Genomic DNA, 47,869 nt, shown 5'->3' on the forward strand with positions numbered 1-47,869 from the left:
AAGGAGGGGCTGACGGTCTTCCGCGACCAGCAGTTCTCCGCCGACATGCGCTCCGAGCCCGTCAAGCGCATCGACGACGTGAAGATGCTCCGCGCCCGCCAGTTCCGCGAGGATGCGGGGCCGCTGGCCCACCCCGTGCGGCCCGAACAGTTCATCGAGATCAACAACTTCTACACCGCGACCGTCTACGAGAAGGGCGCCGAGCTGATCCGGATGCTGCACCTGATGGTGGGCCCCAAGGCCTACCGCCAGGCGCTGGATCTCTATTTCGAGCGGCACGACGGCCAGGCCTGCACGATCGAACAGTGGCTCGACGTGTTCCAGACCGTGACCAACCGCGACCTGACCCAGTTCAAGCTGTGGTATTCGCAGGCCGGCACGCCCCGCGTCACGGTCTCCGAGGGCTGGAAGCCCGGCAAATACACGCTCACGCTGCGCCAGGACGTCCCCTCCACCCCCGGCGCGCCCTCCAAGAAGCCGATGGCGATCCCCGTCGCCTTCGGCCTGCTGGGGCAGGGCGGCCGCGAGCTGGTGGAGCCCGGCGTCCTCGAACTGACCGAGCCCGAGCAGACCTGGACCTTCGATCTCGACGAGCGTCCGGTCCCCTCGCTGCTGCGCGGCTTCTCCGCTCCGGTGATCCTCGACCGCCGCTCCACCGCGGCCGAGCGCGCCTTCCTGCTCGCCCACGACAGCGACCCGTTCAACCGCTGGGAGGCCGCCCGCGCCATGGCGCTGGAGGCGCTGATGGGGGCCGAGCCCGTGGCCCCCTTCGCCGAGGCGCTGCGGCTCGCCATCGCCGACGCCGATCTCGACCCCGCCTTCCGCGCCCTGCTGCTGACCCTGCCGGGCGACGACGAACTGGCGCGCGAGACCTGGGCCCGCGGCCGCCAGGCCGATCCCGACGCCATCCACGCCGCCTCCGAGACCGCCAAGGCTGCGCTCGCCGAGGCGCTGGAGCCGGAGCTGCGCGCCCTCTACACCGCGATGGAATCGCCCGGGCCCTACTCCCCCGACGCCGCCGCCGCCGGCCGCCGGGCGCTGCGCAACGCCTGCCTGGGCCTGCTCTCGCGCCGCCCCGTGGGACCGTCGCTCGCCGAGGCGCAGGCCAAGGCGCCCAGCATGTCCGAGCGTCTGCCGGCCCTCGCCGCCCTCCTCCACGCCGGCGCCCCCGCGGCCGAGCCGGCGCTGGCGGCCTTCGCGGAGGAGTGGAAGGCGGACCCGCTGGTGATGGACAAGTGGTACCTCCTGCAGGCCACCACCCCGCGCGAGGGCACGCTGGCCCGGGTGAAGACGCTTTCCGAGGATCCGTCCTTCGCCTGGAAGACCCCCAACCGCTTCCGCTCGCTGGTGGCGGCCTTCTCGACGAACCACTTCTGCTTCCACGCCGCCGACGGCTCCGGCTACCGGTTCCTGGCCGACTGGCTCCTGAAGCTCGATCCCCTCAACCCCCAGACCGCCGCCCGCGTCGCCGGCGCCTTCGAGACCTGGCGGCGCTACGACGACGCCCGCCAGTCCCTGATCCGCGCCGAGCTGGAGCGCATCGCCCGCGCCCCCGCCCTCAGCCGCGACCTGACCGAGATCGTCACCCGCATGCTCGGCGCCTGACCCCGCCCGCCGCGAGCGCTCCGCAGGGCCCCCCTCGCGGAGCGCCTGTTTCCCGGAGCCGTCCGTCGCTGATGCCGATCAGAGCGACTCGGCCCGGGCGGTCAAGGATCGCGAAGCGACCGCGCTTGCGCGGCTCGTCCTTGACCGCCCGGGCCGAGTCGCTCAGGCATCTTCGGCGACGGGCGGATCCGGGGAACAGGCGCGGCCCTGTTTCCGGGTGAGTTCAGAAGCGCCCTCTTGCCCCCCTGACCGCCCCCGGCCATCCTCCCGCCCAACCAACAGGGAGGAGGCCCAAGTGCTCCAGATCGACCCCACGCTGTTCACCGACGAAGCGATTTCCGCCGAGACCCGCGCGTTCCTCACGAAGATCGAGGCGACGCTGGCCGAGTTCCCGGCCACCAACGAGGTCCCCGTCGAGCTCACCCGCAAGGCGCGCGAGGAGGGCCGCGGCCTGTTCCCCATCGACGGGCCGCTGGAGGGCTCGGAGTGGATGGACTATCCCGGCGGCCAGCGCCGGGTGCGCGTCTCGCTGCCCGAGGGCGAGCCGCGGGGCGTCTACCTGCACATCCACGGCGGCGGCTGGGCGCTGGGCTCGTCGAAATACAACGACGGCGAGAACCAGCGGCTGGCGAAGGCCTGCGGGATCGCGGTCTGCTCCATCGAGTATCGCCTCGCGCCCGAGCATCCCTTCCCCGCCGGCCCCGACGACTGCTTCGCCGCCGCGAAATGGGCGATCGAGACGGCGCCCTGGGGCGACGTCCCCTATTTCATCGGCGGCGAGAGCGCGGGCGGGCATCTCTCGGCCGTCACCCTGCTGCGGCTGCGCGAGGCCGGGCTGCTGGAGCGCATCAAGGGCGCGGTGCTGACCTACGGCTGCTACGACATGCGCATGGCGGCCTCGGCGCGGAACTGGGGCGGGCGCAAGCTGATCCTCAACACGCCGGTGATCACCTGGTTCGCCGAGATGTCGATCCCGGATCCGGCGGACCGCGAGAACCCGATGTTCTCGCCGATCCTCGCCGATCTGACGGGGATGCCGCCGGCGCTGTTCTCGGTGGGCACGGCGGACCCGCTGCTCGACGACACGATGACCATGGCCGGGCGCTGGGTCGGGGCGGGCAACCGGGCCGAGATGGCGGTCTACCCCGGCGGCATCCACGCCTTCGACGCCTTCTCCGACCTCGGCATCGCGCGCGGCTACGCCCAGCGCAAGACCGCTTTCCTCAACGGCCTGCTGACCCCCTGAGCCCGGGGGCCGGATCCGGAACGCCGAACGCGCGCCCCGGGGCCTCCGAGGCGCGCGTCCTGTCCTGGGCTCCGGCGCCGCGGCGGCCTTCGCCCCTCGCGCGCCGCAGCCAGGCCCGCCCGCAGGGCGCCTGTAGACCGCTTGCGGCAGGGGGCGGCTGCGGCGAGGGCCGGCTTCTCCGGCCCGCAGGCGCCCTGCGGGCGGGCCTGGGTCGGGGGCGGGCGTTGTCGCCTCGCCCCCGGACGGCTCAGACGTCCATCGCCTCCAGCTCGCCGATCATCCGGTCGATCAGGCCGAGGCCCTTCTGCCAGAACTCCGGGTCGGTGGCGTCGAGCCCGAAGGGCGCCAGCAGCTCCTTGTGGCCCTTGGAGCCGCCGGCGGCGAGCAGGTCGAAATACTTCTTCTGGAAGCCCGGCTCGCCCTCCTCGAACACCGCATAGAGCGCGTTCACCAGCCCGTCGCCGAAGGCGTAGGCGTAGACGTAGAAGGGCGAGTGGATGAAGTGCGGGATGTAGGTCCAGTAGTTCTCGTAGCCCTCGGCGAACTCGAACGCCGGCCCCAGGCTCTCGGTCTGCACCGCCATCCAGATGCGCCCGAGGTCCTCGGCCGTCAGCTCGCCCTCGGCGCGGGCGGCATGCACCCGGCACTCGAAGTCGTAGAAGGCGATCTGGCGCACGACCGTGTTGAGCATGTCCTCGACCTTGCCCGCCAGCAGCGTGCGCCGCTTCTTCGGGTCGGTCTCGGCGTCCAGCAGTTTTCTGAACGTCAGCATCTCGCCGAAGACCGAGGCCGTCTCGGCCAGCGTCAGGGGGGTGTTCGACAGCAGCTCCCCCTGCTCGGCGGCGAGGATCTGGTGGACCCCGTGGCCGAGCTCATGGGCGAGCGTCATCACGTCCCGCGTCTTGCCGAGGTAATTGAGCATCACATACGGATGCACGTCGGTGACGGTCGGATGCGCGAAGGCGCCCGGCGCCTTGCCCGGCTTCACCGGCGCGTCGATCCAGCCCTTCTCGAAGAACGGCTGCGCGAGCGCCGCCATCTTCGGATCGAAGCCCGCATAGGCGTCGAGCACCATGGCCTTCGCCTCCTCCCAGCCGACCTTGCGGTCGGGCTCGTCGGGGAGCGGCGCGTTGCGGTCCCAGTGCTGCAGCTTCTCGAGGCCCAGCCACTTCGCCTTCAGCGCATAGTAGCGGTGCGAGAGCCGCGGATAGGCCGCGACCACCGCGTCGCGCAGGGCCTGCACCACCTCAGGCTCGACGTGGTTCGCCAGGTGCCGCGCGGTCTGGGGCGTGGGCATCTTGCGCCAGCGGCACTCGATCTCGTGCTCCTTGGCCAGCGTGTTGGTGATGCGGGTGAAGAGGGGCAGGTTCTGCGCGAACACATCCGAGAGCGCGGCGGCCGCCGCGGCCCGGCGCGAGCGGTCGGCGTCCGACAGCAGCGTGAGGGTGGATTCCAGCGGCAGCGGCTCGTCCTCGCCCTCCACATGGAAGGTCAGGCGGGCCATGGTCTCGTCGAAGAGGCGGTTCCAGGCGGTGGCGCCGACGACCGACTGGTCGTGCAGGAATTTCTCCAGCTCGTCCGACAGCTGGTAGGGGCGGTAGGCGCGCACCCGCTCCAGCCAGGGGCGGTAGCGGGCGAGCGTGGGGCTCTCGCCCGCCATCTCGTCCAGCTTTTCGTCCGACAGCCGGTTGATCTCCAGCGTCAGGAACACGATCGGCGCGGTGATCTCGGTCACCTCGTTCTGGCGGTCGCCCATGAACTTGGCGCGCGCCGGGTCGGAGGTGTTCTGGTAGAGGCGCAGGCCCGCGTAGCTCATCACCCGGCCCAGCTTCTGCTGCAGCGCCTCGTAGCGGGCGACGGCCCAGCCCAGCTCGTCGCCGGTGAGGCTCTCGAGCTTGCCCTCGTAGTCCTCGGCGAGCTTGGCGGCCTCCTCGCGCGCGGCGTCGAGATCGGCACGCAGGGCCTTGTCGTCGGGGCCGACGTAGAGGTCGTCGAGGTTCCACTCCGGCAGGTCGCCCAGCGGGGTCGCGCCGGACGTCGCCTCGGCTGCGTCGCGGAGCGGGAGCGGGCGGGGCGCGTGGATCATCGGGCAGGTCCTTTCGGATGGGTCGGCCGGGGCGCGGCGGCGAAGCGGCGGCCGCCGGCCGGAAATATGCGTCGCGTCCAGACATAGACGCGCGGGATGCGGGACGGAAGGGCGGGGCGCGCAGGGGCCGCGGGGGCCGGGCGCGCTAGAGGTCGATGGAGGCGGGCGGCTCGCCGCCTTCCCCGTCCGCCTCCGGGCGCGCGCCGGGGGCCGCGTCGGGGGCAGCCTCGGGGGCGGCCTCGGGGTCGAGCTCGGCCGAAGGCTCCTTGCGCGGGATCAGGATGTCGCCGTTGGGCAGCATCTCGGGCGCGCCGTAGTCGTCGAGCATGGCGACGGCGTCGCGCATCCGGCGCAGGGCGGGGCCGAGCTCCTCGCGCAGGCGCTCGATGGCCTCGCGCGCGGCGCCGGTCATCTCGTCGAGGCCGGGGATCTCCGGCAGCCAGCCGTCGTCCTCGGCCAGGGGCGCGGCCGCGGGCGGCTCGGCGGGGGCCTGCGCCGGCTGGGCGGGGGCGAGCGCCGGGACGAGGAGCGCCGGCGCGGCGGCGACGAGGGCTGCGAGGGCCAGGGCGGGCCGGACGCGGCGGGGAACGGGGCGATGCAAGGTCATGACGAGGATGTGGGGCGCGAGGCCCGTTCCGCCAAGGCGCTCCCCGCGCGCGGCGCCGCGGGACGGCGCGCCGCGCCCGATCCGCGACGGCGGCGAGTCCCGCCGGCCGCGCGCCGCGGCGCGACGGCTGCGCCCGTGGGCCGGTTCCGCCCGCCGCGGCGGGGCGGGCGTCGCGCCCGTGGCGGGCGGCGCGGGCGGCGCGGGCGGCGGGGGCTGCGAGGGTTGGCGCCTGACGGCGCCGCCGCGGCGCGACGCGCGCGCCCTTGGGGAACGGCGGCGCTCGCCGCGGCCTGCGTCCGGAGCGGGCGCGCGGCGGGGGCGGCCGGGCAGAGGGCGGGCGGGCAGGGGGGGCGCAAAGCGAAACGCCCCGCGGCGAGCCGCGGGGCGTTCCTGTTCTGTCAGACCGTCCGGCGGGCCGTCAGGCCCGGCCGGTCAGCGCGATCACTCGGAGATCGCGATGGTGGCGCGACGGTTGCGCGGCTCGCGCACGTTGTCGCCGGTCGGAACCGCCAGCTCCAGCTCGGAGCGGCCGGCCTTGGTGATGGTGCCGGCGTTGACGCCCTCGGACGAGGCGCGGGCCAGGATGGCGCGCTCCACGGCGGTGGCGCGACGCTCGGACAGGCGCTGGTTGTAGGCGACCGAACCGACGGTGTCGGTGTGGCCGACGATCGAGACCAGCGGCGAGCCGTAGCCGGACAGCAGGGCGACGACCTCGTTGATCACCTCCTGAGCGGCGGCGGTGATGTCGGCGCGGTCGAAGCCGAAGTAGACCGTCAGGTCGCCGGCGGCGCCGATGCAGGCGGCGAGCGCCTCATCGTACATGGCCTTGGCGTCCTCGGCCGAGACGCACGCGTAGGCGCCCTCGACCAGCGACTCCAGGTACTGGTCCCAGTAGGCCTGGGCCTTGGCGCACGCCTCGGGGCGGGCGGCCTTGTTGGCGTTCACCGCCGCGACCATCTCGGAGTAGCCCGACGCGTCGACGCCGATCTCCTCGGGGGTCCAGGGGGCGACGCCGCCGGCGGCGGCGGCCTGGGACTTGGCCACGTAGGCGGTCGAGTCCATCCAGTTCACGTCGGTGCGCGCCGAGCGAACCGCCAGGGCCTGATACTCACGGGCCAGCGCGGCGTCGAAGGACGAGCCCTCGATGCTGGTCCCGAGGTAGTCCTCGGCCGTGAAGGTCCCGGCCAGGTTCGCGCCCGGCAGGTACGAGCAGCCGGCCAGAGCCAGCGCAGAGCCCGCCATGACAATCCGGGAAATGTAGTTCATCCCTCTCTCCGTCTCGGTTCGCCCGGCTGCGGCCGCCGGGACACTGTGGGGTTCGGGCGACGGCCTGACGGTTGGCACCCTCAGGGACCGGATCGCACGTTCGCGCTTGACGATCAACCTTTCAAAGCCGCCGCAAGCCACGCCCGTGCCGCAGATTTCACATCACGTCGCGTTTTAACAACACATTCGGGACTGAGGGATAGGTTCGCGGCGATTCTGTGGAAGACCGGGGCCGCGAAGGCGGCGGAATCCGCGTTTTCCGGACCGGGTGATACGGGAATGCCACATGAGGACACGCTTCGGAACTGGGGAATCGGACGCGTCGGCCGCGGACGTCCGCCTGCGGCTGGTCGGAACCGACGGCCATGTCAGACCCCTCGAGGAAATCGAATCGGAAACGATCCGCTTCGCCATAAACCGCTATGGCGGAAACCTTTCCGAGGCGGCGAGGCGCCTGGGCATCGGCCGCTCGACCCTCTACCGCCGGTTGGGCGGGGACGGCTGAGCCGTCGCGCGCCGCGACTCGCTCGGGACGCCGCGCCGCCTCCGCCGGCGTTGCCGCGGGGCGACGGGGGCGTCTAGGCTCGTCCCGGTCCACCGGCCCGTCGGAGCAGCGCCATGCCGCCATCCCCTGACCCGGGCGCCGCGCCCCGGCGCGCGCCGCTCATCCGCGCCCGCACGTCCGGATCCTCCGCCGGCGCCGAGGCCGAGGCCGCGCCCCCGGGCGCGCCCATGGCCGCGGCCGATCCCGGGAGCGCGCAGGCTTTCGGGCGAGGCGATGGTCCCGGGACCGCGCAGGAGGCGGTGCAGGAGCAACGTCCCGTGACTGCGGAGGCTTCAGGGCAGGAGAGCGGGCCTGCGACCGTACAGGCCGCCGGGCAGGGGGACGCGTCCGAGACTGGACGGGCGGCGGAGCATCGTGACGGGCCCGCAACCGCGCAGGGGACGGGGCAGGGGGACGCGCCCCCGGCCGCGCCGCCGGCGGAGCCCGGGGCCGGGCGCATCCGGCGCTTCGCCTGGTTCTCCTGGCTGGTGGCGGCGGCGGGGCTGTCGGTCTGCGCGCTGGCCTTCTCGCCCTCGCTGATCCCGCGGCCCTGGCCGTTCCAGGCGCTGCTGGCGGGGCTGTCCTTCGCGCTGGGCGCCTGGCTCGCGGTGGCCGTGCGCTGGGCCTGGCGCTGGCTGGAACTGCCCGAGCCCGCCCGCCTCGGCGCCCGGCGCGCCGGCCAGGCGCTGACCCTCGCCGCCGCCGCCGGCCTCGCCGCCGCGCTCTGGCGCTCGGCCGACTGGCAGAACGCCACGCGCGAGCTGATGGGCATGCCCCCGGTCGAGAGCATGTTCCACGTCCGCACCCTGCTGGCCGCCGCGGCGCTGGCGCTCGTGCTGCTGGGGCTGGGGGCGCTGCTCGCCTGGGGGCTGAAGACCGCGGCCCGGGCGCCGCTGCGGGTCTCGCAGCGGCGGGCGGCCTCGGCGGCGGGGGTGGCGGCCTTCGTGGCGCTGCTGGTCACCGCCGTCGACGGCACGCTGGTGCGCGGCGCCGTCGCCCTGATCGACCAGGTTCAGGCCGCCGTCGACGTCGCCGACCCGCCCGGCGCCCAGCCCCCGGCCGAGCCCGAACGCTCCAGCGGCCCCGGCTCGCTGATCGCCTGGGACGACCTCGGCCGCGCCGGCAAGCGCTTCGTCCACGAAGGCCCCCGCGCCGCCGACATCGAGGCCGCCAGCGGCCGCCCCGCCCGGCAGCCGATCCGCGCCTACGTCGGCCTGCGCGCCGCCGACGACGTCGAGGCGCAGGCCCGCCTCGCGCTCGACGAGCTGGAGCGGGCCGGCGGCTTCGAGCGCAATATCCTGGTCGTCGCCACCCCCACCGGCACCGGCTGGCTGCAGAACGAGGCGATCGCCCCGCTGGAATACATGCACGACGGCGACACCGCGGTGGTGGGGGTGCAGTACTCCTACCTGCAGAGCCCGCTGTCGCTGATCCTCGAGCCGGGCCTCGCCCAGGCCTCGGCCCGCGAGGTCTTCGCCGCGATCCACGCCCGCTGGCGGGAGCTGCCGGAGGCCACGCGCCCGCGCCTCTACGTCTTCGGCCTCAGCCTGGGCTCGCTGGGCTCGGAGGCGTCGCTGCCGCTCAACGCCTGGGTGCGCGACCCGATCGACGGGGCGTTGTGGGCGGGACCCACCTTCCGCAACCCGTTCTGGCGCCAGATCCGCCGCGACCGGGAGCCGGGCTCGCCCGACTGGCGGCCGGTGTTCGAGGACGGCGCGCTGGTGCGCGTGCTGGGCCCCTCGCGCCCCGAGGCGGCCTACGGGGGGCCGTGGGGGCCGCTGCGCATCGTGTTCATGGCCAACCCCTCGGACCCCATCGCCTTCTTCGAGGAGGCGATGTGGTGGCGCGAGCCCGACTGGATGAAGCCGCCCCGCGGCGCGGACGTGACGCCGCTGTTCGCCTGGCGGCCGCTGACCAGCTTCCTGCTGACGGCCGCCGACATGCTGTCCGCCGCCGACGCGCCCGCGGGCCACGGCCACGACTACGCCGCGCGCGACTACGCCGACGCCTGGGCCGCGGTGACGGCGCGCGAGGGCTGGGGCCCCCTCGACAGCGCCCGCATCGCCGCCCGGATCAAGGCGACCGACCCCGACGTCGAACCCTGAAGCGCGCCCCGAGGGACGCCCCGGGGGACGCCCTGAGGCGCGCCCGGCCCTCCCGCGCCCGTCCGGCCGGCGCGCCTCGCCGCTCCGGCGGGTCCCGGCGGGCGGACGCCCCGGCGGCGGCGCGACGAAAAAGGGCGGGACCTCGCGGTCCCGCCCTGCGGTCGTGCGCGGCCGCCGGCGCGGCTCACATGTTGGGATAGTTCGGCCCGTCGCCGCCCTGGGGCGTGGTCCAGTTGATGTTCTGGGCCGGATCCTTGATGTCGCAGGTCTTGCAGTGCACGCAGTTCTGGAAGTTGATCACGAACCGCGGGTTCGATCCGTCGTCGTCCGCGACCACCTCGTAGACGCCGGCCGGGCAATAGCGCTGCGCGGGCTCGGCGTATTTGGGCAGGGTCCAGGCGATCGGGATCTCGGGATCCTTCAGCTTCAGGTGGCAGGGCTGGTTCTCCTCGTGATTGGTGTTCGCGAAGGAGACGTTGGTCAGCCGGTCGAAGCTCAGCTTGCCGTCGGGCTTGGGGTAGTCGATGGGCTTGTAGTGGCGGGCGCGGCGGGTGGCCTCGGCGTCGGACTTGCCGTGGCCCAGCGTGCCCATCAGCGTGCCGCCGAAGAGGGTCGAGAACCACATGTCCACGCCGCCCAGCGCGAGACCGCCCATCAGCCCGTACTTCGACCACAGCGGCTTCACGTTGCGCACGGGCTTCAGGTCGGCCGCGATCGGGCCGGTGCGCACGTCCTCCTCGTAGGCCGTGACCTCGTCGCCCTGCCGGCCCTCGCCGATGGCGGCGAAGACGGCCTCGGCCGCGGCCTTGCCCGAGAGCATGGCGTTGTGGTTGCCCTTGATCCGGGGCACGTTGACCATGCCCGCCGAGCAGCCCAGCAGCGCGCCGCCCGGGAAGGTCAGCTTGGGCATCGACTGCCAGCCGCCCTCGGTGATCGCGCGGGCGCCGTAGGCGACGCGCTTGCCGCCCTCGAGCAGCTCGGCCACCGCGGGGTGGTGCTTCAGGCGCTGGAACTCCTGGTAGGGGCGCAGGTAGGGGTTCTGGTAGTTCAGGTGAACCACGAAGCCGATGAAGATCTGGTTGTTCTCGGCGTGGTAGATGAACGACCCGCCGCCGGCGTTGTCGCCCAGCGGCCAGCCCATGGTGTGGGTGACTGTCCCCTCCTTGTGCTTGGCGGGGTCGATCTCCCAGATCTCCTTCATGCCGAGGCCGTATTTCTGCGGCTCGCGGCCCTCGGCGAGGCCGTATTTGTTGATCGCCACTTTCGAGAGGCTGCCGCGCACGCCCTCGGCCAGCAGCACGTACTTGCCGCGCAGCTCCATCCCCGGCTCGTAGCCGTCGCCCGGCGTGCCGTCGGGGTTCTTGCCGAACTCGCCGGCCACCACGCCGACCACTTCGTCGTTCTCGCCGTAGACGAGCTCCGAGCAGGACATGCCGGGGAAGATCTCGACGCCGAGCGCCTCGGCCTGCTCGGCCATCCAGCGGCAGACGTTGCCCATCGAGACGATGTAGTTGCCGTGGTTGTTCATCAGCGGCGGCATCGGGAAGTTGGGGATCTTCACGTCCCCGTTCTCGCCCAGCAGCAGGAAGCGGTCGTCGGTGACGGGCGTGTTCAGCGGCGCGCCCTTGGCCTTCCAGTCGGGGATCAGCGCGTCCAGCCCGCAGGGATCGAGCACCGCGCCCGAAAGGATGTGCGCGCCGACCTCGGAGCCTTTCTCGAGCACCACGACGTTCAGCTCGTCTCCGCCCAGCTGCTTGAGCCGGATCGCGGCGCTGAGGCCGGCCGGCCCCGCGCCGACGATGACGACGTCGACGTCCATGGTTTCGCGTTCGATCTGGCTCATGTCTGGCTACCTCGTCTCGTGGCTCGTGCGCGGAGGCCGGGCCGCCGAAAGGCGGGGGTCCGCCGCCCGGCCCCGCCGGCGGATCGGCGGGAGCGGACGCAATTCTCTCGGGCCCCGGCGCGGGCCGGGGCAGGGTCGTCTCCGGGGTTAATGACCGCTCGGCAAGTCGTCAACAGGCTGCCGAGGGGCCAGCGCGCCCGTGACGCAACGGTGGGGCGAAGGGGCGCGGAGTCCAGTCCTGCGCCCCCGTGACGACGCGGTGCAGGGCGGGACGCGGCGCGCGCAGGCCGCGACCGAGACCCCGCTTCCGCCGACCGGCGCGGCCGGGTTAGGAAGGGTCCATGGACAACGAGGCGAACACGGGCGCAAGCGTCGGCGCAGGCGGGGGCGCGGGCGGCCCCCTGTGGCAGGCCGCGGGGCGCGAGGCGCTGCTGGCGGCGCTTGCCTTCCAGCTCGAATGCGGGGCGGACGAGCCCCTGTCGGAGACCCCCTGCGACCGCTTCGCCGAGACCGCCGCCGACCTCGCCGCGCGGGCCGAGCGGGCGGCGCAGGACGGCGAGGGGCGCGAGGGGGCCGGCGCCGCGCCGGGCGGGGCGGCGCGCTCCCGCCCGCCCACCCCGCGCGCCGCCCCGCCCGGCGCGGCCCCGGCCCGCGTCGGTCCCGAACCCACGCCGGAACAGGCCGCGCGCGAGGCGGCGGCGGCGTGCCGGACGCTCGAGGCGCTGCACGAGGCGATCCGGAGCTTCGAGGGCTCGCCCCTCAAGAAGGGCGCGCGCAACACGGTGATCGCGGACGGCCATGCCGCGGCCCGCGTGATGATCGTGGGCGAGGCGCCGGGGCGCGACGAGGATCGGCTCGGGAAACCCTTCGTCGGCCGGTCCGGCCAGCTCCTGGACCTGATGCTGGGGGCGATCGGGCTCGACCGCGCCTCGGCCGAGCCCGAGACCGGCTGCTACATCACCAACGTCGTCTACTGGCGCCCGATCGAGAACCGCCGGCCCGCCGGCGACGAGGTCGCGATGCTGGCCCCGTTCCTGGAACGCCACGTGGCGCTGGCGAAGCCGGAGTTCCTGGTGCTGATGGGCGCCTCCCCCGCCCAGGCGCTGCTGGAGACGACCATGGGCATCACCCGCCTGCGGGGGCGCTGGCGGGTCTGGAACGGGGTGCCCTGCCTGCCCACCTTCCATCCCGCCTACCTGCTGCGCCAGCCCGACAAGAAGCGCGAGAGCTGGCGGGACCTGCTGTCGCTGCGCGCCGCGCTGGACGGCGCGAAACCCTGGGAGGACCAGACATGACCCCCCCCGACGCCGACGCCTCCGCTCACGGCGGCCCTGCCGAGCGCGCCTTCATCCCGCTGCGCATCGCGGTGCTGACCGTCTCGGACACCCGCACCGCCGCCGACGACCGCTCCGGCGACACGCTGGCCGCGCGGATCGAGGCGGCGGGGCATTCGGTGGCCGCCCGCGCGATCGTGCCCGACGACCGCGCCGGGATCGCCGAGGCCCTGCGCGGCTGGATCGCCGACCCCGCCGTGGACGTGGTCATCTCCACCGGCGGCACGGGCCTGACGGGGCGCGACGTGACGGTCGAGGCCCATCGCGACGTCTACGAGAAGGAGATCGACGCCTTCGGGACGGTGTTCGCTGTGGTCTCGATGGGCAAGATCGGGACCTCCGCCGTGCAGTCGCGCGCCTGCGGGGGCGTGGCGGGGGGCACCTATCTCTTCGCGCTCCCCGGCTCTCCGGGCGCCTGCCGGGACGCGTGGGACGAGATCCTGCAGGCCCAGCTCGACTACCGCCACAAGCCCTGCAACTTCGTCGAGATCATGCCCCGGCTCGACGAGCACATGAGGCGCAAGTGACCCGCCATCCCGGCCCCCTCGGCCCCGCGCAGGGCGACCCGGACGAGGCCTTCGCCCTCGCCGCCCCCTGGGAGCGTCCGGGCGAGGAGGCCGCCGCCGCGGTCTACGCCGTGGACGAGGCCGGCCGCATCCTGATGCAGCTTCGCGACGACCTGCCCGGCCTCGCCGGCGCCGGGCGCTGGTCGCCCTTCGGCGGCGGCGTCGAGCCGGGCGAGACCCTGCGCGAGGCCGCCGTGCGGGAGTTCCTGGAGGAGACCGGCCTGCACCTCGCCCCCAGGGGGCTGGTCCCCTGGGCGCGCGCGATCTCGGGCCGGGCGAGCCGGATGCGCCTCTACACCTACCTCGCCCGCCTGCCGGCGCCGGCGGAGGCGATCCGGCTGGGCGAGGGCGCGGGCTTCGCCCTGTGGACCCCCCGCCAGATGCGCGCGATCCCCCTGACCCAGGCCCTGGCCGAGGCGAGCCTCGCGCTGGCCGGGCGCATCGAGGCCGGCACGCTTCCCCCGCTGGACTGAACCGCCTTCCGCCGCAGGGCCTCCCGACGCCGGTCGGAGCCGCGCCGCCCTGGGTCTCTCAAGGAAGATCGCCCCCGGGCTCGCCCGGCGGGACGCCGCCGCGCATTCGCCGCAGCAGGGGCCGGCGCTGGACGCGGCCGGGCGGGGGAGGGCGTGCGGATCGGGCAGGCCGCGCCCGCAACGCGCCGGGCGGAGGGCCCGACGCACGAGCCGCCCCGGACGAGGGCGCGGCCGCCCTTCTGGCCCCTCGCCGGGCGTCAAGCGCCAGGCGTCAGGCGACGCGCCCCACGTCCGGGGGCGGCGACGCGGAGCGGGGGCGGGCGGCGCCGAGGCGATCCGCCCCACCCCGAAACGCGAACCGCCCGCGCCGGGAAGGCGCGGGCGGGGATCAGGGTCGCGGCGGCGTCGAGCTTCAGCCGGAGACCGCGGCGGCGTCGGCGTCGCCCTTGGGCTCGTCGCTCGCCTGGGCCTCGCCGTCGGCGGGCTTGTCACGGCGGGTGCGGCGACGGCGGGCGCGGGGACGGGGCGCCTCCTCGGGCGCCTCGGGCGTCGCCACGAGGGAGGAGCCGTCGTCCGGGCCGTCGGACTCGATGGTCTCCATCCCGGCGGAGGCCTCTGCCTCCTTGGCGGCGTCGGACTTGCGGCTGCGCTTGCCGGCGCCCTCGGGCTTGCCGCCCTCGGCGCGCGGGGCGTCGTCCCGACGGCTTTCGGACCGGCTCTCGGCACGGCTTTCCGCGGGCGCGGCCTCGGGCTGCTCGCCGGACGGCTGGGGCTGGCGGCCCTCGTCGTCGTCGCGGCGGGCGTGGCCGTTCATGTGCGGCTGCTGGCCCGACGGCTGGTTCTGCTGCTGGTGCGCCTGCTGCTCCGCCTGGGCGGCCGACAGCAGCCGCAGGTAGTGCTCGGCGTGCTGCAGGAAGTTCTCCGCCGTCACGCGGTCGCCCGCGGTCTGGGCGTCGCGAGCGAGCTGCTCGTACTTGTCGATGATCTGCTGGGGGGTGCCGCGCACCTTCCCTTCGGGCCCCGCGCTCTCGAAGACGCGGTTGACCACGTTGCCGAGGCCCTTGGGCCGGTTGTTCTTGCCGCGGTTGCGGTTCGACTTCTGCGATGGTCTCATGTGCGTCCGGTTCTCTGCCCGATCCATGCCCAGCCGATCCCCCGTCCGGGGGCGTCGGCCGGTCACCGTGGCGGTTCGGGGCCAGAGACCCGCCTTCCGCGACTACGATGCGATTGGCTGTTCGTCACGCCCGCAGCCTGCAAACCCCTCGCGCAGGGGGCGTCTCCGACGAACACGACTGAACTTATATGCGCTTGGGGCCCCGGCGCAAGGGCGCGGCGCCCGGATTTCATTCAAAATCGCCCCGGATGCTCCGATGCGCGGCGGAATTCCAACGCGCGGGGCCGCTCGTCGAGGTCGCGATGCGCCGCCGCCAGCGCGAAGCCGCGCTCGGCGAAGATCGCGGCGACGTCGTCTTCCTGCCCGGCGCCGATCTCCAGGATAGCCCGCCCCCCCGGCGCCAGCGCGCCCTCCAGCCCCGCGGCGATGGCCCGGTAGGCGGCCAGCCCGTCGGCCCCGCCGGAGAGCGCGGCGAAGGGCTCCCAGCCGCGCACCTCGGGCTCCAGCGCCTCCACCTCCTGCTCGGGGATGTAGGGGGGGTTGGAGACCACCAGCTCGAAGCGCCCGCGCACCGCGTCGAACCAGTCGCCCGGCTGCAGGTCGGCGCGCCCCGCGACGCCCAGCGCCTCGGCGTTGCGCCGCGCGACCGCCAGCGCCCCGGCCGAGCGCTCGACGCCCAGCCCCGAGGCGCAGGGCCATTCCGCCAGCAGCGTCAGCAGGATGCAGCCGGAGCCGAGCCCCAGGTCGAGCACCCGCCGCGGAGCCGGCCCCGCCAGCGCGGCGGCGATCAGGGTCTCGGTCTCGGGGCGGGGGTCGAGCACGTCGGGGCCGACCTCGAAGCGGCGGCCCCAGAACTCGCGGCTGCCCATGATCTGGGACATCGGCTGGCGGGCGATGCGCTTGCCGAGGCCCGTGGCGAAGCGGGCGGCCTCGTCCACGCCCGGCGGCTCGTCGAGGCGGGCGGCGAAGGCCGCCGCCTCCAGCCCCGAGGCCCAGCGCGCCAGCAGCCGCGCGTCGCGGGCGGGATCGCCCACGCCGGCCTCGGCCAGCAGGCGGATGGCGTCCGACAGCAGGCCCGCGCGGGTGGCGCTCATGCCTCCATCTCCGCGAGCCGCGCGGCCTCGTCGGCCTCGGTCAGGGCCGCGACGATCTCGTCGAGGTCGCCCGCCATCACCTCCCCCAGCCGGTAGAGCGTCAGGTTGATGCGGTGGTCCGTCACCCGGCCCTGCGGGAAATTGTAGGTCCGGATCCGCTCCGAGCGGTCGCCCGAGCCGACCTGGCCCTTGCGCGCCGCCGCCCGCGCCGCGTCCGCCTCGCGCCGCTGCAGGTCGAACAGGCGCGCGCGCAGCACCTCCATCGCCCGGGCCCGGTTCTGGTGCTGGGACTTCTCGGAGCTGGTCACGACGATCCCCGTGGGCAGGTGGGTCAGCCGCACGGCCGAGTCGGTGGTGTTCACGTGCTGCCCCCCCGCGCCCGAGGCGCGCATGGTGTCGATGCGGATGTCCGAGGCGGGGATCTCGACGTCCGTCTCCTCCGCCTCCGGCAGCACCGCGACGGTGGCGGCCGAGGTGTGGATGCGCCCGCCGCTCTCGGTCGCGGGCACGCGCTGGACGCGGTGCACCCCGCTCTCGTGCTTCAGCGCGGCGAAGACGCCTTCGCCGCGCACCGCCGCCACCGCCTCCCGGATCCCGCCCAGCTCTGTCGCGCTCTCCTCCAGTAGCTCGAAGCGCCAGCCGCGGGCCTCGGCGAAGCGGGCGTACATGCGCAGGAGGTCGGAGGCGAAAAGCGCGGCCTCCTCCCCGCCCGTGCCCGCCCGGATCTCGAGGATCGCCGGCCGCGGGTCGGCGGCGTCGCGGGGCAGGAGGGCGCGGCGCATGGCGGCCTCGGCCTCGGGCAGGCGGCGGCGCAGCTCGGCCAGCTCCTCCTCCGCCAGGGCGCGCATCTCGGGATCGGCGAGCATCGCCTCGGCCTCGGCCTTCGCGGCCTCCAGCGCCAGGAAGGCGCGGGCCTGCTCGGCGACGGGGCGCAGCTCGGCGTAGTCGCGCGACAGGGCGGCCACGTCGCCCCTGCCCTCGGCGAGGGCGGCTTCGAGGTAGTCGAACCGGTTCAGGATCTGGTCGAGGGCGTCGCGCGCGATCATGGCGACGTCATCGCTCCCGGCGCCTTGGGCGTCAAGCCGGGGGCGCGCGGCGCAGGGTCCGCGAAAAGCGCTTTGGATCGGCCCCGCGCGCGCCTATCGTAGAGGCATGCGGAGGTTCCGACCGATCCTGGCCGCGCTCGCGGCCCTTGCGCTGCCCCCGACCGCCTTCGCGCAGTCGGGCTGGACGCCGCCGCCCGCCAAGGACGGCTTCGCCTATCCCGACTGCTACTGCACCAATCGCGGCGAGCGGGTGGAGATGGGCGGCCGGGCCTGCATCCGCATCGGCTCGGTCGAATACACCGCCGTGTGCGGGATGTCGCTCAACAACCCCGCCTGGCGGAAGGTCGAGGACGGCTGCGCGCCCCAGCCCGGCGCCTCACTGCTCGAGCGGCTTGAGCAGGCCGAGCCAGGTTGAGACCCGCTCCGCGTTGACCCCGAAGTCCGACTTGCCGTAGCGCGAGCGCGACCAGATCGCCAGCGTCGAGCCCCCCGCCGCCGGCAGCGCGCGCACCGAGACGTAGTCCGGGAAGCCGAACACCAGGCTGCGCTGGCGATAGGTCATGAAGCCCTCCGCCGGGTCGCCCGCGATCCGCTCGACCCGCGGCTGGGCCAGCACGGCGGCGTCGAAGGCGACCGCCAGCTCGTCGGGCGGCACGGAATAGCTGGGCGCCTGGCCGTCGGGCGTCCCCGCCGCCCCCTCCGGCGCCGCGCGCCAGGAGTTGTCGGAGGGGCCGACGTCGGCCGCCATCGGGTCCACGTGCCAGGCCGCGGGCGTGTCCGGCGCGAGCCGGATCGCCGCCGCGGCGCCGGCGGCCAGCACCAGCACCGCCAGCACGCCGCCCGTCAGGATGCGCGAGGGCATGCTACTGCGCCGCCTGGCCGGCGGAGGCCGCCTCGGCCCCCGCGTCCGCCTCCTGCGCGGCGCGCTCGGCCTCCAGCGCCTCGGCCTTCTGTTCCACCAGGTCCACGATGTGGTCGATCATCTCGCCGTTGCCGATCTTGTGATCCGCGACGCCGGAGAGATAGACCATGCCCGAGCCCGCGCCGCCGCCGGTGAAGCCGATGTCGGTCTCGCGCGCCTCGCCCGGCCCGTTCACCACGCAGCCGATGATCGAGAGGGTCATGGGCGTGGCCACATGCTCCAGCCGCTCCTCCAGCATCGCGACCGTCCTGATCACGTCGAAGCCCTGCCGCGCGCAGGAGGGGCAGGAGATGATGGTCACGCCCTTGTGGCGCAGGTTGAGGGACTTGAGGATCTCGTAGCCGACCTTCACCTCCTCGACCGGATCGGCCGAGAGGCTCACGCGCAGCGTGTCCCCGATCCCCATCCACAGCAGGTTGCCGAGCCCGATCGCCGACTTGATCGAGCCCGACACGCGCCCCCCCGCCTCGGTCACGCCCAGATGCAGCGGCGCGTCGGTCGCGTCCGCCATCGCCATGTAGGCCGCGGACGTCAGGAACACGTCGGACGCCTTCAGCGAGATCTTGTATTCGCGGAAATCGTTGTCCTCGAGCAGCCGGATATGGCGCAGCCCGCTCTCGACCATCGCCTCGGGGCAGGGCTCGGCGTAGCGCTCCAGCAGGTCGCGCTCCAGCGAGCCGGCGTTCACGCCGATGCGGATCGAGCAGCCGTGGTCCTTGGCGGCCTTCACCACCTCGCGCACCTTGGCGTCGGAGCCGATGTTGCCCGGGTTGATGCGCAGGCAGGCGGCGCCGGCCTCGGCGGCCTCGATGGCGCGTTTGTAGTGGAAGTGGATGTCCGCGACGATCGGCACGGGGCTGGCCGCGACGATGGTCTTCAGCGCCTTCGTCGAGTCCTGATCGGGGCAGGAGACGCGCACGATGTCGGCGCCCGCCTCGGCGCAGGCGCGCACCTGGGCGATGGTGCCCCGGATGTCGGTGGTCAGCGTGTTGGTCATGGTCTGGACCGAGATCGGGGCGTCGCCCCCCACCTCGACCTTGCCCACGCGGATCTTGCGGCTGGGGCGTCGGGCGATGTCGCGCCAGGGTCGGATGCTCATGCAGGTCGTCCTCGTCCGGTCGCGGGTCCTGGCCGCGCGACTCCATGGCCGGTCGCGCCGCAACATAGGCGCTCGCCCCGCTCCTGACGACCCCCATGCGCGCCGCAGCGGCGGCTTCACCGCTGCGTTCGTGCCCCCGCCCGTCGCGAAAGTTCGCGCCCGTCCGCGGCCCGGGCCTCCGGCTCGTTCGCCGCCGGACCCCGGCCCGCGGAGGGCGTCCCTCCGCCGCGCCCCGGCGCTTGCCTGCGGAATTGAAGCGCTCTTCCCTCCGGGGCAGGGTGAAGTCCGCTCCAACCGAAGGACCCCCCGATGTCAGACGACGGCGAGACGCTGGATTTCTCCGACCCGATGCAGCGCCCGCGCTTCGCCGGGATCGCGACCTTCTTCCGCCTCCCCTGGCAGGAGGATTTCGAGGTCTCGCCCCCCGACATCGGCGTCATCGGCGTGCCCTACGACGGCGGCGTCACCAACCGCCCCGGCGCCCGCCACGGCCCGCGCGAGGTCCGCTCCCAGTCCACGCTGATCCGGCGCATCAACCAGGCCACCGGCGCCAGCCCCTTCGAGGCCAAGCGCATCGCCGACCTGGGCGACGTGATCATCGCCAAACCCTACGAGCTGACCGGCGCCCATTCCGAGATCCAGCGCTTCTACGAGCGCGTCGTCGCCGCCGGCATCCGGCCCCTGTCCTGCGGGGGCGACCACTCCGTCGCCCTGCCGATCCTGCGCGCGGTGGCCAGGGAGCGTCCCGTCGCCCTGATCCAGATCGACGCCCATGCCGACACCGGCGACAACTACATGGGCTCGCGCTTTCACCACGGCGCGCCGTTCAAGGTGGCGACGGACGAGGGGCTGCTGGACCCGAAACGCTCGGTCCAGATCGGCATCCGCGGCTCCCTCTACGACCGCGACATGTGGAAGTTCTCCCACGACGCCGGGATGAAGGTCGCCTACATCGAGGAGGTCGAGGAGAAGGGCTGGCGCAAGGTCATGGCCGAGGCGCTGGCGTTCGCCGGCCCCGGCCCGGTCTACGTCTCGGTCGACATCGACAGCCTCGACCCCGCCTTCGCGCCCGGCACCGGCACGCCCGAGGCGGGCGGGCTGACCATGCGCGAGCTGATGGGCATGATCCGGATGCTGAAAGGGCAGGAGATCGTGGGCGCCGACCTGGTCGAGGTCTCGCCCCCCTTCGACGTCGGCGGGCTGACCGCGATGAACGGCGCCAACGCGATGTTCGAGCTGCTCTGCGTGATGGCCGAGTGAGCGTCCGGCGGCGCGGGGCGGAGGCGCCGCCGCTCCCTGCGGGGCGATCCTCCGCGTCGCGCCGCCCTCGATCCCCGTCGCGCGCGGCCTGCCGGGGCGGCGGAGCCGGGCTGCGGGAGGCGGGGCGATTCTCCCGCGGGGCCGTATCGCTCCGGGACAGGCCGCGCGACGCTGCGGCGCCCGTCCCGGGCGACGCCGGGGCGCCCGTCCCGGGCGACGGCGCGAGGGGCCGCGGCGCGAAAAACCCCGCGGCGTGTCGCCAGGGTCACGGGCCGCGCGGGCGGATTTCTTAACCCTGTTTTCACCAAAATCGGTTTGATTCCATGACTGGGCCCGGGTTTTAGCGCGCGAATCGTAAAATTCAGGGTAAGGTCCGCAGTGCGCGCGAACGGTTGCGGCTCTCGTGCGCGGCGACTAGAGAAGCGCGCGAACGCGTCACCATCTGCGGCAGGGCAGAGCAGGCGATGGACACCGACCACCCCACCGCGCTGCGCGGGTTCGATTCCTACGAGGTCCGGCTCGGCGACGAGCTTCGGGGCCACCGTGCGACGCTGGGCAAATCCTTGCTCGACGTGCAGCGCGAGCTCCGGATCAAGGCCTCGTATATCGATGCGATCGAGAACTGCGACGCGTCCGTGATCCCCAACAAGGGGTTCGTGCCCGGCTACGTGCGCGCCTACGCGCGCTATCTGGGGCTCGAGGCCGACCTGATCTACGCGCGCTTCTGCGCCGAGAGCGGATTCGTCGGCCAGACCACCCGCGCCAACACCCCCGGCGCCGCCCCCGCGGGCGGCTTCCGGCTGGGCGGCGGGCTTGGCGCCTCCGGCGCCGCCCCGCGGCGTCCGGCCGCCGACCCGGCGCTGTCGCGCTCCCATTTCGCCGCCCCCGTGGGCCGCGCCCGGCCGGTGGGTCTGGGCGTGTCGCTCTCGGACCTCGCCTCGGTGCTGGTGCTCGCCGGCCTGATCGGGGGCCTCGGCTACGGCGGCTGGGCGCTGGTCAAGGACATCCAGCGCGTCGACTTCGCCCCCTCGAACGAGACCCCGGTCACCGCCGAGGCGCCGCCCAACGTGGCGCTGCCCGGCTTCGACGCCCAGGCCGCCCCCGGCGGCTGGCCGGGCCTCGACGTCGCGCCGCGCCGCGACTGGGACCCCCGCAAGGAGGCCGCGCTGGCCGAGCTCTACGCCCCGCGCGAGATCGCGCCGCCGGTGGTGGAACTGCGCGACGGCCCGATCGCGGCGATCGACCCGTCCTCCTCGGGCCTCTACGCCGGCCCGCGCGTCGGCCCGCATGCGGGCGCCGCCCCGCTCGCCGTGGCCTCGGCCGAGACCGGTCCCCTCCAGGGCCCCGCGGCCCCCGCGACGGGGGAGGCGGCGAACCTCTCCGTGTCGCTGCCCGTCGCCTCCGCCCTCGCCGGCCTGCCGGCGCAGCCTCCGGCCGAGGCGGGCGCGCTGGTCGCCTCGGCGGGCGATCCGACCCTGCCGCGCCCCGCGCCCGGCGCCCCCGCCGCCGCGCTCGACGCGGCCGAGGGGGTGTGGCTGGTGGTCACCGATCCCGCCTGGGTGCAGGTGAAGGCCCGCGACGGCTCGATCCTGGTGCAGCGGATCATGGAATCCGGCGAATCCTGGCAGGTCCCGCTCGACGAGCCGGGGGCCGAACTGCGCGCCGGCAACGCCGGCGGCGTCTGGGTGCAGGTCGACGGCGCCCTGCACGGGCCCCTCGGGCGGCCCGGCGAGGTGGTCAAGCGCATCTCCCTCGCCCCCGCCCGCGTCGCCCAGGACTGGCCGACCGCCGGCGCGCCGCAGGCGATCTCTCAGAACTGACCCGGCGCCCGCGCCAGCCCGCATCCAGGATGAACGCGGCATGACCGAGGACGTCGTGGCTCCCGCGGCCGGACGTCGGGCGAAAACCGCAATCCGTTCAGGCGGATGACCGGGATTCGGGCCGCCCCGCGCCGCGCCCGGCGCCGGATTTCCGCCCCGAAGCCGCCCCGCGCCGAGCCCGAAATCGTCCCGGCTCGTCCGATTTCCCGCCCGAAAGCCGCCCTCTCGCCGCGTCATCGTCCTTGGCAGACGCCGCCCCGCACGGGCGGCGACGTCGGAGGGAAGCCGGAGCCCCGGCCGCCCGTGCGAACAGAGAGGACACCGAGATGACCCGTCATGCTCCCATCCTGCGCCGCGCCGCCCTGCCGCTGCTGGTCCTGGCCGGCCTCGCCGCCGCCGCCTGCGCGCCTGTTGCGCCCGCGGTGCCCGAGTCCACCGCCGAGCAGGGCATCTTCCTGACCCCGGCCTACCCGGACTACCAGAAGACCTACTGAGCGCGTCCCGGCCCCGCCGGAGCCGGTCCGACGCCCCGGCCGCGCCCCCGCGCGGCCGGGGCGTCCGCCTGTCCGGCCGGCGCGCGGCGCCGACGTAGAGTCATCCGCCGTTCAGCCTTGCGGCGAGGACCCCGTTGCCGCCAAGTGGCGACGGACCCGCCCGCGGATCCCGACCCGACGCTGATCAACGGACTGTTTTCATGACTCGATTTCCGGGCCTCGCCCACGCCCGCTCCCGTCGCCTCGCCGCGCTGGCGGCCCTCGCCCTGCTCGTCCCCGCCCTCTCCGCCTGCGCCGGGCGCGGCGCCGAGCCGGTGGCCGGCGAGAGCGTGACCAACGCCTACCGCATGGGCGGCATCCGCTTCGACAACGAGCGCGGCGACGAGAGCATCTTCTTCGCCGTCGCCCGGCTGCGCGAGGAGAACGGCATGACCGCGGTCTGCGGCGCCTACGGCATCAGCGGCGCGCGCGACTTCGCGATCTTCGGCATCGACCGCCTGCCGGCGGTGCTCGACCGCGTGCGGGTGCAGTTCGACGGCGAGACCTTCATGTGGGACGCCGCGCGCTTCAACGGTCCCCACCCGGTGGGCGAGATCAAGGAGATCATCGGCGTCTCCGCCAACTGCCTGCGGCTCGACCGGCCGTGGCAGGCGGAGTACGCCGACCGCGACAAGCTGGTGGTCGACATGCCCAACCGCATGTATTTCCTGGACTGAGCGCCCCTCAGACCACCGGCTCCGGCAGCTCGCGCCCCGCGAAGAAGGCGTCGAGGTTGGCCACGCACTTCATCCCCATCGCCTCCCGCGTCGCGCGGGTGGCGGAGCCGAGATGCGGCAGCAGCACCACGTTCTCGAGCGCGCGCAGCGCCTGCGGCACCTTCGGCTCCTCGACGAAGACGTCGAGGCCGGCGCCGGCGATGCGGCCAGCCTGCAGGGCGGCGATCAGCGCCGGCTCGTCGACCACGTCGCCGCGGGCGGTGTTGACCAGGTAGGCCTCGGGCTTCATCCGCGCGATCAGCTCGGCCGAGATCAGGTTGCGGTTCTCGGCCGAGGCGGGGGCGTGGACCGAGATCACGTCCGCCTCCGCCATCAGCTCATGCAGCTCGCGCCGCTCCGCCGGCATCCCGGGATCGACCTCGGAGCGGTTGGCGTAGAGGATCTTCATCCCGAAGCCGTGGTGCGCGCGCGCCGCCGTCGCCCGCCCGATGCGGCCCATGCCCACGATGCCCAGCGTGGCGCCGGTGGGGTCGCGGCCCAGAAGCTGGGTCGGCGTCCAGCCGTGCCACTCGCCCGCACGCACCATCCGCTCGCCCTCGCCGCAGCGGCGCATGGCCATCAGGATCAGCGACATCGCGATGTCGGCGGTGGCGTCGGTCAGCACGCCCGGCGTCGAGCTGACCCGCAGCCCCGCGGCGCGGGCCGCGTCGAGGTCGATGTGGTTGGTCCCCACCGAGAAGGTCGCCACCATCTTCGCCCGCGGCGCGGACCCGATCGCGGCCGCGTCGATGCGGTCGCCCACGGTGCACAGCACCGCGTCGGCCTCGGCGAAGGCCCGGGCCAGCGCGGCGCGGTCCATCTGCGCGTCGTCGGCGTTCAGCGCCGCGTCGAAGCGCGACGACAGCTCCGCCTCCACCGCCTCTGGCAGGCGGCGGGTGACGACGACGCGGGGTTTCTCAGGGGACATGCGGCGCTCCGGGTCCGGGAAGGGTCGGGGAGCCGCAGGCTAGGCGGGCAGGGGCCGCAGGGAAAGGGGCGCGCGAACGCGAAGGCCCGGCCGAGGGGCCGGGCCTTGGGGATTTCGGCGGGACGCGAGGGGCGTCAGGCGAGCGCGCTGCGCACCTCGGCCCCGCATTTGCACACGTCCATGCGGCCCGAGTAGCGGCGCTTGAGCTTGGTCATCACCGCGCCCATGTCGCGCAGCGAGCTGGCGCGGGTCTCGGCGATTGCGGCGGCGATGGCCGCGCGCATCTCGTCGTCCGACAGCGGGCGGGGCAGGAACTCGCGGATCACCTCCGCCTCCCGGCACTCTTCCTCGGCGAGGTCGAGCCGGCCGGATTCCTCGTAGCGCCGCACGCTGTCCTCGCGCTGGCGGAGCATCTTGACCAGAATCTCCTGGACCTCCGCGTCGTCCAGCGCGCCGCCCGCCTCCTCGTCGGCGGCGCGGGCCGCCTCGCGGTCCTGGATGGCCGCGCAGATCAGGCGAAGCGTGCTGAGGCGCGTCGCGTCCTCGGCTTCGGTCGCGTCGCGAAGGGCCGCGATGATGCGGTCACGCATGTAGGGCTCCCGTAGCGGGGATGAACTGGGCGCTCAACTTACCCCAAGCCGGCCGAGTCGCCAATGCGGCGAAAATTTGGCAAGCCTTTGATTTCATTCCGATCCTGCAATGCAGCATCCGAGTCGCACTCCGCACACGCCCGTGGACCGATTCCACGGGCCGTCGTCGTCGCCTGCTGCGCCCTCGGCCGCGTCTTCGGCCGGTCCCGGGGGCGGGTCGTCTTCTGCCGCCCGGGGCTGCTCGTCCGGGCTTTCGGCGGCGGGAACGCGCCGCCGCAGGGAGGGAGTGTAGCGCACCCGCGCGGCTTCGCCAGCGTCGGCGCGCGTCTCCCGGGCTCGCGGGGGCGCAGGCGCCCCCCGCATCGCCTGCCGCGGGGTCGTCTCTCGTCCGCGCCGGGGGCGGAGGAGGGCGCTTCGCCCTCGCCGCGCCTTGACGCGCCGCAGCGCCGGACATAGCTTCCGCGCGCTTCGGAATCCCCCGCAACCCGATCCCGCGGTCCGCCTCACCGGGCGGGCCCTGCAAGGAGGCCGCCATGTCGCCCGCGACCCCGACCGCCGCACGCCGCGACGCCGCCGATCTGCCCGTTCCGCCGGGCGCCACGGCCTGCATCGCGCTCTCGGACGGAACGGTCCTGTTCGGGCGAGGCTTCGGCGCGCAGGGCGAATCGGTCGGCGAGCTGTGCTTCAACACGGCGATGACCGGGTATCAGGAAATCATGACCGATCCCTCCTACGCGGGGCAGGTCGTGACCTTCACCTTCCCCCATATAGGAAACGTCGGCGCGAATTCCGAGGACGACGAGACCGACCAGCCGGTGGCGCTGGGCATGATCGCCCGCTGGGACCCGACCGCCCCCTCGTCCTGGCGCTCGGCCGAGCCGCTGTCGACCTGGCTCGCCAAGCGCGGCCGGATCGGGGTGGGCGGCGTCGACACCCGCCGCCTGACCCGCGCGATCCGCCTCAACGGCGCGCCGCATGTGGCCATCGCCCACAGCGCCACGGGCGACTTCGACCCCGCCGCCCTGGTCGAGAAGGCCCGCGCCTTCGCCGGGCTCGAGGGCGCCGACCTCGCCAAGGACGTCTCCTGCGCCCAGTCCTACCGCTGGGACGAGACCCGCTGGGCCTGGCCGGGCGGGTTCCCGAAACGCGAGGGCGTGGGCCGTCGCGTGGTCGCCGTCGACTACGGCGCCAAGCGCAACATCCTGCGCTGCCTCGCCTCCGCCGGCTGCGACGTGACCGTGCTGCCCGCCACCGCCACCGCCGAGGAGGTGCTCGCCCACGATCCCGAGGGCGTGTTCCTCTCCAACGGCCCGGGCGATCCGGCGGCGACCGCGGTCTACGCCGCGCCGATGATCCAGGGCGTGCTCGACAAGGGGCTGCCGCTGTTCGGCATCTGCCTCGGCCACCAGATGCTGGCGCTGGCGCTGGGCGGCAAGACCGTGAAGATGTCCCACGGCCACCACGGCGCGAACCACCCGGTGAAGGATCTCGAGACCGGCAAGGTCGAGATCACCTCGATGAACCACGGCTTCGCCGTCGACGCCCAGAGCCTGCCCGCCGGCGTGGTCGAGACGCACGTCTCGCTCTTCGACGGCTCCAACTGCGGGATCAAGGTCGCGGGCAAGCCGGTGTTCTCGGTCCAGTATCACCCCGAGGCGAGCCCGGGGCCGATGGACAGCCACTACCTCTTCGACCGCTTCGTCGCCTCGATGGGCTGAGGCCCCCCGGGGATCGAGATCTGCGGACCGCAGACGCAGGGCCGCCCCCCGACGGGGGCGGCCTTCGCGTTTTCGGTTGCAGGCGAGCCCGAGTTGACAGCTGTCAACTCCGGGGCGAGCTCACAGCGCCGGCAGGTCCAGCGGGTCGAGGATCGAGCGGCCGCCGTCCACGTCCACGATCTGCCCGGTGACGAATCCCGCGGCGGGGGAGGCGAGGAACAGCGCCGCCTCCGCCGCCTCGGCCGCGTCGCCGATCCGGCCGAGCGGCGTGGCGCGCACGATGGCGGCGCGGGATTCGGGTCTTTCGCGCAGCGACTCGCGCATCGCCGCCGTCATCAACGAGCCCATGGCGACCGCGTTCACCCGGATGCCCTCGGGCGCGAGCGCCACGGCCATGGAGCGGGTCATCTGCTCGATCGCCGCGCAGGCGACCGAGTAGGCGATGGTCTTGGGGGCCGCGCGCCGCGCCGCCACCGAGCTGAGGTTGACGATGGCCCCGGTCGAGGCGCCGGCCGCCGGCGCCTCGGTCGCCTCCTCGCGCTGGGCGATCATCCGCCGCGCCGCCGCCTGGCAGAGCTGGAACGAGACGCGCACGTTCAGATCGAAGCTCTTGCCGATCTCGGCGGCGTCCATCTCCAGCAGGTCGCCCGGCTCGATCACCCGCATGGCGTTGGCCAGCACGTCGACCCGGTCGTAGGCGTCGAGCGCCGAGGCCATCAGGTTCTGCACGCCCAGCGCGGCCGAGAGATCGGCGGCGAAGGCCTGCGCCTCGCCGCCCTCCTCCCGGATCCGCTCCACCGTCTGGGCCAGCGAGGCCTCGTCCCGGTCGCAGGCCATGACCCGCGCCCCGGCGGCGGCGAACTTCAGGGCGATGGCCCGGCCGACGCCGCGTCCCGCCCCGGTCACCACCGCGGTCTTCCCCTCCAGCGCCTGCGGCATGAAGCTCCCTCATCGCAGCCAGGTTCGGAGCGCACCCTAGCCGCGCGCGGGCCGGAACGGAACGCCCCAAACGGCGAGGCGCCGCCGCGACGCGCGAGGTCGCGGCGGCGCCCGGAGGGGGCGACGAAGGCGCCGCCCCGGGAGAGCCGGGGCGGCGGGGCGCCGCCTGGAGAATGCCGGGGGCGGCGGGGCGCCGCCTGGAGAATGCCGGGGGCGGCGGGGCGCCGCCTGGAGAATGCCGGGGGCGGCGGGGCGCCGCCCCCCGGGGAAGCCTCAGAGGACGAACCAGCTCTCGACGGCCGTGCCGCCGGTCGCGAGCTCGACGACGAGGTCGGCCGCGCCGTCGCCGTCCACGTCGCCCTCGATCCGCTGCACGCGGCCCAGGTCCACGGCCCGCAGCTCCCCCGCGTCGCCCGAGAAGGCGGCGTAGCCGATGAAGCCGAAGGCGTCGTCCTCGGCGCTGGAGGCGTCGGCGTCGATCCGGGCGAGGTGCACGAGGTCGCCCAGGCGCGCCCGGAAATCCTCGACCACGTCCACGACCTCGGCGTCCGGCGCCATGAAGACGAAGCGGTCCGCGCCCTCGCCGCCGATCATGCGGTCCGCGCCGCGGCCGCCGACCAGCCGGTCGTCGCCGTCGCCGCCGTCCATCGCGTCGGCGCCGAAGCCGCCGGCCATGCGGTCGTTCCCGTCGCCGCCGAACATCCGGTCGGCGCCGCCGCCGCGGTAGAGGACGTCGTCCCCCCGGCCGCCGCGCATCACGTCCTCGCCGCGCCCGCCGTCGAGCGTGTCGTCGCCGGCGTTGGCCTTGAGGATGTCGTCCCCGTCGCCGCCCTCGAGCGTGTCGTCGCCGCCGTAGCCGATGATCGTGTCGTCGCCGCCCCAGCCGGCCAGGAGGTCGGCCGTGGGGCCGCCGAGGATCAGCTCGTCCTCGTCGCCGGGGGCCTCGACCTGTTCGGCGCCCACGAACTCGTGCAGCACGTAGATCGCGGCGCGGTGGTCCTCGACGGACTGCGCCCAGTCGTTGACGCCGGCCGAGGTTGCGGGAACCCGCTCGTAGCCCAGCCCGTCGGGCGTCAGGGCCAGCGCCTCGTCCACCCAGTCGACGCCGCTGCCGACGTCGTTGATGCCGTCGCCGTTGCGGTCCCGGCCCCAGGCGAGGTCGTAGAGCGTGCGCGTCACCGCCTCGAGGTCCGAGGGGTCGCCGTCGATGTCCTGGTACCAGCGCACCCAGACGTCGCCGAAGGTCGCCTTGCGGTCGTAGTCGAAGGCCTCGCCGCCGTCCTGGAGGAAGCTGTAGTAGTCCACCGTCGTGGTCGGGCCGGAGCTGTCGACCTCGTTGACCTCCATCAGCGTGTGGGCGGTCAGCACCGCGTCGATGTCGACCGGCACGAACTTGTTGAACACGCCCGCCAGCAGGCCGGTGGGGTTCCAGCCCGTGGCCAGCAGGTCCTGCAGCTTCGCAGGCAGCTCGGAGGCGTTGGCCTGCGCCTCGGTCCACGAGGTCGCGCCGCCCGCCGTCATGATCAGCTTGTAGAGGGCCAGACACTCCCGCGGGCTGTCGATCAGCACGCCGTCGACCGCGATGCGCCCGCTCGGGTCGGCCGCGATCTCGGTCCCGGCCTCGATCTTGCCGAGCGCCTCGTCCAGCGCGTTCTCGACCACCGAGTCGGGGGAGCGGATGATGTTCGCCCGCTCCAGCTCGACCTCCTGCACGTAGGGCTCGAGCGCGGGGGGGACTTCCCAGTCGCCCTCGGTCCCCTCCACCAGGTGGATGGGGAACAGCTCGCCCGTCTCGGGGTTCCAGCCGATCGGAATCGGCTGGCCGTTCTCGTCCAGCACGGGCGCGCCGTCGCCGCCGCCGTCCGACGGGTCGAAGTCGCGCGTCAGCACCCAAAGGTCGCCGTAGAGGTCGCCCGTCCCGCCGGAGCCGCCCGAGCCGTGAGAGGCCGTATCAACCATGATCCTCACCATCATTTTTCGGGACGCCGTCGCGGGTCCCTTTGGCTGCATCCTGCCGACGGCGGCGAGTCGCGCCTTGATTCATGTCAAAACCGGAATGTGTTTCCCGGAAACCGTGCGGGCAGGGGGCGGAGGGGGGCGGCGACCCTTGCCATCGCGGGCCGGCGGGAGTGTATTCGGGGCCAAGCCTGTCCAGGGAGGACGCCCATGACCTCGCCCTTCGCCCTCGGTCTCGAGCGCAACCGCGCCAACCACCGACCCCTCACGCCGCTGAGCCTGCTCGACCGGGCCGCCGACGCCTTCCCCGAGCACGTGGCGGTGATCAACGGCGACGAGCGACGCTCCTACGCCGAGCTGCGGGCGCGCGCGCGCCGGCTGGCCTCAGCGCTGGAGGGGATGGGGATCGGGCGGGACGACGTGGTCTCGGCGCTCTTGTTCAACACGCCGGCGATGCTGGAGTGCCACTACGGCCCCGCGATGATCGGCGCGGTGCTCAACGCGGTGAACACGCGGCTGGATGCGGCGGGGATCGCCTTCATCCTCGACCATGCCGAGGCCAAGGTGCTGATCGTGGACGCCGAGCTGGTCCCGCTCGCGAAGGAGGCGCTGTCGCGCGCCTCGGTCAGCCCGCGGGTGATCGCCTATCGCGACCCGGCCGCGCCGGAGACCCATGAGGCCGCCGGCGACTGGGAGGATTACGACGCCTTCATCGGCGCCGGCGATCCGGGCTTCGAGGGGCCGGGGCCGGGCGACGAGTGGGACGCGATCGCGCTGAACTACACCTCCGGCACCACGGGCGATCCCAAGGGGGTGGTCTACCACCACCGCGGCGCGATGCTGCTGGCCACGGGGAACGTGATCCATTCCGGCATGGGCCAGCACCCGGTCTACCTGTGGACGCTGCCGATGTTCCACTGCAACGGCTGGTGCTTCCCCTGGACGATCTCGGCGAAGGCCGGGACGCATGTGTGCCTGCGCGCGGTGCGCGCGAAGCCGATCTTCGAGGCGATCGCCGAGCATGGCGTGACCCACATGTGCGGCGCGCCCATCGTGATGTCGACGCTGCTCAACGCGCCCGAGGCCGACAAGCGCCCGCTGCCCCATGCGGTCGAGTTCCTGACCGCCGCCGCGCCCCCGCCCGAGGCGACGCTCGCCGCAATGGCCGAGGCGGGCTTCAAGGTCACCCATGTCTACGGCCTGACCGAGGTCTACGGCCCCGCCGTGATCAACGAGTGGAAGCCCGAGTGGGACGCCCTGCCGGCGAAGGAGCAGGCCCGCCTGAAGGCCCGCCAGGGGATCCGCTACGCAGCCCTCGAGGCGCTGGACGTGCTGGACCCCAGGACCATGGCCCCGGTCCCCGCCGACGGCGAGACCATGGGCGAGGTCGCCTTCGCCGGCAACGTCGTGATGAAGGGCTACTTCAAGAACCCCTCCGCGACCGAGAAGGCGCTGAAGGGCGGCTGGTTCTGGTCCGGCGATCTGGCGGTCAAGCATCCCGACGGGTGGATCCAGCTCAAGGACCGCTCGAAGGACATCATCATCTCGGGCGGCGAGAACATCTCCTCGATCGAGGTCGAGGAGACGCTCTATCGCCACCCCGCCGTCGCCATGTGCGCGGTGGTGGCCCTGCCGGACGAGAAATGGGGCGAGACGCCCTGCGCCTTCGTCGAGCTGCGCGAGGGGCGCGAGGCGACGGAGGCGGAGATCGTCGCCCATTGCCGGGCCGAGCTCGCCCACTTCAAGGCGCCGCGCAAGGTGATCTTCGGGGAGCTTCCCAAGACCTCCACCGGCAAGGTTCAGAAGTTCGCCCTGCGCGAGCAGGCGAAGGCGATGGCCGAGCGCGGCGCCGCCTGAGCCCGCCCGCGGCGGCGCGCGCCCCGCGGTCCTGCGCGGGACGCGGGGCGAACAGGGCAGGGGGGCCGGCCGGATGCGCGAGCGCGACGAGGACCAGGACGAGGACGCGCCCCCGGGGCGGCTGGGGCGGCTGCGCCTGCGGCTCTATTCGCAGCTCGATTCCGACGGCTGGCATGGCGAGCTGATGTCGCCGCTGAACTCGGCGGTGGCGGGGATGGTGGCGCTGTCCTGCCTCGCCGCCGCCCTGCTGACCGAGCCGGCGCTGGCGGGGCTGCATCCCTGGCTGGTGCGGCTGCTGACGGTCTGCGCGGTCTTCTTCACCGTGGAATTCGCCGGCCGGGTCTGGGTGAAGCCCGAGAGCCCGCACTGGCGCGCGCTGGGCTGGCGCTCGCTGCGGGGGCCGACGGGGTGGCACGCCTCGCTGGACCTGCTGGCGCTGGCGGGCATCTGGATCGAGGTGGCGACGGGGGCGGGCTACGGCCTCTCGGCGATGCTGCGGCTGCTGCGGCTGCTGAGGGTGTTCGTCTCGGGGTCCGACACCGCCATGGCGCGGGCGGCGCGGGAGGTGACGCGCGCGGTGCACGAGCGGCGGCTGGAGCTGGCGGTCAGCTTCACGGTGGCGGGCCTGGTGCTGATGGCGGCCTCCATCGCGATGTACGTGGCCGAGCGGGCGGTGCAGCCGGAGGTCTTCGGCTCGATCCCGCGGGCGATGTGGTGGTCGGTGGTGACGCTGACCACGGTGGGCTACGGCGACGCGACGCCGGTGACGGCGGCGGGGCGGGTGATCGCGGGGCTGACGGCGCTGTTCTCGGTGGCGCTGGTGGCGCTGCCGGCGGGCATCATGGCCGCGGCCTTCTCCGACGCGCTGCAGCGTGCGCGGCGGCGGCGGGACCCCGACTGAGGCCGACCCCCGGGCCGGGGCCGGCCGGGCAGGGCGGGGGCGCCCCGGCCTCCGCTCAGCTTCCGGGGCGCGGGGCCGGGGGCGTGTCGACGGGGCCCTGGGCCACCGTCCGGGCGCCGGGCTTGGGGGGCGCGTCGGGGGCGGGCGCGGGCGTCGGCGAGGCCACGGGCGCGGTCGCCGCGAGGCGCAGCTCGGCCTCTCCCGGCGCGTCGCCGTTGCCTTCCTTCAGCGCGGTCACCACCCGGGCCAGATGCGCGAGCTTGGCGCCGTCGCGCATCGAGGAGCTGTCGAAGACCCCCAGCGAGGCGATGGTGGCGCGCTGGTTGATCTCGGTGAAGGCTCGCCAGAAGCGCTCGCCCAGGATCGGCACCGCGTTGCGGCCCTTGTCCTCGACCAGCACGTAGAGCGTGTCGCCCACCTGGCGCGACTCGACGATCTTCACCGCCGAGGCGTCGCCGCCGAGACCGGCGGAGGTGCGCCCGTCCTCGGAGCGCAGGAACGCCTCGAGCGCCTTGAACCCCGCCTCGGGCGCGCTCTCGAACAGGGGCTGGGCGCCGATGGAGAGGGTCACCAGCCCGTCCACCAGCGCCGGCTGGGCGATGGGCTGGTCGGGGGCGGCGTCGGGCGCGGTCAGCGCGTCGGCGGCGCCGGCGAGCGCGCAGTCCTCGATCAGCACGAAGGCCGCGGCGCCCTGGGGGCGGACCGAGTCGGGGTCGACGCAGAAGCCGGTGGGGGGCGTGATCACCACCGTCCGCCCGCCCGCCTGCACCGCGGCGGCGGCGTCGGCGGGGGGCGTCTGGCCGGGCTTGGGCGCCCCCGGCGGCACGCAGCCGGCGAGCGCGAGCGCGGCGGCGCCCAGAAGCAACGCAGGGAGAGGCCGGCCGCGGCGCAGGGCGCCGCGGACGACGGGACGCAGGGGGGCCGGGGTCACGCGGGGGTCCGGGTCACAGGTCGGCGTAGACATGCGTCTCTGCGGCGCCGCCCGGATGGGTGACCGCGCCGTAGCGGGCCGAGCCCACCAGTTTCGCGTATTTCCAAAGCGCCCCCGTGGCGTAGTTCGTGGGACGGGGCCCGGGCCATTCGGCCTTGCGCGCCGCCAGTTCCTCGTCCGAGAGATCGACCGAGAGCACGCCCTCGATCGCGTCGATGGTGATCATGTCGCCGGTGCGCAGCAGGGCGATGGGACCGCCGTGGGCGGCCTCCGGCCCGACATGGCCCACGCAGAAGCCGCGCGTGGCGCCCGAGAAGCGCCCGTCGGTGATCAGCGCCACCTTCTTGCCCATCCCCTGGCCGGAGAGGGCGGCGGTGGTGGCCAGCATCTCGCGCATGCCGGGGCCGCCGGCGGGGCCCTCGTTGCGGATCACGATGACCTCGCCTTCCTTGTAGGAGCGCGCCTTGACGGCGGCGTAGGCGTCCTCCTCGCATTCGAAGACGCGGGCGGGGCCGGTGAAGACCTGGTTCTCGGCCGCGATGCCCGCGACCTTCACGATCGCCCCGTCGGGCGCGAGGTTGCCCTTCAGGCCGACCACGCCGCCGGTGGGGGTGATCGGGGTCTCGATGGGATGGATGACGCGGCCGTCGGGCTTGCCGGTCACCTCCTCGAGGTTCTCGCCCATGGTCTTGCCGGTCACCGTCGGGCAGTCGAGGTGCAGGAGGCCGGCTTTCGCCAGCTCCTTGAGCACGATCGGCACGCCGCCGGCCTCGTAGAGGTCCTTGGCCACGTAGCGGCCGCCGGGGACCAGGTCGACGAAATAGGGGGTCGAGCGGAAGATCTCGCAGACGTCGTCGAGGGTGAACTCGATCCCCGCCTCGTGGGCGATGGCGGGCAGGTGCAGGCCGCCGTTGGTCGACCCGCCGGTGCAGGCGACCACGCGGGCGGCGTTCTCGAGGCTCTTGCGGGTGACGATGTCGCGCGGGCGCAGGTTGGAGTGGACCAGCGCCATCACCGCGCGGCCCGAAGCCTCGCAGAACTGGTCGCGGCTTTCGTAGGGGGCCGGGGCGCCCGACGAGAGCGGCAGGGCGAGGCCGATGGCCTCGGAGACGCAGGCCATGGTGTTGGCGGTGAACTGGCCGCCGCAGGCGCCGGCCGAGGGGCAGGCGGCGCGCTCGATCAGGGTCAGCTCGGCGTCGGAGATCTCTCCGGCCTGGTGTTTTCCCACCGCCTCGAAGACGTCCTGGACGGTGAGGTCGCGGCCGTCGAGGCGGCCGGGCAGGATCGAGCCGCCGTAGACGAAGACCGAGGGCACGTTCAGGCGGACCATCGCCATCATCATCCCGGGCAGGGACTTGTCGCAGCCCGCGAGGCCGACCAGCGCGTCGTAGGCGTGGCCGCGCATGGTGAGTTCGACCGTGTCGGCGATCGCCTCGCGGCTGGCGAGCGAGGAGCGCATGCCCTCGTGGCCCATGGCGATGCCGTCGGTCACGGTGATGGTGGTGAATTCGCGGGGCGTGCCGCCCGCCTCCTTCACGCCGAGCTTCGCCGCCTGCGCCTGGCGCGAAAGGGCGATGTTGCACGGCGCGGCCTCGTTCCAGCACGAGGCGACGCCGACGAAGGGACGGTGGATCTCCTCGTCCGAAAGCCCCATGGCGTGGAAGAAGGAGCGGTTGGGCGCGCGCTCGGGCCCCTCGGTCACGTGGCGCGAGGGCAGGCGGCTCTTCAGGCTGGTCTTGGCGTCCATCGGCTTCGCTGAATGAGAGGCTTTGGAACGGGGGCCCGAAACGGACGGTATTCCTCCCGGCGGACGGCGGACCCGTCCTTGATGTTTGCGCCGGGACGATACGCGGGCCTCGGCCCTGAGGAAAGGCCTGCCGCCGGGAGAGTGCGCCGCGGCATCGCGACCGGGGCGATCCGCGGCCAAGAAACGGCGGCCGGAGGGCTCGCGGGTTCTTGTCCGTAACATGAACAGTTAATGAAGCATTCGACTGGACGGCGCGTCGCCCGGCTCTTATCTTCGCGGAATCGGTCCGGCATGCGGGCCAAGCCGTAGCGGCGAGACATGACTCGATTCACCCACCCGCTCGTGGCCTACGCCGAACCCGCCCTGCGCGGGGCGGGCGTGGTGCGCACGGTCGCGGGGGTCGCGCTGACCGTCGCCTTCGTGTTCCTGTTCGTGAAGGTGGCCCGGCTGGGCATGGCCGCGGCCCTGCTGGGCCACGACGGCGCCGCCGCGCGGGAGGCGTCGACCGTCCACTCGCCGCTGGGGGTGCTGCTGACGCTGGGCGCGTTCCTGGCGGTGTGGCCGGCCCTTTGGGTGGTGCTGCCGCTGGTGCACCGCCGCCCGGCCAACACGCTGTTCGGACCGCAGGGCAAGATCGACTGGCGCCACTTCCGCCTGGGACTGGCGGTGGCGCTGGCGGTCGGGGCGGCGGCCTGGCTGCCGCTGATGCTGGTCGACGGCGGCGAGATCGAGGTGTTCCCCAACCTCGCCGGCTGGCTGGGGCTGGCGCTGCTCGCGGCCCCCCTGATCTTCGTGCAGTGCGCGGCCGAGGAGATGCTGTTCCGCGGCTACCTGCTCCAGCAGTTCGCGGCGCGCTCGCTGTCGATCATCGGCTGGTCGGTGGCGCCCTCGATCCTGTTCGGCTTCGCCCACCCGACCGAGGGGGCCTGGCTGGGCTTCTCCTGGTATCACTTCTTCTTCGGCCTGGTGATGGCGGCGGTGACCTCGCGCACCGCCAACCTGGGCGCGGCCATCGGGCTGCATTTCGGGATCAACCTGGTCAACATCGCCTTCGTCTCCCCGCAGGAGCTGGTCTCGGGGCTGGCGCTGTTCGTGGTGCCCCAGACGGTCGACAGCTTCGCGCCGCGGGTGGCCTACGTGGTGATGATGTTCATCGGCGCCGCCCTCTTCATGGGCTACATGGACTTCCGCTTCCTGCGCGCCTGGCGCGCGGCGAGACGGGCGGAGAAGGCCGAGCAGCTCGCCCGCGGCGAGCCGGTCGATCCCGCGGCCGACGGTCTCTCGCCCCTGCCGGGCAGCTTCCGGCGGCGGGCCCGCGCCCGCCCCCCGGCCGGCCCGGAGACCGGCCCCGGCGCGACCGTCCCGGCGGAGTAGCCCCGCGCGGTTGCGCAATTCCCGTCAGGACGCGGAGGACCCTCCGGCGCCAGGATCGGCGTCGAGAGGAGATCGCCGATGAAGGACGTCACCCGCGAGAGCTGCCACCGCCGCATCGCCCGCGCGATCGAGCGGCTGAACGCCGACCCCGCCGATCCCGGCGGCGGCGCGGCGCTGGCCGAGGCGGCCGCCTACTCGCCCTTCCATTTCCTGCGCATCTTCCGGGCCATGGTCGGCGAATCCCCCGCCGCCGTCGCCCGCCGCCTGCGGCTGGAGCGGGCGGCGCGGGCGCTGCTGGACCCGCAGGCCACGGTGCTGAACGTCGCGCTCGACGCCGGCTACGAGAGCCCGGAGGCTTTCTCCCGCGCCTTCCGCGCCGCCTACGGCCTCGCCCCGCGCGACTGGCGCGGGCCCTGGCCGCGGCCCGCCTACGCGCCGCCCCTGCCGCCGGCGCTGCGGCTGGATCCGCGCAGCCTGACCCTCGCCCTCGAACCCCTGCAAGGAGGCACGACCATGGAGGTCCGCGTCGAACCCCGTCCCGCGATGCTGCTGCTCAAGCGCCGCCACATCGGCCCCTACGACCGCATCTCGCGCGCCTTCGGCGAGCTGGGCGCGCGCGCCGGCGCCGCGGGGCTGGCGCCGGCCGGGCCGATGATCGGCCTCTACCACGACGACCCCGAGAGCGCGCCGCCCGAGACCCTGCGCGCGGACGCCTGCATCGCGCTCGCCGCCCCGCCGCCCGCCGTGCCCGAGGGACTGGAGCTGGAGCGTCTGCCCGCCGGGCGCTGGGCGATCCACACCCTGCACGGCCCCTACGCCGGCATTCCCGACGCCTTTCGCCGCCTCTACGGCCTGTGGCTGCCCGAAAGCGGGGAGGAGCCGGACGACCGCCCGGCGCTGGAGATCTACCTCGACGAGCCGTCCTCGACCCCCGAGGCGGAGCTGCGCACCGAGCTGTGCCTGCCCCTGCGGGGCTGAGCGGCGCGCCGGGCCCCGGCGCCGGCGTCGCGCGACGCTCCCCGGCGATCCCCGGCCCGGCGAAGGCGAGCCTCCGCCGGCGTGACCCGGGCGGCGCCGGGGCCGACAAGCAGAAGGGCCCGCGGAGGATCTCTCCGCGGGCCCTTGCGCATCGGTCCGGCCGGCCTCAGCCGCGCAGTTCGCCGCCGGTGGCCTTGGTCACGGCGGCCACGACCTTCTTCGCCACCGCCTCGATCTCCTCGTCGGTCAGCGTGCGGTCGCGCGGCTGCAGGCGGATCGAGAGCGCGAGGCTCTTCTTGCCCTCGCCCAGCGACTGCGCGGCCCGGGGCCCGTCGAAGACGTCGAAAATCGCGGCGCTTTCCACCAGCTTCTTGTCGGCGCCGCGGGCGGCGCGCAGCAGCGTCTCGGCCTCGGTCCGGGCGTCCACCACGAAGGCGAAGTCCCGCTCGACCGCCTGGAAGTCGGAGGCGGCCAGCGCCGGGCGGGCGATGGCGCGCGACTTCGGGGCGGGGACGTTGTCGAGGTAGATGGTGAAGGCGACCGCGGGGCCCTTCACGTCCATCGCCTCGAGCGCGCGGGGATGCAGCTCGCCGAACACCGCCAGCGGGTTCTTGGGGCCGAGGCCCAGCACCGCCGAGCGGCCGGGGTGGAACCACTCCGGCGCCTGGCGAAGGGGCATCAGCCGCTCGACATTGACGTTGAGGGCGGAGAGCGCGGCCTCGGCCGCCGCCTTGGCATCCCAGAGGTCGGGGGCGCGGCGGGCGCCGGACCACTCGCGTGGCGCGGTGGCGCCGACGATCACGCCCGAGGCGGTGATGCGCTGGTCCTCCGGCTCGCCGCCCGACCAGCCGGGGCCGATCTCGAAGAGGGCGATCTCGGCCGCGCCGCGGGCCTGGTTGCGCGCGGCCGCGGCCAGCAGGCCGGGCAGGGGGTCGGGGCGCATGTGGCTCATTTCCGAGGAAATGGGGTTCTCCAGGCGCACCGAGTCGTCGCCGCCGCCGAAGGCCGCGGCCTGGGTCTGGGCGATGAAGGAGTAGGTCACGCACTCGTTCATGCCCTGGGCGGCGAGCGTGCGGCGCACCTGCGCCTCGCGCTTCTGGCCCAGCGTCAGGGTCGGGCGGGTGACGCCGGAGGAGATCCGCGGCAGGGGCTTCGCTTCGAGCTTGGTCAGGGAGGCGACGCGGGCGACCTCCTCGACCAGGTCCGCCTCGCCCATCACGTCCGGCCGCCAGGACGGCACGCCGACCATGATCTTCCCGTCCTCGTCCCGGGGGGTGAAGCCGAGCGCCTCGAGGATCCGGCGCTGCTCCGCCTCCGGGATGTCCATGCCGACGAGGGAGGCGCAGCGGGCCGGGTCCAGCCGGTAGCTGCGCGCGGTGTCGGGGGTCTTGCCCGCCACCAGCACCTCGGAGGGCTCGCCGCCGCAGAGCTCCAGGATCAGCTTGGTGGCGAGCTCGATGCCGTCCACGCAGCTCTCCGGGTCCACGCCGCGGTCGAAGCGGTAGCGGGCGTCGGAGTTGATCTTCAGCTTGCGGCCCGAGAGGGCGGTGCGCACTGGGTCGAACCAGGCGGCCTCGACGAAGACGTCCGTGGTCTCCTCGGTGCAGCCCGAGTGCTCGCCGCCCATGATGCCGCCGAGCGATTCCACGCCATTGTCGTCGGCGATCACGGTGACGCCCTCGGGCAGGACATAGGTCTTGCCGTCGAGCGCCAGCAGCGCCTCGCCCTCGCGCGAGAAGCGCACCACCAGGTCGCCCGTCACTTTCGCGGCGTCGAAGACGTGCAGCGGGCGGCCGCGGTCGAAGGTGATCAGGTTGGTGATATCCACCAGCTTCGAGATCGGGCGCAGGCCGATGGCGCGCAGCTTCTTCTGCAGCCAGGCCGGCGAGGGCCCGTTCTGCACGCCGCGGATCAGGCGGCCGGCGAAGACCGGGCAGGCGCCCGCGGCCACGTCGTCGGCGATCTTCACCGCGATCGGCGAGGGGAACTTGCCTTCCACCGCCTCGATCGCCGGCGTCTTCACCCGACCGATGCCGCGCGCCGCGAGATCCCGCGCCACGCCCGCCACGCCCAGCGCGTCGGGCCGGTTGGGGGTGATGGCGATGTCGAAGACCGGATCGTTCAGCCCCGCATAGTCGATATAGCGCGCGCCCAGCGGCGCGCTCTCGGGCAGGTCGATGATGCCGTCATGGTCGTCGGAGACCATCAGCTCGCGCTCCGAGCACAGCATGCCGTTCGACTCGACGCCGCGGATCACGCCGGGCTTGAGGTCGACGCCGGTGCCGGGGATGTGCGTGCCGGGGCGGGCGAAGACGCCGATCAGCCCGGTGCGCGCGTTGGGCGCGCCGCAGACGACCTGCACCTCCTCGGAGGGGGAGGCGGGGCCGTTGGGCCAGGTCTCGACCCGGCACAGGCGCAGGCGGTCGGCGTCGGGATGGGGCCCGGCCTCGATCACGCGGCAGATGGTGAAGGCGCCGAGCGACGCCGAGGGATCCTCCAGCGACTCGAGCTCCAGCCCGAGGTCGGTGAGGGTCTCGGCGATCTCCTCGGCGGTGGCCTCGGTGTCGAGGTGCTCCTTGAGCCAGGAGAGGGTGAACTTCATCGCGTCGCTCCGCTGCGCCAGTTGCCCTGCGCGTTCTACCTTTCCCGCGCCCGGTGTCCACACCCGCGCTTGCCGCAAGGCGCGCCCGAGGGCCGCCCCCGCAAAGCGCCTGTTCTCCGGAGCCGTCCATCGCGGGCGCCGATCAGAGCGACTCGGCCCCTCCGGTCAAGGATCGCGAAGCGACCGCGCTTGCGCGGCTTGTCCTTGACCGGAGGGGGCGAGTCGCTCAGGCAGCCCCGGCGATGGACGGCTCCGGAGAACAGGCGCGGGGCTTGTTCTTGGGTGGGTTCCGGAGCCCGCCGGAGGCTCCCCACTCGGAAATCCCTCTCACCCTCCCCCCACGCGCCGACGCAGCCAAGCCCGCCCGCAGGGCGCCTGCAGACCGCTTCCCCCTTGTCCCACGGGCGTTTCCCCCTTACCCCGCCTCGCAACGCTTCCCCGGGGGACTTCGATGGATCACTTCCTCTACCGCAACGGCGAGCTCCATGCCGAAGAGGTCCGCGTCGCCGACATCGTCGCGGCGGTGGGCACGCCCCTCTATATCTATTCGACCGCCACGCTGACCCGGCACTACCGGGTCTTCGACGAGGCGCTCTCGGGCATGCCCCACCTGATCGCCTACGCGGTGAAGGCGAACGGCAACCTCGCGGTCCTGAAAACCCTGGGAGATCTCGGCGCCGGCATGGACGTGGTCTCGGAGGGCGAGTTCCGCCGGGCGCTCGCGGCCGGCGTGCCGGGCGGGCGGGTGGTGTTCTCGGGCGTCGGCAAGACGGCGGACGAGATCGCCTTCGCGCTCGCCCACAACGTCCGCCAGCTCAATGTCGAGAGCTTCGAGGAGCTGGAGCTCGTCTCCCGCGTCGCCGTGGCGAACAACGCCGTCGCCCCGGTGGCGCTGCGCGTGAACCCCGACGTGGACGCGAAGACCCACGCCAAGATCGCCACCGGCAAGTCGGAGAACAAGTTCGGCATCCCGATCTCGCGCGCGCGGGAGGCCTATGCCCGCGCGAAGTCCCTGCCGGGGATCGAGGCGATGGGCGTCGACGTGCATATCGGCAGCCAGCTCACCGACCTCGCGCCCTTCGAGAGCGCCTTCCGGAAGGTCGCCGAGCTGACCCGCCTGCTGCGCGAGGACGGCCACGACATCCGCCGCATCGACCTGGGCGGGGGGCTGGGCATCCCCTACCGCCAGGCCAACGAGGCGCCGCCGCTGCCCTTCGACTACGGCGCGCTGGTCAAGCGCACCGTCGGGGATCTCGGCTGCGAGATCGAGATCGAGCCCGGCCGCCTGATCGCCGGCAACGCCGGGATCCTGGTCTCGGAGGTCATCTACCGCAAGCAGGGCGAGGGGCGGGAGTTCCTGGTGCTGGACGCCGCCATGAACGACCTGATCCGGCCGGCGATGTACGACGCCTGGCACGACATCGTGCCCCTGAAAGAGCCCGCCCCCGGCGTCGAGAAGGCCGAGGTCGACGTCGTCGGCCCGATCTGCGAGACCGGCGACACCTTCGCCCGGGCGCGGCCGCTGCCGCCGCTGGGGCCGGGCGATTTGGTCGCGTTCCGCAGCGCAGGCGCGTATGGCGCGGTCATGTCTTCTGAATACAATGGGCGCAGACTGGTCCCGGAGGTCCTGGTGAACGGCGATCAATTCGCCGTGGTCCGCGCGCGTCCCAGCTTTGAAGAGATGCTCGCGCGCGATACCATCCCCGCCTGGACCGCCTGACGTCCGGCGCGGCCGCGTCCGGGCGACTCGCCTCGCCGCGCCCTATGCCGGGTCGCGCGGGGCCCCCTGGCGCGGAGGGCCGCTGAATGACCCGTCCCACCGAGGACCCCCGGACCGACCCGCAGGGCGGCGCCGACGGCGTCGATCCCCGGACGGACCCGCGCGGCGTCGACGCCGTGACCGCGCGCATCGCCCGCCAGACCCGCCGCGCCCTGCGCGCGCTTTGGCTGGAGCGGATCGTCCAATGCGCCTGGCCCGCCTACGCCGTGGTCGCGGGCTTCCTCGGCCTCGCGCTCGCCGGCGCGTTCGAGGCGATGCCGCGCTGGGCGCATGTCGGGTCCCTGGTCGCCTTCGCGCTGGGCCTGGTCGCGACGCTCGTGTGGGGCTGGCGCGCCTTCCGCCGCCCGACCCCGGCCGAGGCGCGCGCCTCGCTCGAGATCGACCATGCCGACCGGCCGCTGGCCGCGCTCGCCGACCGGCAGGCGACCGGCCAGTCCGACCAGGGCGCCCGCGCCGTCTGGGCCGCCCACCAGCGCCGCATGGCCGAGCAGGCGGGCCTGCTGAAGGCCCGCGCCGCCGAGCTGCGCCTGTCGTCGCGCGATCCGCTGGCCTTCCGCCTCACGGCGCTGGGTCTGCTGCTGTTCGGCCTGCTGGCCGCGGCGGGCGGCGGCGGCGACCGGGTGGTCGCGGCCTTCGACCCCGGCGCCGGCCCCGCCGGCGCGGCCGAGATCCGCCCCTCGGTCGAGGCCTGGGCCACGCCCCCCTCCTACACCGGCGCGCAGATGGTCTACCTGACCGAGCGCGTCGGCCAGACCGTGGCGCTGCCGCAGGGCTCGCGCATCTCGCTGCGCGTCTACAACGCCGCCGAGACCCCGGCGATGACCCAGGACATCTCCGGCGAGGCGGTGGCGCTCGCCCCCTTCGGCGAGCAGACCTGGGACCTGCAGATGGAGGCCGCGCGGACCGGCTCGCTGAGCGTCGATCCCGGCCAGGGCTCGGCCGTCTCCTGGTCCTTCGAGATCGGCGAGGACGCGCCCCCCGCCATCGCCTTCGACGACGAGGCCGGCCCCGCCGTGGGCGCGGCCGAGACCGGCGCCCTGCGCGTCGCCTTCGAGGCCTCGGACGACCACGGCGTGACCACCGCCTGGGCGGTCGTCGCGCTTGACCGCGCGGCGCTGCTCGCCCGGACCGGGACGCAGGACGAGGCGATGGCGCCGCCGCCCCCGGGGCTCGAGGAGGCGATCGAGATCGAGCTGCCGCTGCCCCTGACCGGCGCCGCCGAGCAGGTGCGCGAGGCGCTGATCGAGGACCTGACCGAGCATGGCTGGGCCGGCCTGCCGGTGACCGTGACGCTGCACGCCGAGGATGCGCTGGGCCAGACCGCGACCGCCGGCCCCCGCGCGGCGATCCTGCCCGCACGTCCCTTCTACGACCCGATGGCCCGCGCGCTGGTCGAGGAGCGCCGCGCCATGGCCTGGTCGATGTCCAACCTCCCCCCCGCCTCGCAGCGGCTGAAGGCGGCCACCGCCTATCCCGACGACTGGTTCGACAGCCTCGCCGGCCCCTACCTGATGATCCGCTCCGCCATCCGCCGGCTGGACTACGCGCTCGCCGACGGGCGCGAGTCGGAGGAGGTGGCCTCGGTCATGGACATGCTCTGGCAGGCCGCGCTGATGCTGGAGGAGGGGGACCTGAATTCCGCCGCCGAACGCCTGCGCCGCGCCAAGGAGCGGCTGTCGGAGGCGATCGAGCGCGGCGCCTCGCCCGAGGAGATCTCCCGCCTGATGGAGGAGATGCGCCAGGCGATGGCGGAGCTGCTCAACGAGATGGCCCGCCAGGCGATGGAGAACATGGACCAGCTCGAGCAGCAGGGCGAGCAGCGCGGCGGCCAGGAGCTGTCGGGCCAGGACCTGCAGGAGATGCTCGACGAGATCGAGCGCATGGCCCAGGAGGACCCCGAGGCCGCCCAGCAGATGCTCGAGCGGCTGGCCCAGATGCTGCAGAACCTGCAGATGCGCGCCCAGCAGGGGGGCGAGGGCCAGCAGGGCGAGGGTCAGCAGAGCCTCGACCAGCTCAACGACATGCTGCGCGAGCAGCAGGACCTCGCGGACCGCAGCTTCGGCGAGATGCAGCGCCGCCAGGGCCAGGGCCAGCCCGGCCAGCCCGGCGAGGGCGAGGGCCAGCGCGGCGGCCAGGGCGGCCAGGAGTTCGGCCAGAACGGCCAGGGCGAGCAGGGCGTGCCCGGGATGGGCGGCGACCAGCAGGGCAACGGCATGGCCGGCGCGGCCCAGGAGCAGGAGGCGCTGCGCCAGCTGCTGGAGGAGCTGCGCCGCAACATGCCCCAGGGCCTGAGCCCCGAGGCGGAGGAGGCGCTGCGCGGCGCCGACGAATCGATGGACGGCGCCCGCGAGGCGCTGGAGGGCGACGACCCCGGCCAGGCGTTGGACGACCAGGTCCAGGCGATGGAGAACCTGCGCGAGGGCGCCCGCCAGCTCGGCGAGGCGATGTCCCAGCAGGCGCGCAACGGCCAGGGCGACCGGGCCGGGCAGGGCGACCCCAACGCCCAGGACGAGGGCCGCGACCCGCTGGGCCGGCCCACCGCCAACCGCGGCGCGCTGGAGGGCTCCGACACCGAGGTGCCGGGGCAGGAGGCGCTGAAGCGCGCCCGCGAACTCCTCGACGAGATCCGCCGCCGCGCCGGCGACCGCACCCGCCCGGAGGTGGAGCTCGAATACCTCCGCCGCCTGCTGGAGCGGTTCTGACCGCCGCCCGCCGGACGGATCCCCCCGCCGGCGCGGGGGCCGGTTTCGGTCGGCGGCGGGCGGACCCGTCCCTGTCGCGCCGCCGCAGGCGGGCCGCCGGAGGCCCCGGGTCGCGCCCGGGGCGCCCTCGGCCGGGCCGCCGCGACGCAGGACCGAGCGGCGCGCCTGCCCACACGGGCGCCCTGCCTCCCCTCCGATCCGCTCATCCCCTCCGCCGACGCCATGCGCCCGCTGTTCGGCCCCTCGGCTCGCGCCGGTCCTGAGCGGTTCGGGGGCCTCCGACGCCCGGCCGGTTCCGCCTGCCAGGAGAACGCGAGCGCGCGGTCTCGTCCGCCGCCGGGCCCCGGCGCTGTCCCCGGTCGACGTCCCCGGTCGACGCGAGAGCGCGGGCCGACCCGGTCGCCTCCGGCGCCAGGCCGGCGGTCGTCGCGACCTGCGCGCCGGGCGCCGCCCGCCCCCTGCGCCGAGGCTGCGCCGCCGCGGCGAGCCGAAGGCCCGCCCCGGGCGCGACGGAACCCGCCGCGGCCTCCGACGGCGCCGCCGAGGCCGCGGTCAGTCCTTCTCGAAGAAGATCTCTTCCTGCACGGCGCCGGTCTCGCGCCAGCCGGCGGCGGCGAGCCGGGCGCGCACCTCGGGCGCGTTGCGCGCGCGGGTCTCGATCATCATCCCGCCGCGGTTCTCCGCCAGCACCCGGACCATGCCGGCCAGCGCCGCCGCCTCGTGCCCCTCGACGTCGATCTTGATCGCCAGCGTCTCGCCCGTCGCCGTGGACAGGTCGTCGAGCCGCGCGGTGCGGATCGTCTCGGCGGTGGAGAAGGCCCGCCGCGCCGCCTCCGCGTCCGAGGCCGACAGCGTCGAGAGCCCCGAGGAGCGCGGGTCGATGGCGATCTCCGCCTCCCCGGCCGCGTCCGAGAGCGCCAGGGCATGCACCTGCACGCGCGTCTCCAGTCCGTTCAGGCCGAGGTTGCGCGCGAGCTTCGCCCGCGTCCGGCTCACCGGCTCGAACGCCTCGATGGCGAGCTCCGGATGCGCCCGCCCCAGCGTCACGGAATAGAGCCCGAAGTTCGCCCCGATGTCGTAGAACCGCGAGGGCCGCCGCCGGGCCGTCATCTGCGCGAAGCGCGTCCGCTGCTCCGCCTCGAACGGCTGGCCGGCGAGCAGGCGCAGGTCGAGCCAGTCGGACGGATCCAGTTCCCACCGCGCGCCCAGCCGCTCGACCACGCGGGGGCGGCGGTCCAGCCGCGCCATCCGCTTGCGAAGGCTCCACCACAGCCGCATTCAGCGCCCCCCTTTCGCCTGCCGCGCCAGCCACAGCCGCCGGCGGATCCCGTCCCGCCAGCGCCGCGCCCGCCCGTCCAGGTGCCCCACCGTCGCCGGATGCCCCAGCGCCCCATAGACATGCCCCCCGCCGGCGTAGAGGTCCACCACCCCCTCCAGCCCCTCGGCCTTGCGGGCGTCGGGGGGGATGAAGGGCAGCACATGCGCGCGCGCATGGGCCACGTCCACCAGGTGAGGATTGTTCGACCGTCCCGAGACGCGCGCGCAGGGGAACGGGACCTGCGGCTGGGGGGTCATGAAATGGTCGTAGCCCACCGCCCGGTTCCAGCGCTTGTTGAAGCGCAGGTGGGTGATCGCGTGCGTCGCCATCCCCTCGACCAGCGCCCCCAACGCGTGGGGGATCGCGGCGGGCCGGAACACGAAGTCATGCTCCAGCTGGCAGGCGTAGTCCCCCTCGGCCATCTCGATCGAGCGGCGGTAGCCGTCGGCGAGGCCGCGGGTCTCGACCACCTCGATCTCGCGCCCGGGCAGGGGCGCGCGGGCGGCCTCGATCCAGGCGCAGAGGCTCTCGGGGTTCGGATTGGGGTCGCAGAACAGGCGGATGCGCAGGTCGTGGCTGGCCTCCGGGTCGAAGGCCGCGAGGAAGCTGGCTCCGGCGTGCCCCGCGAGGCACCGCGCCGGATCGGCCGAGGCCACGTTCGAGAACAGGTTGAGGTTGAAGACCGGCCGCGCCATCGTGCCCCCGAAATCCCGCCCCGCCCGGGCGGCCGATGGACCGTAGGAGCGCCGGCATGGCGGAGCAATGCCCAACCCCCCTGTCGCGATGCCGAGCCCGGATGCCGGCCCCCCGATGCTGACGCCCCGATGCTGACGACCGCCCGCGCCGCCTGGGCGCGTCTCGACTTCGCCCCCCTGCGCGCGACGCTGTCCGCGGCCTGGGAAGTCCTTCCCGCCGCCCGCCGCGCGCCTGCGCCTGCGCCCGAGGGCGGCCTGCTGCGCGTCGAGGGCCCGGTCTCGGCCAACCCGATGTCGGGGGCGCTCTTCGTCGGCGGCCGCCGCCTGCCGCCCCCGCCGGGGGGAGAGCGTCCCACCGACTGGATCGTGCAGACCTTCCCCAGCCGCCTGCGCTACCCCGCCATCGCGCCCTGCTGGTATGGCGCGCGCGCCGACCTCGCCGCGATCCTGACCGAGGCGCTGCCCGCGATCCTCGCCCTCGACCGCTTCCCGCAGACCGCGGGCGCGGTGGCGCTGGTCTCCCTGCGCCTGGGACGGCTGGACCGGATGCAGGAGCTGCTGAACGCCGGCGTGACGGCGCCCCGCGCGGTGAAGGTGCACGCCTGGGACAAGCTGATCTCGGCCCCCGTCGCCTGGCGGCTGGAGACGCCGCCCGCGCCCGCGGATCTGCGCGCCGGCGCCGCCCGCCTGCGCGCGGCCTTCGTGGGCGATCGCGTCGAAGCCTCCGGCCCGCCGCTGGCGCTGCTGGCGGGGGGCGAGGCCTCTCCGCTGGCCGCGGCCGTGCGAGGGGCGGGCGTGCGGGTGCTGGATCCCGACGCGACCCCGCTGGCGCAGCTGGTCCCCGCGGTCGCCGGCGCCTCGAGGGTGCTGGCCGGGGGGGAGGGGGAGCTCGCCGTCGCTCTCCTTGCAGGGCCCGCGGCGGCGGTGGCCGAGGTTGCGCAGGGGCCGCGGGATCCCCGGGCGGGTCTCGCGGCGGGGGCGATGGAAAAATCCGTGGAGATTCTCGGGGGAAATCAGGCCCCCGACTGGCTCCGTGCCGCGGAGCGATCTGCAAGCCATTGAAGAAGCTATCATTTTACCAATCGAACAAAAACTTCTCGGACCCGTCAAAAAAGCGGTTGCCACTCCCCGGGAATCCCCCTAGAACCCGCCCTCACCGACGGGGCGGCCAACACAACGGCCCACACGGCGGGGCGGAAAGGGAAGCGAAAGCAAGACCTTGACGCGAGGAGGCGAAGGCCTCCGGCTCTTTGACATTGCGGGTTCTGGAAGGGACGTGCGGACGGTTCGGGTTGTTGGGATATTCCTGACGGTTTGAGGTCTGCATGTCGCCTGCTGAGGAAGCCGGGGGTACGCTCCTGGTGGACGATGAAGCAGGTACTACGTGGCCAACTTCGACGCTTCGGCGTTGGGGATTGGTCGCCAGTAAGTAATGACATGCAGGTCCAAGACGTCAGATGGACTGAGCTTCGGCTCGGTTTCAACCTGAGAGTTTGATCCTGGCTCAGAACGAACGCTGGCGGCAGGCTTAACACATGCAAGTCGCGCGAACCTTCGGGTTAGCGGCGGACGGG

The 47,869-nt window shown here is 73.9% G+C and carries 38 protein-coding genes and 1 rRNA gene (1 of these 39 running past the window's edge); 21 read left to right on the forward strand and 18 right to left on the reverse strand.

Annotation, left to right across the window (positions count from 1 at the left end; translation table 11 throughout):
• Positions 1-1,605, forward strand: the 3' portion of a protein-coding gene (gene pepN, locus BM064_RS23965; RefSeq protein WP_092865179.1) for an aminopeptidase N. Its footprint begins 960 nt before the window's first position; 1,605 of the gene's 2,565 nt are visible here — the last part of the coding sequence; the start codon falls outside the window, past its left edge; it ends in the stop codon at positions 1,603-1,605.
• Positions 1,606-1,900: 295 nt separating this feature from the next.
• Positions 1,901-2,851, forward strand: coding sequence for an alpha/beta hydrolase (locus BM064_RS23970; RefSeq protein WP_092865182.1), 951 nt, complete (start codon positions 1,901-1,903; stop codon positions 2,849-2,851).
• Positions 2,852-3,098: 247 nt separating this feature from the next.
• Here BM064_RS23970 and BM064_RS23975 read toward each other — a convergent pair whose 3' ends face one another.
• The 3 genes from BM064_RS23975 to BM064_RS23985 form a co-directional block, all read right to left on the reverse strand.
• Positions 3,099-4,937 (reverse strand): M3 family oligoendopeptidase, encoded by a 1,839-nt coding sequence (locus BM064_RS23975; RefSeq protein WP_092865185.1) that lies wholly within the window; start codon positions 4,935-4,937, stop codon positions 3,099-3,101.
• 145 nt (positions 4,938-5,082) lie between these two features.
• Positions 5,083-5,544 (reverse strand): hypothetical protein, encoded by a 462-nt coding sequence (locus tag BM064_RS23980; protein WP_092865188.1) that lies wholly within the window; start codon positions 5,542-5,544, stop codon positions 5,083-5,085.
• Positions 5,545-5,985: 441 nt separating this feature from the next.
• Complete coding sequence (locus BM064_RS23985; RefSeq protein ID WP_092865191.1) at positions 5,986-6,810, reverse strand: OmpA family protein; 825 nt, start codon at positions 6,808-6,810, stop codon at positions 5,986-5,988.
• Between the two features lie 286 nt (positions 6,811-7,096).
• On the opposite strand from BM064_RS23985, the gene BM064_RS23990 reads away from it, so the two are divergent.
• A complete protein-coding gene (locus BM064_RS23990; protein ID WP_092865194.1) occupies positions 7,097-7,315 on the forward strand; it encodes a helix-turn-helix domain-containing protein in 219 nt (72 codons plus the stop codon).
• A 317-nt stretch (positions 7,316-7,632) separates the two neighbouring features.
• Positions 7,633-9,459 (forward strand): alpha/beta hydrolase, encoded by a 1,827-nt coding sequence (locus BM064_RS23995; RefSeq protein WP_143103435.1) that lies wholly within the window; start codon positions 7,633-7,635, stop codon positions 9,457-9,459.
• Positions 9,460-9,643: 184 nt separating this feature from the next.
• Here the strand turns inward: BM064_RS23995 and BM064_RS24000 are convergent, their stop codons facing one another.
• A complete protein-coding gene (locus tag BM064_RS24000; protein ID WP_092865200.1) occupies positions 9,644-11,302 on the reverse strand; it encodes an electron transfer flavoprotein-ubiquinone oxidoreductase in 1,659 nt (552 codons plus the stop codon).
• Between the two features lie 341 nt (positions 11,303-11,643).
• On the opposite strand from BM064_RS24000, the gene BM064_RS24005 reads away from it, so the two are divergent.
• From BM064_RS24005 to BM064_RS24015, 3 genes are read left to right on the forward strand one after another with little or no spacing between them, the layout of a single operon-like run.
• The gene (locus tag BM064_RS24005) at positions 11,644-12,597 is read left to right on the forward strand and encodes a uracil-DNA glycosylase (RefSeq protein WP_092865203.1); all 954 of its coding nucleotides are present in this window, start codon (positions 11,644-11,646) and stop codon (positions 12,595-12,597) included.
• Positions 12,594-13,163 (forward strand): molybdenum cofactor biosynthesis protein B, encoded by a 570-nt coding sequence (gene moaB, locus BM064_RS24010; protein ID WP_092865206.1) that lies wholly within the window; start codon positions 12,594-12,596, stop codon positions 13,161-13,163. The genes BM064_RS24005 and moaB overlap by 4 nt, the downstream gene beginning before the upstream one ends.
• Positions 13,160-13,675, forward strand: coding sequence for an NUDIX domain-containing protein (locus tag BM064_RS24015; protein ID WP_245779274.1), 516 nt, complete (start codon positions 13,160-13,162; stop codon positions 13,673-13,675). The genes moaB and BM064_RS24015 overlap by 4 nt, the downstream gene beginning before the upstream one ends.
• Positions 13,676-14,087: 412 nt before the next feature.
• Here BM064_RS24015 and BM064_RS24020 read toward each other — a convergent pair whose 3' ends face one another.
• The 3 genes from BM064_RS24020 to prfA all read right to left on the reverse strand — a co-directional run bounded on the left by BM064_RS24020 (position 14,088) and on the right by prfA (position 16,929).
• Positions 14,088-14,789: a DUF4167 domain-containing protein gene (locus BM064_RS24020; RefSeq protein ID WP_092865209.1), complete on the reverse strand. Its 702-nt coding sequence runs from the start codon at positions 14,787-14,789 to the stop codon at positions 14,088-14,090.
• 233 nt (positions 14,790-15,022) lie between these two features.
• Positions 15,023-15,883, reverse strand: coding sequence for a peptide chain release factor N(5)-glutamine methyltransferase (gene prmC / locus BM064_RS24025; protein ID WP_092865212.1), 861 nt, complete (start codon positions 15,881-15,883; stop codon positions 15,023-15,025).
• Positions 15,880-16,929, reverse strand: a complete 1,050-nt coding sequence (gene prfA / locus BM064_RS24030) for a peptide chain release factor 1 (RefSeq protein ID WP_092865215.1) — start codon at positions 16,927-16,929, stop codon at positions 15,880-15,882. The genes prmC and prfA overlap by 4 nt, the downstream gene beginning before the upstream one ends.
• A 106-nt stretch (positions 16,930-17,035) precedes the next feature.
• Between prfA and BM064_RS24035 the strand changes: the two genes are divergently transcribed.
• Positions 17,036-17,344, forward strand: a complete 309-nt coding sequence (locus BM064_RS24035) for a hypothetical protein (RefSeq protein WP_092865218.1) — start codon at positions 17,036-17,038, stop codon at positions 17,342-17,344.
• Here the strand turns inward: BM064_RS24035 and BM064_RS24040 are convergent.
• On the reverse strand, positions 17,306-17,791 hold the full coding sequence (locus BM064_RS24040; protein WP_092865221.1) for a DUF1499 domain-containing protein: 486 nt from the start codon (positions 17,789-17,791) through the stop codon (positions 17,306-17,308). The two genes, BM064_RS24035 and BM064_RS24040, sit on opposite strands and share 39 nt — an antisense overlap.
• A 1-nt stretch (position 17,792) precedes the next feature.
• The gene (gene ispG, locus BM064_RS24045; protein WP_092865224.1) at positions 17,793-18,950 is read right to left on the reverse strand and encodes a flavodoxin-dependent (E)-4-hydroxy-3-methylbut-2-enyl-diphosphate synthase; all 1,158 of its coding nucleotides are present in this window, start codon (positions 18,948-18,950) and stop codon (positions 17,793-17,795) included.
• A gap of 309 nt (positions 18,951-19,259) precedes the next feature.
• On the opposite strand from ispG, the gene speB reads away from it, so the two are divergent.
• From speB to BM064_RS24060, 4 genes are all read left to right on the forward strand, one after another.
• Positions 19,260-20,210, forward strand: coding sequence for an agmatinase (gene speB, locus BM064_RS24050; RefSeq protein ID WP_092865227.1), 951 nt, complete (start codon positions 19,260-19,262; stop codon positions 20,208-20,210).
• Between the two features lie 464 nt (positions 20,211-20,674).
• Positions 20,675-22,030: a helix-turn-helix domain-containing protein gene (locus BM064_RS24055; RefSeq protein ID WP_092865230.1), complete on the forward strand. Its 1,356-nt coding sequence runs from the start codon at positions 20,675-20,677 to the stop codon at positions 22,028-22,030.
• Positions 22,031-22,356: 326 nt separating this feature from the next.
• On the forward strand, positions 22,357-22,524 hold the full coding sequence (locus BM064_RS27660) for a hypothetical protein (protein ID WP_177236389.1): 168 nt from the start codon (positions 22,357-22,359) through the stop codon (positions 22,522-22,524).
• 200 nt (positions 22,525-22,724) lie between these two features.
• The gene (locus BM064_RS24060; RefSeq protein WP_092865233.1) at positions 22,725-23,240 is read left to right on the forward strand and encodes a hypothetical protein; all 516 of its coding nucleotides are present in this window, start codon (positions 22,725-22,727) and stop codon (positions 23,238-23,240) included.
• A gap of 7 nt (positions 23,241-23,247) precedes the next feature.
• Here the strand turns inward: BM064_RS24060 and BM064_RS24065 are convergent, their stop codons facing one another.
• Positions 23,248-24,207, reverse strand: coding sequence for a 2-hydroxyacid dehydrogenase (locus BM064_RS24065; RefSeq protein WP_092865236.1), 960 nt, complete (start codon positions 24,205-24,207; stop codon positions 23,248-23,250).
• Between the two features lie 134 nt (positions 24,208-24,341).
• Positions 24,342-24,797 (reverse strand): GatB/YqeY domain-containing protein, encoded by a 456-nt coding sequence (locus BM064_RS24070; RefSeq protein ID WP_092865239.1) that lies wholly within the window; start codon positions 24,795-24,797, stop codon positions 24,342-24,344.
• Between the two features lie 533 nt (positions 24,798-25,330).
• Here BM064_RS24070 and carA point away from each other — a divergent pair.
• Positions 25,331-26,515 (forward strand): glutamine-hydrolyzing carbamoyl-phosphate synthase small subunit, encoded by a 1,185-nt coding sequence (carA, locus tag BM064_RS24075; protein ID WP_092865242.1) that lies wholly within the window; start codon positions 25,331-25,333, stop codon positions 26,513-26,515.
• 120 nt (positions 26,516-26,635) lie between these two features.
• Here carA and BM064_RS24080 read toward each other — a convergent pair whose 3' ends face one another.
• Together BM064_RS24080 and BM064_RS24085 are read right to left on the reverse strand one after the other, a co-directional pair.
• The gene (locus BM064_RS24080) at positions 26,636-27,454 is read right to left on the reverse strand and encodes an SDR family NAD(P)-dependent oxidoreductase (protein WP_092865245.1); all 819 of its coding nucleotides are present in this window, start codon (positions 27,452-27,454) and stop codon (positions 26,636-26,638) included.
• A 273-nt stretch (positions 27,455-27,727) separates the two neighbouring features.
• On the reverse strand, positions 27,728-29,428 hold the full coding sequence (locus BM064_RS24085) for a calcium-binding protein (RefSeq protein WP_092865248.1): 1,701 nt from the start codon (positions 29,426-29,428) through the stop codon (positions 27,728-27,730).
• 192 nt (positions 29,429-29,620) lie between these two features.
• Between BM064_RS24085 and BM064_RS24090 the strand changes: the two genes are divergently transcribed.
• On the forward strand, positions 29,621-31,267 hold the full coding sequence (locus BM064_RS24090) for an acyl-CoA synthetase (RefSeq protein WP_092865251.1): 1,647 nt from the start codon (positions 29,621-29,623) through the stop codon (positions 31,265-31,267).
• A gap of 73 nt (positions 31,268-31,340) precedes the next feature.
• Positions 31,341-32,168 carry a potassium channel family protein gene (locus BM064_RS24095; protein ID WP_092865254.1) on the forward strand — a complete coding sequence of 276 codons (828 nt, stop codon included), beginning with the start codon at positions 31,341-31,343 and terminating at the stop codon, positions 32,166-32,168.
• A gap of 55 nt (positions 32,169-32,223) precedes the next feature.
• Here the strand turns inward: BM064_RS24095 and BM064_RS24100 are convergent, their stop codons facing one another.
• Together BM064_RS24100 and ilvD are read right to left on the reverse strand one after the other, a co-directional pair.
• Entirely contained in the window at positions 32,224-33,099 is an 876-nt protein-coding gene (locus BM064_RS24100) for a hypothetical protein (protein WP_092865257.1), read from the reverse strand.
• A 13-nt stretch (positions 33,100-33,112) separates the two neighbouring features.
• Complete coding sequence (gene ilvD, locus BM064_RS24105; protein ID WP_092865260.1) at positions 33,113-34,846, reverse strand: dihydroxy-acid dehydratase; 1,734 nt, start codon at positions 34,844-34,846, stop codon at positions 33,113-33,115.
• A 318-nt stretch (positions 34,847-35,164) separates the two neighbouring features.
• Here ilvD and BM064_RS24110 point away from each other — a divergent pair, with 318 nt between their 5' ends.
• Together BM064_RS24110 and BM064_RS24115 are read left to right on the forward strand one after the other, a co-directional pair.
• Positions 35,165-36,220, forward strand: coding sequence for a CPBP family intramembrane glutamic endopeptidase (locus BM064_RS24110; protein ID WP_092865263.1), 1,056 nt, complete (start codon positions 35,165-35,167; stop codon positions 36,218-36,220).
• A 78-nt stretch (positions 36,221-36,298) separates the two neighbouring features.
• A complete protein-coding gene (locus BM064_RS24115) occupies positions 36,299-37,198 on the forward strand; it encodes an AraC family transcriptional regulator (RefSeq protein WP_092865266.1) in 900 nt (299 codons plus the stop codon).
• 166 nt (positions 37,199-37,364) lie between these two features.
• Here BM064_RS24115 and pheT read toward each other — a convergent pair whose 3' ends face one another.
• A complete protein-coding gene (gene pheT / locus BM064_RS24120) occupies positions 37,365-39,800 on the reverse strand; it encodes a phenylalanine--tRNA ligase subunit beta (protein WP_092865269.1) in 2,436 nt (811 codons plus the stop codon).
• 451 nt (positions 39,801-40,251) lie between these two features.
• On the opposite strand from pheT, the gene lysA reads away from it, so the two are divergent.
• A complete protein-coding gene (gene lysA / locus BM064_RS24125) occupies positions 40,252-41,520 on the forward strand; it encodes a diaminopimelate decarboxylase (protein ID WP_092865272.1) in 1,269 nt (422 codons plus the stop codon).
• A gap of 86 nt (positions 41,521-41,606) precedes the next feature.
• The gene (locus BM064_RS24130) at positions 41,607-44,282 is read left to right on the forward strand and encodes a TIGR02302 family protein (protein ID WP_092865275.1); all 2,676 of its coding nucleotides are present in this window, start codon (positions 41,607-41,609) and stop codon (positions 44,280-44,282) included.
• A 552-nt stretch (positions 44,283-44,834) separates the two neighbouring features.
• Here BM064_RS24130 and BM064_RS24135 read toward each other — a convergent pair.
• Entirely contained in the window at positions 44,835-45,560 is a 726-nt protein-coding gene (locus tag BM064_RS24135; RefSeq protein WP_092865278.1) for an FkbM family methyltransferase, read from the reverse strand.
• Complete coding sequence (locus BM064_RS24140; RefSeq protein WP_092865281.1) at positions 45,561-46,295, reverse strand: hypothetical protein; 735 nt, start codon at positions 46,293-46,295, stop codon at positions 45,561-45,563. It abuts the gene before it with no gap.
• 129 nt (positions 46,296-46,424) lie between these two features.
• On the opposite strand from BM064_RS24140, the gene BM064_RS24145 reads away from it, so the two are divergent.
• Together BM064_RS24145 and BM064_RS24150 are read left to right on the forward strand one after the other, a co-directional pair.
• On the forward strand, positions 46,425-47,357 hold the full coding sequence (locus tag BM064_RS24145; protein WP_092865284.1) for a hypothetical protein: 933 nt from the start codon (positions 46,425-46,427) through the stop codon (positions 47,355-47,357).
• A 419-nt stretch (positions 47,358-47,776) separates the two neighbouring features.
• Positions 47,777-47,869: ribosomal RNA gene (locus tag BM064_RS24150) — 16S ribosomal RNA — on the forward strand; the annotation flags it as partial.

The sequence above is a fragment of the Albimonas pacifica genome (genome assembly GCF_900113695.1).
Taxonomy (GTDB): Bacteria; Pseudomonadota; Alphaproteobacteria; order Rhodobacterales; family Rhodobacteraceae; genus Albimonas; species Albimonas pacifica.

What these genes read in the sequence shown, in the direction of transcription:
- lysA (WP_092865272.1), top strand. Translation starts at nt 40,252, where the DNA reads ATGGATCACTTCCTCTACCGCAACGGCGAGCTCCATGCCGAAGAGGTC.
- BM064_RS24035 (WP_092865218.1), top strand. Translation starts at nt 17,036, where the DNA reads ATGCGGAGGTTCCGACCGATCCTGGCCGCGCTCGCGGCCCTTGCGCTG.
- ilvD (WP_092865260.1), bottom strand. Translation starts at nt 34,846, where the DNA reads ATGGACGCCAAGACCAGCCTGAAGAGCCGCCTGCCCTCGCGCCACGTG.
- BM064_RS27660 (WP_177236389.1), top strand. Translation starts at nt 22,357, where the DNA reads ATGACCCGTCATGCTCCCATCCTGCGCCGCGCCGCCCTGCCGCTGCTG.
- prfA (WP_092865215.1), bottom strand. Translation starts at nt 16,929, where the DNA reads ATGATCGCGCGCGACGCCCTCGACCAGATCCTGAACCGGTTCGACTAC.
- BM064_RS24000 (WP_092865200.1), bottom strand. Translation starts at nt 11,302, where the DNA reads ATGAGCCAGATCGAACGCGAAACCATGGACGTCGACGTCGTCATCGTC.
- BM064_RS24095 (WP_092865254.1), top strand. Translation starts at nt 31,341, where the DNA reads ATGCGCGAGCGCGACGAGGACCAGGACGAGGACGCGCCCCCGGGGCGG.
- BM064_RS24065 (WP_092865236.1), bottom strand. Translation starts at nt 24,207, where the DNA reads ATGTCCCCTGAGAAACCCCGCGTCGTCGTCACCCGCCGCCTGCCAGAG.
- speB (WP_092865227.1), top strand. Translation starts at nt 19,260, where the DNA reads ATGTCAGACGACGGCGAGACGCTGGATTTCTCCGACCCGATGCAGCGC.
- BM064_RS24085 (WP_092865248.1), bottom strand. Translation starts at nt 29,428, where the DNA reads ATGATGGTGAGGATCATGGTTGATACGGCCTCTCACGGCTCGGGCGGC.
- moaB (WP_092865206.1), top strand. Translation starts at nt 12,594, where the DNA reads ATGACCCCCCCCGACGCCGACGCCTCCGCTCACGGCGGCCCTGCCGAG.
- BM064_RS23985 (WP_092865191.1), bottom strand. Translation starts at nt 6,810, where the DNA reads ATGAACTACATTTCCCGGATTGTCATGGCGGGCTCTGCGCTGGCTCTG.
- BM064_RS24110 (WP_092865263.1), top strand. Translation starts at nt 35,165, where the DNA reads ATGACTCGATTCACCCACCCGCTCGTGGCCTACGCCGAACCCGCCCTG.
- BM064_RS23980 (WP_092865188.1), bottom strand. Translation starts at nt 5,544, where the DNA reads ATGACCTTGCATCGCCCCGTTCCCCGCCGCGTCCGGCCCGCCCTGGCC.
- BM064_RS24005 (WP_092865203.1), top strand. Translation starts at nt 11,644, where the DNA reads ATGGACAACGAGGCGAACACGGGCGCAAGCGTCGGCGCAGGCGGGGGC.
- BM064_RS24040 (WP_092865221.1), bottom strand. Translation starts at nt 17,791, where the DNA reads ATGCCCTCGCGCATCCTGACGGGCGGCGTGCTGGCGGTGCTGGTGCTG.
- ispG (WP_092865224.1), bottom strand. Translation starts at nt 18,950, where the DNA reads ATGAGCATCCGACCCTGGCGCGACATCGCCCGACGCCCCAGCCGCAAG.
- BM064_RS23990 (WP_092865194.1), top strand. Translation starts at nt 7,097, where the DNA reads ATGAGGACACGCTTCGGAACTGGGGAATCGGACGCGTCGGCCGCGGAC.
- carA (WP_092865242.1), top strand. Translation starts at nt 25,331, where the DNA reads ATGTCGCCCGCGACCCCGACCGCCGCACGCCGCGACGCCGCCGATCTG.
- BM064_RS24055 (WP_092865230.1), top strand. Translation starts at nt 20,675, where the DNA reads ATGGACACCGACCACCCCACCGCGCTGCGCGGGTTCGATTCCTACGAG.
- pheT (WP_092865269.1), bottom strand. Translation starts at nt 39,800, where the DNA reads ATGAAGTTCACCCTCTCCTGGCTCAAGGAGCACCTCGACACCGAGGCC.
- BM064_RS24135 (WP_092865278.1), bottom strand. Translation starts at nt 45,560, where the DNA reads ATGCGGCTGTGGTGGAGCCTTCGCAAGCGGATGGCGCGGCTGGACCGC.
- BM064_RS24060 (WP_092865233.1), top strand. Translation starts at nt 22,725, where the DNA reads ATGACTCGATTTCCGGGCCTCGCCCACGCCCGCTCCCGTCGCCTCGCC.
- BM064_RS24070 (WP_092865239.1), bottom strand. Translation starts at nt 24,797, where the DNA reads ATGCGTGACCGCATCATCGCGGCCCTTCGCGACGCGACCGAAGCCGAG.
- BM064_RS24140 (WP_092865281.1), bottom strand. Translation starts at nt 46,295, where the DNA reads ATGGCGCGGCCGGTCTTCAACCTCAACCTGTTCTCGAACGTGGCCTCG.
- BM064_RS24145 (WP_092865284.1), top strand. Translation starts at nt 46,425, where the DNA reads ATGCTGACGACCGCCCGCGCCGCCTGGGCGCGTCTCGACTTCGCCCCC.
- BM064_RS24020 (WP_092865209.1), bottom strand. Translation starts at nt 14,789, where the DNA reads ATGAGACCATCGCAGAAGTCGAACCGCAACCGCGGCAAGAACAACCGG.
- BM064_RS23975 (WP_092865185.1), bottom strand. Translation starts at nt 4,937, where the DNA reads ATGATCCACGCGCCCCGCCCGCTCCCGCTCCGCGACGCAGCCGAGGCG.
- BM064_RS24115 (WP_092865266.1), top strand. Translation starts at nt 36,299, where the DNA reads ATGAAGGACGTCACCCGCGAGAGCTGCCACCGCCGCATCGCCCGCGCG.
- BM064_RS24080 (WP_092865245.1), bottom strand. Translation starts at nt 27,454, where the DNA reads ATGCCGCAGGCGCTGGAGGGGAAGACCGCGGTGGTGACCGGGGCGGGA.
- BM064_RS24130 (WP_092865275.1), top strand. Translation starts at nt 41,607, where the DNA reads ATGACCCGTCCCACCGAGGACCCCCGGACCGACCCGCAGGGCGGCGCC.
- prmC (WP_092865212.1), bottom strand. Translation starts at nt 15,883, where the DNA reads ATGAGCGCCACCCGCGCGGGCCTGCTGTCGGACGCCATCCGCCTGCTG.
- BM064_RS24090 (WP_092865251.1), top strand. Translation starts at nt 29,621, where the DNA reads ATGACCTCGCCCTTCGCCCTCGGTCTCGAGCGCAACCGCGCCAACCAC.